The 54,733-nt window shown below is 44.9% G+C and carries 67 protein-coding genes and 1 riboswitch; of the genes, 21 read left to right on the forward strand and 46 right to left on the reverse strand.

Annotated elements, in window-relative coordinates:
* Together DYE48_RS16620 and DYE48_RS16625 are read left to right on the forward strand one after the other, a co-directional pair.
* The coding region (locus DYE48_RS16620; protein ID WP_147299292.1) for a cold shock domain-containing protein at window positions 1-134 on the forward strand (134 nt) is incomplete at its 5' end.
* A 605-nt stretch (window positions 135-739) separates the two neighbouring features.
* On the forward strand, window positions 740-1,216 hold the full coding sequence (locus DYE48_RS16625; protein WP_115824620.1) for a CarD family transcriptional regulator: 477 nt from the start codon (window positions 740-742) through the stop codon (window positions 1,214-1,216).
* Window positions 1,217-1,998: 782 nt separating this feature from the next.
* Here DYE48_RS16625 and DYE48_RS16630 read toward each other — a convergent pair.
* The 11 genes from DYE48_RS16630 to DYE48_RS16680 form a co-directional block, all read right to left on the reverse strand.
* Window positions 1,999-2,601 (reverse strand): flavin reductase family protein, encoded by a 603-nt coding sequence (locus DYE48_RS16630; RefSeq protein WP_115824621.1) that lies wholly within the window; start codon window positions 2,599-2,601, stop codon window positions 1,999-2,001.
* Window positions 2,602-2,767: 166 nt separating this feature from the next.
* Entirely contained in the window at window positions 2,768-4,015 is a 1,248-nt protein-coding gene (locus DYE48_RS16635; protein ID WP_244199460.1) for an MFS transporter, read from the reverse strand.
* 23 nt (window positions 4,016-4,038) lie between these two features.
* Complete coding sequence (locus DYE48_RS16640) at window positions 4,039-5,541, reverse strand: sodium:solute symporter family protein (RefSeq protein WP_115824622.1); 1,503 nt, start codon at window positions 5,539-5,541, stop codon at window positions 4,039-4,041.
* 16 nt (window positions 5,542-5,557) lie between these two features.
* Complete coding sequence (locus DYE48_RS16645) at window positions 5,558-5,800, reverse strand: hypothetical protein (protein ID WP_115824623.1); 243 nt, start codon at window positions 5,798-5,800, stop codon at window positions 5,558-5,560.
* 198 nt (window positions 5,801-5,998) lie between these two features.
* Entirely contained in the window at window positions 5,999-7,204 is a 1,206-nt protein-coding gene (locus DYE48_RS16650; protein ID WP_115824624.1) for a CaiB/BaiF CoA transferase family protein, read from the reverse strand.
* A 171-nt stretch (window positions 7,205-7,375) separates the two neighbouring features.
* Window positions 7,376-8,008, reverse strand: a complete 633-nt coding sequence (leuD, locus tag DYE48_RS16655) for a 3-isopropylmalate dehydratase small subunit (RefSeq protein ID WP_115824625.1) — start codon at window positions 8,006-8,008, stop codon at window positions 7,376-7,378.
* A complete protein-coding gene (leuC, locus tag DYE48_RS16660) occupies window positions 8,005-9,426 on the reverse strand; it encodes a 3-isopropylmalate dehydratase large subunit (RefSeq protein ID WP_115824626.1) in 1,422 nt (473 codons plus the stop codon). The genes leuD and leuC overlap by 4 nt, the downstream gene beginning before the upstream one ends.
* A 67-nt stretch (window positions 9,427-9,493) precedes the next feature.
* Window positions 9,494-11,263 carry a hydantoinase B/oxoprolinase family protein gene (locus tag DYE48_RS16665; RefSeq protein WP_115824627.1) on the reverse strand — a complete coding sequence of 590 codons (1,770 nt, stop codon included), beginning with the start codon at window positions 11,261-11,263 and terminating at the stop codon, window positions 9,494-9,496.
* Window positions 11,260-13,314, reverse strand: a complete 2,055-nt coding sequence (locus DYE48_RS16670) for a hydantoinase/oxoprolinase family protein (RefSeq protein ID WP_115824628.1) — start codon at window positions 13,312-13,314, stop codon at window positions 11,260-11,262. The genes DYE48_RS16665 and DYE48_RS16670 overlap by 4 nt, the downstream gene beginning before the upstream one ends.
* Before the next feature lie 23 nt (window positions 13,315-13,337).
* Window positions 13,338-13,949 carry an isochorismatase family protein gene (locus DYE48_RS16675; protein ID WP_115824629.1) on the reverse strand — a complete coding sequence of 204 codons (612 nt, stop codon included), beginning with the start codon at window positions 13,947-13,949 and terminating at the stop codon, window positions 13,338-13,340.
* 11 nt (window positions 13,950-13,960) lie between these two features.
* The gene (locus DYE48_RS16680) at window positions 13,961-15,166 is read right to left on the reverse strand and encodes a CaiB/BaiF CoA transferase family protein (RefSeq protein ID WP_115824630.1); all 1,206 of its coding nucleotides are present in this window, start codon (window positions 15,164-15,166) and stop codon (window positions 13,961-13,963) included.
* Window positions 15,167-15,360: 194 nt separating this feature from the next.
* On the opposite strand from DYE48_RS16680, the gene DYE48_RS16685 reads away from it, so the two are divergent.
* Both DYE48_RS16685 and DYE48_RS16690 read left to right on the forward strand, forming a co-directional pair.
* The gene (locus tag DYE48_RS16685; protein WP_115824631.1) at window positions 15,361-16,002 is read left to right on the forward strand and encodes a GntR family transcriptional regulator; all 642 of its coding nucleotides are present in this window, start codon (window positions 15,361-15,363) and stop codon (window positions 16,000-16,002) included.
* Between the two features lie 16 nt (window positions 16,003-16,018).
* Window positions 16,019-16,894, forward strand: a complete 876-nt coding sequence (locus DYE48_RS16690) for a hydroxymethylglutaryl-CoA lyase (RefSeq protein ID WP_115824632.1) — start codon at window positions 16,019-16,021, stop codon at window positions 16,892-16,894.
* 81 nt (window positions 16,895-16,975) lie between these two features.
* Here DYE48_RS16690 and DYE48_RS16695 read toward each other — a convergent pair whose 3' ends face one another.
* Together DYE48_RS16695 and DYE48_RS21255 are read right to left on the reverse strand one after the other, a co-directional pair.
* Window positions 16,976-17,401, reverse strand: coding sequence for an RDD family protein (locus DYE48_RS16695; protein ID WP_115824633.1), 426 nt, complete (start codon window positions 17,399-17,401; stop codon window positions 16,976-16,978).
* Between the two features lie 27 nt (window positions 17,402-17,428).
* The gene (locus DYE48_RS21255; RefSeq protein WP_167449540.1) at window positions 17,429-17,593 is read right to left on the reverse strand and encodes a hypothetical protein; all 165 of its coding nucleotides are present in this window, start codon (window positions 17,591-17,593) and stop codon (window positions 17,429-17,431) included.
* Between the two features lie 70 nt (window positions 17,594-17,663).
* Here DYE48_RS21255 and DYE48_RS16700 point away from each other — a divergent pair, with 70 nt between their 5' ends.
* The 6 genes from DYE48_RS16700 to DYE48_RS16725 all read left to right on the forward strand — a co-directional run bounded on the left by DYE48_RS16700 (window position 17,664) and on the right by DYE48_RS16725 (window position 22,476).
* Entirely contained in the window at window positions 17,664-18,185 is a 522-nt protein-coding gene (locus tag DYE48_RS16700; RefSeq protein ID WP_115824693.1) for a DUF420 domain-containing protein, read from the forward strand.
* 182 nt (window positions 18,186-18,367) lie between these two features.
* On the forward strand, window positions 18,368-18,598 hold the full coding sequence (locus tag DYE48_RS16705) for a hypothetical protein (RefSeq protein WP_089652185.1): 231 nt from the start codon (window positions 18,368-18,370) through the stop codon (window positions 18,596-18,598).
* Between the two features lie 115 nt (window positions 18,599-18,713).
* Window positions 18,714-18,816, forward strand: a riboswitch (TPP riboswitch).
* Between the two features lie 91 nt (window positions 18,817-18,907).
* The gene (locus DYE48_RS16710; protein WP_115824634.1) at window positions 18,908-19,510 is read left to right on the forward strand and encodes a YkoF family thiamine/hydroxymethylpyrimidine-binding protein; all 603 of its coding nucleotides are present in this window, start codon (window positions 18,908-18,910) and stop codon (window positions 19,508-19,510) included.
* Window positions 19,507-20,085 carry an ECF transporter S component gene (locus DYE48_RS16715; protein ID WP_115824635.1) on the forward strand — a complete coding sequence of 193 codons (579 nt, stop codon included), beginning with the start codon at window positions 19,507-19,509 and terminating at the stop codon, window positions 20,083-20,085. Before DYE48_RS16710 ends, DYE48_RS16715 begins: the two co-directional genes overlap by 4 nt.
* A complete protein-coding gene (locus tag DYE48_RS16720) occupies window positions 20,082-21,710 on the forward strand; it encodes an ABC transporter ATP-binding protein (protein ID WP_115824636.1) in 1,629 nt (542 codons plus the stop codon). The genes DYE48_RS16715 and DYE48_RS16720 overlap by 4 nt, the downstream gene beginning before the upstream one ends.
* On the forward strand, window positions 21,697-22,476 hold the full coding sequence (locus tag DYE48_RS16725) for an energy-coupling factor transporter transmembrane component T family protein (protein ID WP_115824637.1): 780 nt from the start codon (window positions 21,697-21,699) through the stop codon (window positions 22,474-22,476). The genes DYE48_RS16720 and DYE48_RS16725 overlap by 14 nt, the downstream gene beginning before the upstream one ends.
* 47 nt (window positions 22,477-22,523) lie before the next feature.
* Here the strand turns inward: DYE48_RS16725 and DYE48_RS16730 are convergent, their stop codons facing one another.
* On the reverse strand, window positions 22,524-23,069 hold the full coding sequence (locus DYE48_RS16730) for a hypothetical protein (protein ID WP_115824638.1): 546 nt from the start codon (window positions 23,067-23,069) through the stop codon (window positions 22,524-22,526).
* A 132-nt stretch (window positions 23,070-23,201) separates the two neighbouring features.
* Complete coding sequence (locus tag DYE48_RS16735; RefSeq protein WP_115824639.1) at window positions 23,202-24,467, reverse strand: MDR family MFS transporter; 1,266 nt, start codon at window positions 24,465-24,467, stop codon at window positions 23,202-23,204.
* Between the two features lie 97 nt (window positions 24,468-24,564).
* On the opposite strand from DYE48_RS16735, the gene DYE48_RS16745 reads away from it, so the two are divergent.
* On the forward strand, window positions 24,565-26,328 hold the full coding sequence (locus tag DYE48_RS16745; protein ID WP_167449541.1) for an ABC transporter substrate-binding protein: 1,764 nt from the start codon (window positions 24,565-24,567) through the stop codon (window positions 26,326-26,328).
* Between the two features lie 52 nt (window positions 26,329-26,380).
* Here DYE48_RS16745 and DYE48_RS16750 read toward each other — a convergent pair whose 3' ends face one another.
* The 11 genes from DYE48_RS16750 to DYE48_RS16800 all read right to left on the reverse strand — a co-directional run bounded on the left by DYE48_RS16750 (window position 26,381) and on the right by DYE48_RS16800 (window position 32,344).
* Window positions 26,381-26,743, reverse strand: a complete 363-nt coding sequence (locus tag DYE48_RS16750; protein ID WP_115824640.1) for an ASCH domain-containing protein — start codon at window positions 26,741-26,743, stop codon at window positions 26,381-26,383.
* Between the two features lie 12 nt (window positions 26,744-26,755).
* On the reverse strand, window positions 26,756-27,394 hold the full coding sequence (locus tag DYE48_RS16755; RefSeq protein WP_115824641.1) for an alpha/beta family hydrolase: 639 nt from the start codon (window positions 27,392-27,394) through the stop codon (window positions 26,756-26,758).
* A 24-nt stretch (window positions 27,395-27,418) separates the two neighbouring features.
* Window positions 27,419-27,922 carry a GNAT family N-acetyltransferase gene (locus tag DYE48_RS16760; protein ID WP_115824642.1) on the reverse strand — a complete coding sequence of 168 codons (504 nt, stop codon included), beginning with the start codon at window positions 27,920-27,922 and terminating at the stop codon, window positions 27,419-27,421.
* A 1-nt stretch (window position 27,923) separates the two neighbouring features.
* On the reverse strand, window positions 27,924-28,199 hold the full coding sequence (locus DYE48_RS16765) for a hypothetical protein (protein WP_115824643.1): 276 nt from the start codon (window positions 28,197-28,199) through the stop codon (window positions 27,924-27,926).
* 5 nt (window positions 28,200-28,204) lie between these two features.
* Window positions 28,205-28,678, reverse strand: coding sequence for a GNAT family N-acetyltransferase (locus DYE48_RS16770; protein ID WP_115824644.1), 474 nt, complete (start codon window positions 28,676-28,678; stop codon window positions 28,205-28,207).
* Window positions 28,679-28,733: 55 nt separating this feature from the next.
* Complete coding sequence (locus DYE48_RS16775; protein ID WP_115824645.1) at window positions 28,734-29,675, reverse strand: hypothetical protein; 942 nt, start codon at window positions 29,673-29,675, stop codon at window positions 28,734-28,736.
* 11 nt (window positions 29,676-29,686) lie between these two features.
* On the reverse strand, window positions 29,687-30,430 hold the full coding sequence (locus DYE48_RS16780) for an SDR family NAD(P)-dependent oxidoreductase (RefSeq protein ID WP_115824646.1): 744 nt from the start codon (window positions 30,428-30,430) through the stop codon (window positions 29,687-29,689).
* 20 nt (window positions 30,431-30,450) lie between these two features.
* A complete protein-coding gene (locus DYE48_RS16785; RefSeq protein WP_244199461.1) occupies window positions 30,451-30,792 on the reverse strand; it encodes a hypothetical protein in 342 nt (113 codons plus the stop codon).
* On the reverse strand, window positions 30,789-31,205 hold the full coding sequence (locus tag DYE48_RS16790) for a hypothetical protein (protein WP_115824647.1): 417 nt from the start codon (window positions 31,203-31,205) through the stop codon (window positions 30,789-30,791). The genes DYE48_RS16785 and DYE48_RS16790 overlap by 4 nt, the downstream gene beginning before the upstream one ends.
* A gap of 28 nt (window positions 31,206-31,233) precedes the next feature.
* A complete protein-coding gene (locus tag DYE48_RS16795; protein ID WP_115824648.1) occupies window positions 31,234-31,605 on the reverse strand; it encodes a hypothetical protein in 372 nt (123 codons plus the stop codon).
* Between the two features lie 331 nt (window positions 31,606-31,936).
* On the reverse strand, window positions 31,937-32,344 hold the full coding sequence (locus DYE48_RS16800) for a cytidine deaminase (protein WP_115824649.1): 408 nt from the start codon (window positions 32,342-32,344) through the stop codon (window positions 31,937-31,939).
* A gap of 236 nt (window positions 32,345-32,580) precedes the next feature.
* Here DYE48_RS16800 and DYE48_RS16805 point away from each other — a divergent pair, with 236 nt between their 5' ends.
* A complete protein-coding gene (locus DYE48_RS16805) occupies window positions 32,581-33,105 on the forward strand; it encodes a peroxiredoxin family protein (RefSeq protein WP_115824650.1) in 525 nt (174 codons plus the stop codon).
* 51 nt (window positions 33,106-33,156) lie between these two features.
* Here the strand turns inward: DYE48_RS16805 and DYE48_RS16810 are convergent, their stop codons facing one another.
* Window positions 33,157-33,345 (reverse strand): helix-turn-helix domain-containing protein, encoded by a 189-nt coding sequence (locus tag DYE48_RS16810; protein WP_115824651.1) that lies wholly within the window; start codon window positions 33,343-33,345, stop codon window positions 33,157-33,159.
* Window positions 33,346-33,657: 312 nt separating this feature from the next.
* On the opposite strand from DYE48_RS16810, the gene helD reads away from it, so the two are divergent.
* Window positions 33,658-35,946 (forward strand): RNA polymerase recycling motor HelD, encoded by a 2,289-nt coding sequence (helD, locus tag DYE48_RS16815; protein ID WP_115824652.1) that lies wholly within the window; start codon window positions 33,658-33,660, stop codon window positions 35,944-35,946.
* Between the two features lie 13 nt (window positions 35,947-35,959).
* A complete protein-coding gene (locus tag DYE48_RS16820) occupies window positions 35,960-36,481 on the forward strand; it encodes a peroxiredoxin family protein (protein WP_115824653.1) in 522 nt (173 codons plus the stop codon).
* Between the two features lie 29 nt (window positions 36,482-36,510).
* Here the strand turns inward: DYE48_RS16820 and DYE48_RS16825 are convergent, their stop codons facing one another.
* The gene (locus DYE48_RS16825; protein WP_115824654.1) at window positions 36,511-36,930 is read right to left on the reverse strand and encodes a universal stress protein; all 420 of its coding nucleotides are present in this window, start codon (window positions 36,928-36,930) and stop codon (window positions 36,511-36,513) included.
* A gap of 311 nt (window positions 36,931-37,241) precedes the next feature.
* Here DYE48_RS16825 and DYE48_RS16830 point away from each other — a divergent pair, with 311 nt between their 5' ends.
* The 5 genes from DYE48_RS16830 to DYE48_RS16850 all read left to right on the forward strand — a co-directional run bounded on the left by DYE48_RS16830 (window position 37,242) and on the right by DYE48_RS16850 (window position 41,835).
* Window positions 37,242-38,702, forward strand: coding sequence for a SulP family inorganic anion transporter (locus DYE48_RS16830; protein ID WP_115824655.1), 1,461 nt, complete (start codon window positions 37,242-37,244; stop codon window positions 38,700-38,702).
* Window positions 38,703-38,732: 30 nt separating this feature from the next.
* Entirely contained in the window at window positions 38,733-39,155 is a 423-nt protein-coding gene (locus DYE48_RS16835) for a universal stress protein (protein ID WP_115824656.1), read from the forward strand.
* A gap of 100 nt (window positions 39,156-39,255) precedes the next feature.
* Window positions 39,256-40,716: a SulP family inorganic anion transporter gene (locus DYE48_RS16840; RefSeq protein WP_115824657.1), complete on the forward strand. Its 1,461-nt coding sequence runs from the start codon at window positions 39,256-39,258 to the stop codon at window positions 40,714-40,716.
* 20 nt (window positions 40,717-40,736) lie between these two features.
* Window positions 40,737-41,159: a universal stress protein gene (locus DYE48_RS16845; protein WP_115824658.1), complete on the forward strand. Its 423-nt coding sequence runs from the start codon at window positions 40,737-40,739 to the stop codon at window positions 41,157-41,159.
* Window positions 41,160-41,223: 64 nt separating this feature from the next.
* Complete coding sequence (locus tag DYE48_RS16850) at window positions 41,224-41,835, forward strand: class I SAM-dependent methyltransferase (RefSeq protein ID WP_115824659.1); 612 nt, start codon at window positions 41,224-41,226, stop codon at window positions 41,833-41,835.
* Between the two features lie 28 nt (window positions 41,836-41,863).
* On the opposite strand, the gene DYE48_RS16855 is transcribed toward DYE48_RS16850, so the two are convergent.
* The 11 genes from DYE48_RS16855 to DYE48_RS16905 form a co-directional block, all read right to left on the reverse strand.
* Window positions 41,864-43,057 carry a GTP-binding protein gene (locus DYE48_RS16855; RefSeq protein ID WP_115824660.1) on the reverse strand — a complete coding sequence of 398 codons (1,194 nt, stop codon included), beginning with the start codon at window positions 43,055-43,057 and terminating at the stop codon, window positions 41,864-41,866.
* A gap of 11 nt (window positions 43,058-43,068) precedes the next feature.
* On the reverse strand, window positions 43,069-44,208 hold the full coding sequence (locus DYE48_RS16860) for an FAD/NAD(P)-binding protein (protein ID WP_115824661.1): 1,140 nt from the start codon (window positions 44,206-44,208) through the stop codon (window positions 43,069-43,071).
* 608 nt (window positions 44,209-44,816) lie between these two features.
* Window positions 44,817-45,086 (reverse strand): 30S ribosomal protein S14, encoded by a 270-nt coding sequence (gene rpsN / locus DYE48_RS16865; protein WP_115824662.1) that lies wholly within the window; start codon window positions 45,084-45,086, stop codon window positions 44,817-44,819.
* Window positions 45,087-45,307: 221 nt separating this feature from the next.
* The gene (locus DYE48_RS16870; protein ID WP_244199462.1) at window positions 45,308-45,847 is read right to left on the reverse strand and encodes a GNAT family N-acetyltransferase; all 540 of its coding nucleotides are present in this window, start codon (window positions 45,845-45,847) and stop codon (window positions 45,308-45,310) included.
* Window positions 45,848-45,924: 77 nt separating this feature from the next.
* Window positions 45,925-46,179: a hypothetical protein gene (locus DYE48_RS21015; protein WP_147299294.1), complete on the reverse strand. Its 255-nt coding sequence runs from the start codon at window positions 46,177-46,179 to the stop codon at window positions 45,925-45,927.
* Between the two features lie 244 nt (window positions 46,180-46,423).
* Entirely contained in the window at window positions 46,424-46,681 is a 258-nt protein-coding gene (locus tag DYE48_RS16880) for a hypothetical protein (RefSeq protein ID WP_115824665.1), read from the reverse strand.
* Window positions 46,682-46,699: 18 nt separating this feature from the next.
* Window positions 46,700-46,936: a hypothetical protein gene (locus DYE48_RS16885; RefSeq protein ID WP_115824666.1), complete on the reverse strand. Its 237-nt coding sequence runs from the start codon at window positions 46,934-46,936 to the stop codon at window positions 46,700-46,702.
* A gap of 1 nt (window position 46,937) precedes the next feature.
* Window positions 46,938-47,372 (reverse strand): hypothetical protein, encoded by a 435-nt coding sequence (locus tag DYE48_RS16890; protein ID WP_115824667.1) that lies wholly within the window; start codon window positions 47,370-47,372, stop codon window positions 46,938-46,940.
* A gap of 9 nt (window positions 47,373-47,381) precedes the next feature.
* Window positions 47,382-47,564, reverse strand: coding sequence for a hypothetical protein (locus DYE48_RS16895; RefSeq protein WP_115824668.1), 183 nt, complete (start codon window positions 47,562-47,564; stop codon window positions 47,382-47,384).
* A complete protein-coding gene (locus DYE48_RS16900) occupies window positions 47,564-48,115 on the reverse strand; it encodes a GNAT family N-acetyltransferase (RefSeq protein ID WP_115824669.1) in 552 nt (183 codons plus the stop codon). The genes DYE48_RS16895 and DYE48_RS16900 overlap by 1 nt, the downstream gene beginning before the upstream one ends.
* A gap of 14 nt (window positions 48,116-48,129) precedes the next feature.
* Window positions 48,130-48,756 (reverse strand): pyridoxamine 5'-phosphate oxidase family protein, encoded by a 627-nt coding sequence (locus DYE48_RS16905; RefSeq protein WP_244199463.1) that lies wholly within the window; start codon window positions 48,754-48,756, stop codon window positions 48,130-48,132.
* A 117-nt stretch (window positions 48,757-48,873) separates the two neighbouring features.
* On the opposite strand from DYE48_RS16905, the gene DYE48_RS16910 reads away from it, so the two are divergent.
* Window positions 48,874-49,491, forward strand: coding sequence for an acetate uptake transporter (locus DYE48_RS16910; RefSeq protein WP_115824671.1), 618 nt, complete (start codon window positions 48,874-48,876; stop codon window positions 49,489-49,491).
* A 31-nt stretch (window positions 49,492-49,522) separates the two neighbouring features.
* On the opposite strand, the gene DYE48_RS16915 is transcribed toward DYE48_RS16910, so the two are convergent.
* Both DYE48_RS16915 and DYE48_RS16920 read right to left on the reverse strand, forming a co-directional pair.
* Window positions 49,523-49,777 carry a hypothetical protein gene (locus DYE48_RS16915; protein ID WP_115824672.1) on the reverse strand — a complete coding sequence of 85 codons (255 nt, stop codon included), beginning with the start codon at window positions 49,775-49,777 and terminating at the stop codon, window positions 49,523-49,525.
* A 12-nt stretch (window positions 49,778-49,789) separates the two neighbouring features.
* Window positions 49,790-50,044: a hypothetical protein gene (locus DYE48_RS16920; protein WP_115824673.1), complete on the reverse strand. Its 255-nt coding sequence runs from the start codon at window positions 50,042-50,044 to the stop codon at window positions 49,790-49,792.
* A gap of 214 nt (window positions 50,045-50,258) precedes the next feature.
* Here DYE48_RS16920 and DYE48_RS16925 point away from each other — a divergent pair, with 214 nt between their 5' ends.
* Entirely contained in the window at window positions 50,259-50,648 is a 390-nt protein-coding gene (locus DYE48_RS16925) for a sporulation protein (RefSeq protein ID WP_167449542.1), read from the forward strand.
* 103 nt (window positions 50,649-50,751) lie between these two features.
* Here the strand turns inward: DYE48_RS16925 and DYE48_RS16930 are convergent, their stop codons facing one another.
* From DYE48_RS16930 to DYE48_RS16955, 5 genes are all read right to left on the reverse strand, one after another.
* A complete protein-coding gene (locus DYE48_RS16930; RefSeq protein WP_115824675.1) occupies window positions 50,752-51,648 on the reverse strand; it encodes a GNAT family N-acetyltransferase in 897 nt (298 codons plus the stop codon).
* Window positions 51,649-51,726: 78 nt separating this feature from the next.
* Complete coding sequence (locus DYE48_RS16935; protein ID WP_115824676.1) at window positions 51,727-52,230, reverse strand: GNAT family N-acetyltransferase; 504 nt, start codon at window positions 52,228-52,230, stop codon at window positions 51,727-51,729.
* Complete coding sequence (locus DYE48_RS16940) at window positions 52,227-52,682, reverse strand: hypothetical protein (RefSeq protein WP_115824677.1); 456 nt, start codon at window positions 52,680-52,682, stop codon at window positions 52,227-52,229. Before DYE48_RS16940 ends, DYE48_RS16935 begins: the two co-directional genes overlap by 4 nt.
* Before the next feature lie 208 nt (window positions 52,683-52,890).
* Window positions 52,891-53,187 carry a hypothetical protein gene (locus tag DYE48_RS16945; RefSeq protein ID WP_115824678.1) on the reverse strand — a complete coding sequence of 99 codons (297 nt, stop codon included), beginning with the start codon at window positions 53,185-53,187 and terminating at the stop codon, window positions 52,891-52,893.
* Between the two features lie 372 nt (window positions 53,188-53,559).
* The gene (locus tag DYE48_RS16955; RefSeq protein ID WP_115824680.1) at window positions 53,560-54,699 is read right to left on the reverse strand and encodes an FtsW/RodA/SpoVE family cell cycle protein; all 1,140 of its coding nucleotides are present in this window, start codon (window positions 54,697-54,699) and stop codon (window positions 53,560-53,562) included.
* Window positions 54,700-54,733: the final 34 nt, after the last annotated feature.

The following is a 54,733-nucleotide window of genomic DNA, read 5'->3' on the forward strand; positions in this document are numbered from 1 at the left end:
GGCAAGATGATGTATTCGTTCATTTCTCTGCTATTCAAGGCGAAGGTTTCAAAACATTAGAAGAAAACGAGACAGTTTCCTTTGAAATTGTTGAAGGTAACCGTGGACCACAAGCTGCTAACGTTCAGAAATAATAGTTACTAGTTAGAAAAGAGACTTCCGAATTCGGAAGTCTCTTTTTTTGTATCATTGGGCTTTGGTTAGATAACATTCAGAATTCATTTCCGAACAGCGAAGATTATTTTTTTAGTAAAACTAATAAATCCACCGACAATCCTAACGGAAAACTTCAGCACCCGAATCATCATAGATACAAAAAACTCCTAAGATGTAAGCGTATTATTGAATCCAATTATGCAAAACAGATTTTCATTCTAAGTTTGAACGATCCATCTTCTGAGTACAGACAATGAATTTTACCACCTTTGCCATACTTTTTCCCACCAAGTAACAAAAATCTCACCATTTAATGACTGACGTTTTACCACTATTTACTTTTGTATAATTATGTGAGCACATTACACTTGTATTACGAAGTAAACTTATGCTGTACAATAAATGTTTTTGTTTTCAGGTGACTTTGTGAAAAAGTGACGGGATCGATTTAGCCGTTTTCAAGGGAAATTTGATTATTCTAATTTTTAAAGAAAAATGATTTGACAACGAAGATTTAATTATGATATCATTGAAAATTTGATAAAAAATAACATATATGTTAAGCTTAACTAGGTTACCATATATGGAGGTGGATTTTTTGTTTCAAATTGGCGATAACATTGTTTATCCAATGCACGGAGTAGGTATAATTAAAGCCATAGAAGAAAATGATATCTCGGGGGAAAAACAACAGTATTATGTGATAAAAATGTTAATCAGTAATATGCAAGTCATGATTCCTACGGGTAAAATATCGAGTTCAAGTATACGCCCAGTTACTGACATAAATGCATTAAAACACATCATACACATATTTGAGCATGGAGAATCAGATAGATTACTGCCATGGAAACAAAGGTTTAAAGTGAATACGGACAAAATAAAAACGGGTAAAATACAAGAAGGTGCTGAAGTCGTACGTGATTTAAAGCGTATGAAGAAAGAGAAAGCGCTTAACACAAGCGAAAAAAAAATGTTTGATAACGCACATGAATTTTTAATTAGTGAACTGAGATTAATTAAAGGGATCACAGAAAATCAAATAAAAATCTTCAGTTAACGTTAATGACAGATAATGGAAATCATGATAATGCGTTATACAAGAAAATAGTTTTTTGATTATTAAGCTACAACGATTGTAAAATCGCTGTAGTTTTTTTGATGTTCATTCACGCATAGATCCGCAATTCAAATCACCATCCTACAATAAATATTTCAGACGAGACGCTAGAATGTGTTTTTTAGCAATGTGGCATGATGTCCCTAATGGGTTGTTCCAAGTGTTCGTCCATGGGAGCTCTTTGTCAGAAATTCTTGAATCCGTTGCCGATAAAGTAATCGGCTAGGGTGATTCATGCAGCCATATTGACGGCATCGAATAAAAATTCCATTGGTTACAATCTCAGTCAGTAAACTTCTCTCTACTCTATACGTATACAGCGCTCGTTTATCTTTTGCGCTTTTCATGGGGCAAGAAGGGAAAAACAGAGGAAGAAAAGGCGGTTCTGAATGCTTCGTAAGCAAAAGCGACACCGAATTTTTCCGATCGGCTGGCTTGCTGTCGAACTTTATCATGAATGAATACAGTCCCTGTCTTTTTCTCACTATAGGGATGCAATCTGGATCCTTGTGTTGTTTACATTCATCTTCATCAGTGCAAGCTTGTTCCGGTACCGGAAAGCAACGGTTGCATAGAAGAAAGCGCCTGACTCCCTCAATTAAACACTTTTGCGCAGGGGGGATCAGGCACATTCATCCTGCTAGAAAATCCTTTACGTATTTATTAATGCGTTTACTTGAGATCAATAAGATGAATTTCAAAACCCTCTACTCAACCTGTTTTTATTTTGGGATAGGTAGTGTATAAAAGTCTTTGCTTTCACTATAATTTCCTGCAAATCTTCCCAAAGGCTTCATTTTTTCAAAGTTGACCTTTTCATTTCCTAAATAGTACTCCTCTTTGATGTGATACATCACCATTTCTCCAATTATTAAATGATCAGTTCCAAGTTCAATGATCCTCTCCAGTTTGCATTCCATGTGGATTGGAGCTTCCTTGACCCTTTTCGGCAAAACAATATCACTGTCTAACGGAGTCAGACCTGCTACAGAAAACTCATTTACATGAGGAGCATGATTTTCTGATGTCTTTTGCATCTGATTGCCGAGGGCTGAAGGTACTACATTGATAACGAATTCCCCTCCCTCTCTGATGTTCACAAGCGTATCTTTGACAGTTCCCTCTCTTTCTCCTACTCCCGGTCCAATGGAAATACATAACATTGGCGGTTGGCGTGAAGCTACGGTAAAAAAGCTGAAAGGGGACAGATTCAAAGTTCCTTGTCTAGACATCGTAGACACCCATGCAATCGGTCGGGGGACGACAGCTCCTGTCAAAAGCTTATAAACAGATTTTGTTTCCATTTGTTCAGGTATAAACTTCATGTTATTGCTCCTTTAAAGAAAGTATAAAATCTTGATTCTATTACTAGCTATTGCTCGACACAGCTTCGTTAAGCTGCAATTCATAGGCAGTTTCCACCATGAAAACTTAAATACCTCCCCGAAAAGTGTCTACTTATCAAAGGAGTCTTAAGCTCGCTTCCATTTTCTATAAGACATGATTTGTCTTTTTCAAATGAAACGATATCGCTATTAGCAACGAAAGTACAATGATCATAAGACCTGCAATCGACAACCAACCGACCGTATAGCCTCCACTGACATCAACCATGAGGCCAAAAAGAGGAGGAAGAAGAATTACTCCCATAGACCCAAGCATAATACTGAATCCGGTCGCCAATCCTGATTTTTCTTTGGGGACAAGCTCTGATGCCACATTCATCCATATCCCATTGAATCCGGAAATTGCAAAGCCGAAAACAGCGACTATCGGAATCATCGTTACAAACCCTGTCGTTTCCGGAACGAGAGCAACTGTCGTACTGGAGAGAATCGTCAGCACAGCGATGACTAAAAGTATCACAATGCGCCTCCCATCAAAAAAACGGTCACTGATCACACCCCATCCGACTCTGCCTAGAGAACCACTTACTTCTGAAACGACGAAAAGGATTCCAGCTAAATAGAGAGAGATGTTCAGTTTTTCATGACTGTAGAAGACGATATACGTATTCAAAGTCATCTGCGATCCATTCAGACATAAAGCGCTCAGACTGACATAGAGTAGCGGTTTATTTTTCGTCATCGACCAGAGAGAGGCATAAAATTTTTTCAGCGACTGTTTCTCGTGCTGTCCTGCCTGTTCATGGTCTCTGTATTGGAAGTACGACAGCATACCCGCTCCCACAAGGAGAACGGCTGCTATAAAAAGAACTGGTCTCCATCCGTAGGTGACAGCCATGGGTAGAAGAATCAGCCCGGACAATGCTGACCCGAGCGTGATTCCCATTTGTTTAATGCCCATAGCTGTGCCCCGACGCTTTTGTTCAAACCAGTACACAATGCCACGGTTCGTCGTCGGGTGCATGGCCCCGTACCCAATCCCACCACAGCCAATCAGAACGAGAAGGAGCCAGTAATATGAGTGTAGAGTCAGACCCATGAAACTGAGCCCCATACAGAAAGCGACACACAATAGCAGTATTCTTGACCCAAGTCGATCGACCATAAACCCAGCGGGTACAGAAGCCAGCGCTTGTCCGATAAATAAAGAGGATGGGAGCAGGCCTACCTGCGCTTTAGATAATTCGAAATCTTCTCCTATCAACACTCCCAATGGCCCAAGGCTTCTTCCTAGGAATGCAACCATAATCTGTGCAATCAGTAGCCACACTAACATTTTCCAAGGATTATATTGATAGGATTGTTTGGTGAGCGTTTTGTATAACTGCATCATTTATTCATCTCATTTTCTATAAATTACGCTTCTAGTTTAAGGGAAGTCATCTCTTCCACTTCTGATTCTTCTTTCGCAGATGTTGTGACAAATAGAGATCCAACAACTGCTATGAAGACGTTGAGCCCGAGGCCAAGGACACCTCCGTGGATACCAAATACCGTTTTGTACCCTGTCAACGTCATAATTCCTGCGAGCAGTGCACCGAGCAACATTCCCCAAAAGACAGGCTTTGCGGATAATCTCTTCCAGTAAAGGCCGAGAATAATCGCCGGAGCCACCTGAACTAGCAGTTCAAATTTTAATACGAAAATTTCATACAGTGTGGCGGGAGGATTCCAGGCGAGCCACAATAAAGCCGCAACTGCGATGATTCCAACAACTTTTCCAATCAGTACTTTCTTATGTTCGGTCGCTCTCGGATTTACGAACCTACCATATATGTCATTTGAGATCATAGATGAAAAGCTTAGTAGTACAGAATCCGCAGTAGATACAATTGCTGCAACTATTCCTCCGAAGAAAAGAATCATGATCCAGTAATAAAAGGAATTGATTGCAGCGATTTCATTTGCCATCATCCCTACTAGCTGCTCCGAATCCCCGCTACTTAGGCCTGGAAACATCATAATTCCGATAATCCCGATGACGAATACAAGTCCGGTCGTAAGCGGAGGCATCCATGCCATGCGGGAAAGCGACTTTTTCAACGTTTTCTCACTTTGTGCGGAATAGATTCGCTGTACTGCATGCGGGTAGATGGCCGCTCCGAACCCGACTAGAATTAGCATACTCATCCAGTTAATTGAAGCATCCATTGGCGGCACCCCAACTTTCGCAGGTTCATTATCCGCAATGAAAGACGTTACGTTTCCGAAGTTTCCCCCTACAAGATATAACGAACCGGCAAGAAAGATGATGATTCCTACCATTAGTACTACACCCTGCATTACATCCGTGAATGCTACGGCTTTCATTCCACCCATCCACTCATAAGCGAGCATAACCAGAACAAAAGCTATGACGGCGAACTGATACGGAATGGTTCCACCTGTGAGGCCTGAGACCGCCTGTCCGATAGCCACCAGCTGCTCGAGAAGGTAGTTCCCGAGCCCCCACAACATTAAAATGACGCTTAAAATCGTGACAGGACTAGACTTAAATCGATGATGCACCCAATCTGTAGGGGTGATAAAGTTTTTTCTTTTCGACACTACGTAGAGTCTGGGAGCGAAAAGCAAATAAGCTGCGATGATTATCGTCATGAACGAAATGGATTGGAGCCAACCGAAACCCATACGGTAAGCGGCAGGGGCATATCCGACGATAGTGTTCCCGCTGTACTGAGTAGCGTACAAGGTGAAGAAAAGAGCAATGATTCCCAGGTTTTTACCGGCTAAAAAATAATCAGATAAACTATTTTGAAGATTCTTCCCCCTACCCGAAAGGTAACCGATCAACAACATGACAATCGCATAAGATAGAAGAATGATGACGCCATCCATACCTGAAAAAGCTAAATCCATTCAATGACCTCCCTGTTTATTTTCTGTCTTCTTCCATGTCTTCAACAATGTTCCATTGATTTACACAAAGCCAACTTAAATAACCACATAAGATTAGGGAAAAGAACAGAGACACCAATGCCCAGGCAGGGAAACCCAATATGATTGTAATTTCTCCTCCTCTTGGAAAATACCAGGGAACAATAGCAAGCATCATCAAAACAACTCCAATCCAGATCCACTTTTGTTGGATTGGCTCTTTCACTTCATTTTTTTCCATTTGGCCCCTCCTGAATGATTAGTCTTCAGAAAATAAATGAAAGGTTTGTCTAAGTATCATATTAAGTGGTTTTCTTACTCATCCTTACGTAACACAATAGTGTTATTGTGCTATATGTAAGCGTTATACATTGTAAATGGTACCGCTTACAAAAAACTTTATAACACCGGGAGTCCTATTCTGAACTCCCCCGGGAAATTAAATGATTCCTCTGTCTTGAAATGCCTTAATGTCACGATCTGAATAATCAAGAATGTCTTTAAATATTTCTTCGTTATGTTGACCCATTTTTTCAGCACCCGGAAATTTCACTTTACCAGGCGTACGGCTAAGCTTTGGAACAACCCCGGGCATTGGGAAATCTCCTAGTTCAGGATGATCAACAGTGACGATCATCTCCCTTGCCTGGTAATGAGGATCTTCAACAATATCTTTGGCAGAATAAATAAGGCCGGATGGTACTCCTTTTTTTTCCAAAAGACTGAGTAATTCATTCGATGGTAACTTCTTCGTCCATTCTTCAATCAGAAGATCTAATTTCTTCATGTTCCTACCCCGGGCTTCATGGGTGGCATAATCAGGATCTTCCGCCAACTCCTCATGCCCCATCGCTTCACAAAGACGTCTGAATACACCATCCGCATTTGCCCCGATAACTACATACGTATCATCCTTCGTCTGATAAATGTTGGACGGCGCTACACCAGGCAGGATGTTCCCCATTCTCTCCCTCACGAAATCAGCTAGCATGTAATCAGGAATCAAACTTTCCATGACGGAAAATACAGATTCATACAGGGCAGTGTCTACAACCTGTCCTTTCCCGGAAAGGTTCCTTTCATTTACGGCTACGAGACAACCGATGGTCGCAAACAACGCAGAAAGCGTATCCCCAATGGAAACACCTGTTCTCGTAGGCGCTCGATCCTTATACCCCGTTACGTGACGCAATCCACCCATCGCTTCACCGACACTGCCAAAACCAGCTCTTTCTTTGTAAGGACCAGTTTGGCCGAAACCAGAGGTCCGAACCATTATCAACTTAGGGTTGATTTCCGACAATGTTTCATAAGAGAGATTCCATTTTTCCATAGTACCAGGCCTGAAATTTTCAATTAGTATATCAGCACTCTCCACCAGTTCTTTTAACAAGTTCTGCCCCTCTTTTTCCCTCAGGTTAATCGTAATCGACTTTTTGTTCCGGGACTGGACAGGCCACCACAACCCCACACCATCTTTTTCTTTCCCCCACTTTCTCATGGGATCTGCTTTTCCGGGTGGTTCCACCTTAATCACTTCCGCACCGAAATCCGCCAACACCCTCCCGGTAAACGGTCCTGCAAGCAACGTTCCAAGTTCCAATACTCTCAAATCACCCAAAGGCATTTGTTTGTCCTTATCCATAACATGACTCCCCCCTGACATACTTTTTCAACATTAAAAACATTTTGTTAGTGGTAATAGAGTTGCACATAAAAGCTGTACACTATTTTCAGAAATGTTTATTACATGTTATTTAACCCTGAAGAAACAGGAATTAGTTCACGATATACAAGCATAAACGCTTGTAAACAATCATTCAGAATCCATATGAGGAACGGCATCTTTCAGACTAAAGTGAATCAGGTGTTTCCTTTCAAAATCTTCAATGGACTTTTCTTTCTTAAGCGTCATACTGATTTCATCCCATCCGTTAAGGAGCATTTCTTTAATGAATGGATCCACTTCAAATGACTCTTTAAATCCGTTGAAATCGGTGATCACTAGTTTTTCCAGATCAACTTCCAGTCGGTAGATCTCTGATTTTTCTTCTCGATCGAATAGTTCTTCTATCGATTCCTGTGGTAAAACTACAGGTAGGACACCGTTTTTGACACAATTCGAGTAAAAGATATCAGCAAACGACGAGGAAATGATCACACGAAAACCGAAATCTTTGAGTGACCAAACCGCATGTTCCCTCGACGACCCGCTGCCGAAGTTATCTCTCGACAAGAGTATGGAAGCCTTCTTATAGTGGGAGCGGTTAAGGATGAATTCTGGATTTTCTTCTTCTCCATCAAGATATCTCCAGTCATAAAAGAGAAACTTCCCATACCCTTCTTTTTTCATCAATTTCAAGAACTGCTTCGGGATGATCGTATCTGTATCCACATTGGACCGATTAAAAGGCGCAACAATTCCATCATGGACGGTAAAGGGGTTCATGAATGCACCTCCTGAAGTTTGTACTCCCAGTCTCTGATGTCATAGAAATGACCTTTGACCGCTGCGGCAGCTGCCATAGCCGGGCTGACGAGGTGAGTCCTTGCATTTTCTCCTTGCCTTCCTTCAAAATTCCGATTCGAGGTAGACGCACACCTTTCGTTCGGCCCGACAAAATCATCATTCATCCCAAGACACATGCTGCACCCGGAATTCCGCCATTCCAGTCCAGCTTCCAAGAATATGTGGTGAAGCCCTTCTGCTTCAGCCTGGGCTTTGACTTGCTGCGATCCAGGGACGACGATTCCACGAAGATTAGGAGATTTTTCATAACCTTTCAACACTCGAGCGGCTTCTCTCAAGTCTTCGATTCTGCTATTCGTGCAGGAACCTATGAAAACTACATCGATCGAGATGTCCTCCATCTTAGTTGCAGGTTTTAATCCCATATAATCTAAAGCGTTTTCGACATTGGAGCGCGAAAATCCAGAATAAGCTTCCGGACTTGGAACCTCTCCTTTGACGCTGACGACTTGGCCAGGGTTTGTCCCCCAGGTGACTTGGGGGGATACTTGAGTGACATCGAAATGGATGACCTTATCAAAACCGGCCTCCTCATCACTGTATAATCCCCTCCAATCTTCGAGAGCTGTTTCCCAGTCAGATCCTTTCGGGGCAAAGGGTTTGTCTTTAATGTAATCGAAAGTTGCTTGATCTGGAGCCATCAAACCAGCCCGTGCGCCGAACTCTATTGACATATTACAAATCGTCATCCGCTGCTCCATCGACATAGCTTCGATCGGGTCGCCACGATATTCAATGACATAACCTGTGGCAAAGTCATTCCCATAAGCACCGATCAATGCCAAAATCAAATCCTTAGATGTAATCCCCGGCGATAACTCGCCGGTGAATTGGATCGCCAACGTTTTGGAGGGCACCAACTGCAAACATTGTGTAGCCAAAACGTGTTCAACCTCACTCGTCCCGATCCCGAACGCGAGCGCTCCGAACGCCCCATGAGTGGAGGCGTGACTGTCACCACAAACCATCGTCTGGCCAGGTAATGTCAGCCCCTGCTCCGGTGCGATCACATGAACGATACCTTGTCGGTCACTCCCTAGGTTGAAAAGGGGGATATGAAACTCCTTGCAATTCTTTTCTAGTGCTTCTACTTGCAGCTGGGCCCCGGGATCCTGAAATGGGAATTCCCGATTTTCAGTAGGAATGCTGTGATCCATGGTCGCTAGCGTCAACTCCGGCCGCCGAACGGTTCTATTTTCTTTTTTTAATCCGTCAAAAGCTTGTGGGGAGGTCACTTCATGAATCAAGTGAAGATCGATGTAGATGAGATCCGGTTCATTCTCTCGGCTTTCCACTACATGGCGATCCCATATTTTTTCATATAGGGTTTTACCCAACCTGTCTCTCTCCCTTCTGAATAGACTGTTCTCTTTGTTTTCGATTGACTAACAGAACCTAAACCGTTCACACCTTTACAACATCCGCTCGGTTCCCGAAGTTGAACGCTTCTAAGTTCCCTCTTAGCCTTCTCATCTGATTCCTCAATTCCACCGTTTCTTCTCGTTGGATTTCCAACGTCGATGGATTCAAAACGACCCCGTAGGATTCTTTGGCTTTTTCAAGACTGACCAATTCTCGTTTCACATCCATACAAACTTGTTCCGGCTTACGTTCTAGAGGGTCTCCCCATCCCCCGCTACCACCTGTAATGAATAGAATCTGATCACCAGGTTCCACTTCAATATTGTCCACTTTCGAATCAAGCTTCTGTTTTGAGCCATCTTTTCTTATTAATGTCTTAGAAGAAGACCCGCCTGGTTCTCCGCCATTGATGCCCCAGGGCTGCAAGGTAGACCGGTCGTCGTGAATGGATACAGTCCCCTTCGCCAGACATGTATATAATTTCTCATTGCAGTTTCCGCCTCTGTTCATTCCTGCCCCACCAGAGTCTTTACCAGTTCGGTAATATTCCACACGTAAAGGATAATAGGTTTCTAGGTATTCTGTCGGAATATTCACGAACGCCGGCCACCATGAATGCCCGTCCAACCCGTCTCCAATCGGTCGTCCCGGAAGACCTCCATACATGACCTCCATGAGGTTGAAATATCGACCGTCTTGATCATAGCCCGAATAAATGAAGTAAGGGCTCGTGCCGTATCCAGCTGCCGGGCTGTTCTCTGGTGTATTGATAGAGAGCGCTCCACTTAACACATCGAACAAACGGCTGAGGGCATGTGTACGACATCCGAGTGCTGCAGGTTCAACTGGCCTCATCAAAGTACCTTCTGGAGATTCGATATGAAGGACGTCATAGAAACCATCATTAAAATTGATCGCAGGGTCAAAGACTGAAATGAGGAAAGAACCGATGAACATTTTGAACATAGGTTCACTCAAATAATAGTTAATGGGCCCAGGAGACTGCTTATCCGTCCCCGTCCAGTCAAAATAGGCATGATCGCCTTCCCGCCATATTGTGAGCTTCATTTTAAAAGGGCCGTTTCCAAGACCATCGTCATCGATGTAATCTTCAAAAGAGACCGGTTCTGTCGGTAAGAAGTTCGTGATCAGCTCACGCATCATTTTATTTGTCCGCTCAAGCAGAGCTTCCAAAGCTCCGAAATAGGTATCTATACCGAAACGTTCACATAACTCCTGCACCCGCTTTTCCGCTGTACGGCACGAAGCTACGATAGCCATGAGATCACTGTAATTTTCCATAGGTGTACGCGTATTCGCTTTAATAATACGAATGATCGATTCATTCAATTGACCTTTTTCAAATAGTTTGACCGGTGGAAAGCGGACCCCTTCTCCATAAATGGAAGTAGCTGTCACCGGCATGCTCGAAGGGACAGGTCCCCCTACATCCATCACATGACCGAACATAGAAGAATACCCTACAAGTTCTTCCCCTGAAAAAATGGGAAGGATGACCATCCAATCATTCACATGCGAAATCGATCCTCCGCAACTGTACGGGTCACTGACAAAAATCACATCCCCTTTATGGACACCTTCAGGAAATTGATTGACGACCTCAGGCACGTGGGAGCCGAAATTCCCGACCACCATTTGTCCTTCAGCGTCTGTAATCATAGGAAAACAGTCATGCTGCTCCCGGATGACCGGTGACATGGCAGATCTGAATAGAGTGACATCCATTTCTTCTTTTATGTTTTTTAAAGCGTTTTCAATAATATCCACCGTTATTGTGTCGATATTTTTCATAAGGAAGCTCCCTCCTCTATGAGAATGTTCAAATTCTTATCAATGGCTGCTGTGAATCCCGGAAGCACTAGAGTCGTTGTGTCTTTTTGACTGATGATGGCTGGACCTATGATTTTATTGTTCGGTTTAAGTAAGTTCCTTTCATAGATTGGGGTTGATTTGAATTCGCCATTAAAGAATGCTTTATGCTCATGATCTATAATCGCGCCCGATGCATCTACCTCTCCCTCTTCCACCATGGGAATGGATGGAGATACCACTTTTCCTATTGCAATAGCTCTAATGTTTACAAGTTCGACTTCCACGTCCATCTTGAATCCATAAATCTGTTCATGAATGGAGCTGAAACGTTCTGCCAAAATAGACACTCCGATGTTATCCAACTCTTCTTTCGTTACTTTTATAGGAATTTCATGACCTTGTCGGAAATAACGAACATCAACTTCAAATCTGATCAACCTCTGGTCTTCCTCTACTTTCTCTTGTTCAAGCCATGAATGGCAGTCCAGATAGAGGTCATTCAATGCTGCAATCAGACTCTCACGATCCAATTGACTCAGCTTGTGGATATAAGTTCTTGAGTATTCATTTCTAATATCTGATTGCAAGAATCCTAGCGCAGATAATACTCCTGGTGTTGGAGGTAAAATGACCGGAAAACTACCTGTCAGTTTCCCAAGTGCATTCGCGTGGAGTGGGCCGGCTCCTCCTAGAGCCAGTAACGAAAACTCCCTCGGATCATAACCTCTCTCGACAGAGACGACCCTTGTCGCCCCATACATATTTTCATTAACGATGTCATAGATCCCCTGTGCTGCATGGTAGATGTCCGTATCCAGCTTTTCAGCAACTCTCTGAACTGCTTTTTCAGCCGCTTCTACGTCCAACTTCATCTCTCCACCCACAAGGCTTGGAGGCAAATACCCTAACACGACATTCGCATCCGTAACGGTAGGGTCTTCTCCTCCAGAACCGTAACTCGCCGGGCCCGGTTCTGAACCGGCGCTTTGGGGGCCGACGCGTAACGCTCCAGTAGGCGGAACATGGGCAATGGAACCTCCACCCGCCCCGATGCTTTCCACTTCCAAAGAAGGAGACTTGACCGGGAAGACCCCCACTTTTGTTTCTCTGGAAACACGTGGTGTGCCGTCATAGGTCAGAGATACGTCCGTGGATGTGCCGCCCATATCAAAGGAAATGACATTCCGATTTCCCGTTTGCGAGCCGATCATTGCCGCAGCCGTAACGCCCCCGGAAGGACCAGAGAGCATCGTGTGCACAGGTAGAGAAGCTGCAGCGGGTATGCTCATCAATCCACCATCGGAGCGAACAATGCTCAAGCGGCTATTTAAATTTAAATCCTCTAGTTTGTTTTGGATATTCGTTAAGTATCTTTGCATAGGGGGTCTGACATATGAGTTCATAACAGTGGTGAGCGTTCGTTCATATTCTCTGAATTCAGGTAAGATATCGTAGGAGATACTGACAAGGATATTAGGATCAATCTCTTCAGCAATTTCACGGATTCTTTGTTCATGTGTGGGATTCGCGTAGGAGTTCAATAAACTTACAGTCAAACTTTCAATTCCTTCTTCATAAAGGGCCTTGATTTCAGAACGAACCTGTTCCTCATCCAGTTCTGTCAAAACTTCCCCTTTTGCATCAATCCTTTCCTTAGCACCCCGTGTATAAATAAGGTCGGCGAGAGGATCAGGCTTTATGAAACCCATCCAGGCACTTATCGGAGCGGGTGTCCATGACCGGGCGACATGCAATATTTGCTCAAAGCCTTCTGTCGTAATGAGACCTACTTTCGCCCCTTTCCCTTCCAATACAGCGTTTGTCGCAACTGTGGTTCCGTGCATGATGGATTGGATTTGTGATAACTGGATATCGTTTTCCTCACAAATCTTTTGGATCCCTTTCATCAACCCAATCGACTGATCTGATGGAGTAGAAGGTGTCTTCGTACCAATAATATTTCCTGTACTTTCATTTTGAAGCACTACGTCAGTAAAAGTACCACCGACATCAACAGCAACTCTGTACATGTCCGATCCCTCCGAATATTAGATTAAATGGTTTTCAAGTAATTCCCGACATCTTCAACCGCCACGACTTCCCCATACTTCGTTTGAATGTCATACAAATTGCTGTGATGCGCTTTCTCGGATCGATCCCCCACGCACTCTTTGGGAACAATCGCTTTGTACCCATACTGGAGAGCATCCACGACTGTGGCCCTGATACACCCTGATGTCGTACATCCAGTGATAATCAGAGTATCAATGTTTTTGTAGGCGAGTATGGAATGGAGACTGGTACCGAAGAAAGAACTGGCAAACTTCTTTTCAATGAGCGGTTCTTCATTCTCTCTCCGTTCCAAACGTTCATCCAAATCCACCCATCCACTATCCTGTAACAGGCATTTCAAGGCAGGAACCTTCTCAATGAAATGCCCGCCATCGAGATAATGGGGCTCGTACACGACTGTTGTGAATAGGATAGGCAGTCGACGTGATCTGGCTATATCAAGCAAACGTTTGGTATGAGAAACCTCTTCGTCTAAATTGGATCCAAGGTCGCAGGATTCATCTGTAAATCCATTGATGAAATCAACAACTAGAACAGCCGGGTTCTTACCAAAATGAATACTTTCACCAAACCCTTGGAAAGTATCAGACATATGATCCTCCTTTAAATGATATGGTTTCCTTTCAACTCTTCCATTTGCTCATTTGTCATGCCTAAGATGTCTTTAAACACTTTCTCATTATCCACCCCCATCTTCACGGCCCCTGGTTTATGTATTTTTCCAGGGGTACGGCTTAATTTTGGGACGACTCCCGGCATTGGAAATTCTCCAAGCTCAGGATGCTCTACAGGTACAATCATCTCCCTCTCCTTATAATGAGGGTCTTCGACAATGTCTTTAGCGCTATAAATCATTCCTGAGGGGACACCATGCTTTTCGAGTAAGGCAAGACTCTCTTCCGCTGTCAGCGATTTGGTCCATTGTTCAATATGCAGATCGAGTTCCTTCATATGTTTAGCTCTTGCATCGTGCGTAGAATATTTTTCATTAACTGCCAATTCAGGTTCAGCCATCGCTTCACACAACCTCATAAAAACACCGTCCGAATTCGCCCCAATCACAATAAAAGTCTCGTCTTTCGTCAGATATATATTTGAAGGAGCGACTCCAGGCAAAATATTTCCCATCCGTTCACGCACATAGCCCGTAAGCAAATAATCCGGAATCGTACTCTCCATTACAGAAAATACCGCTTCATAGATGGCTGTATCCACCACCTGACCTTCGCCTGACCTTTCACGTTCATGTAACGCCGTCAAACATCCGATCGTAGCGAACAGTGCGGCAAGCGTATCCCCGATACTGATGCCGATTCTTGAAGGGGGACGATCAGGGAATCCAGTCACATACCGCAAGCCTCCCATCGCTTCTGCGACACTTCCGAACCCGGCTCGTTTATTATAAGGCCCCGTTTGACCAAATCCGGATGTTCGGACCATGATAATTTTCGGATTGATCTCCGAAAGCCTTTCATAGGAGAGGCCCCACTTTTCCATCGTTCCTGGCCGGAAATTCTCTATGATGATATCCGACTCCTTCACTAAATCTTTCAGAACACGTTGGCCCGCTTCCTCTCTAAGGTTCAGTGTTATAGACTTTTTATTACGAGATTGAATCGGCCACCATAAACCTACGCCATCTTTCTTCTTGCCCCAATTTCTCATAGGGTCGGACTTTCCAGGAGGTTCTACTTTTATGACTTCAGCCCCGAAATCAGCTAACAACCTTCCTGTAAATGGACCGGCAAGAAGCGTTCCCAATTCTAGTACGCGTACCCCCTGCAATGGCAGGTGTTCGGAATTGTCCACTGTTAAAAACCTCCATTTCCATTAATTCGAATTCATCGTAGCACTTTGTATACAATAAATCAACTTAAAATTCAGAAAAATCAAATATTATGTAATAATTGCTGGTTTTTTGTACTTTATTCAGAAAAATACAGCAATTTAGTTGCTGCGAAATTTACCTTTGTATACAATGGCAACAAGGAGAGGATATAGTTATGGAAGCTTATGATCGAATAAAAAAGTCCATTATTGAAGGTGACTACGCACCAGGCACACGACTAACAGAAGAAAACCTTGCAAAGGAACTACAAATTAGCCGCACACCGATACGCGAAGCCATAAAGCGCCTTGAAACAGAGAGGCTGATCTCTCCTTTAAAAAGAGGTGTCATCGTAAGCGAGTTCAATAGGGAGGATATTAGGCAGATTTACAATTTGAGAGCGTTGCTAGAGGGATACGCAGCTGCAGAAGCTGCTGTAAATCGAAGCGCTGAGGATATGGAGGCTATGGAAAAATGCAATGAACAGTTTAAAGCTTTGCTTGAGAACCCCACCTACGGGAGAACAGATATGTTGAATGACATCATGGAATTAAACAACCATTTCCACAGTGCCGTGTACAACGCTTCTCATAATCAACATTTAAGGTTTCACATCTCCAGTGTAACCGTACTCCCTTTAGTCTTCCGGTCCTTTTATTGGTATAACGAATACCAGTTAAAAAAATCACTCGAATTGCACCAAACCATTTTATGCGCTATTCAGGCAAATGAACCGGATCGAGCCAAAACAGCTATGCAGGAACATATTTACCAAGGAAGAGACCATGTGTTGAAGAACATAAATAATGAATCCTGAATGAGGAGGAAAAGTTATGATTCAGATATGTGAAGTCGGCCCGAGGGATGGTCTGCAGAATGAAAAACAGTGGATACCTACAGTAAAGAAAGTTGAACTAATAGAACGATTGATACAATGCGGAATGAAACAAATTGAGGCGGTTTCTTTTGTTAACCCAAAAGTAGTCCCTCAAATGCGTGATGCAGAGCAAGTCATGGAGCAGGTACCAAGAGTGTCAGACGTTCGTTATTCAGGCTTAGTACTAAGCAGATCAGGACTGGAAAGAGCTCTAAATACAGACATCGACGTCATCCATACCGTATTAGCAACAAGTGATACTTTCAATCTCAAAAATGCTAAACGTACAGTAGAAGAATCCAAGGATGCTTTAGTCAAAGTTACAAAGGAGGCACAAGAAGAAGGAAAACCAGTGACAGGAGTTCTGGGAACTGTCTTTGGCTGTCCTTTTGAAGGGGAAGTACCTATAAATAGAGTCTTAAAAATTTCCGAAGACTTCATTCAGGCAGGTTGTACTGAAATGGTATTAGCAGACACCACCGGGCAAGCGAATCCTCTTCAAGTAAAAAATGTCGCCCACTCATTTAAAGAAGCTTTCAAAGATGAAGTAAGTCTAAGGCTTCATTTCCATAATACAAGAGGTTTAGGACTTGCGAATGTTTTAGCCGCATACCAAGAAGGTGTCACTTCCTTCGACTCTTCTATCGGAGGACTCGGAGGGTGTCCTTTTGCCCCTAAAGCCGTAGGTAATGTGTGTACCGAAGATATGGTTCATATGTTCCATCAAATGGGCGTAGAAACATCCGTATCTCTGGATCAACTCGTTGAGACCACCCATTGGCTTGAAGCATTGATGGAAAAAAAGCTCCCGGGCATGGTTTCAAAAGTATAAAATATGTTTAACTACGGTACTAATAAATACACATCCGTTTTGATAAACCCAATACCGGAAAGCACAATTGCCCTGAGCCTCTTATTCCAACGGAGGCTCTTTCCATTTTATCGTCGTATAGGATATGAGTTCACTCCACCCTCTCCCTTTCGAATCCATCAAACCAGTGACGAATGAAACCCAGTACCACATTCCCTGGGTAAGGATGACCGGACCGAATCCTAAGACGGCACGTAGTAAGATCTGCAGGATGTTCGGCGGCTTTCCTGAATTGGATTCGATGGTGAGATTCGTGAAAATCATGCCGAGTGTTTTACCTTTTGCCAGCAGCGGGATGAAAATGAGAAGCGCGACATGGATGATGATGAAGGCTTTCCAAAAGACGGGGTTCGGATCGAAGCCACGCCCTGTGTTCTGCGTTGCTGTGTAGAGGATCGCGAGGAATCCGGATACGATGAGTTCAAGTCCTGTGCCTATGAATCTGAGGAACAAGTTTCTTTCAGACATAGAAGTCCCTCCTTTCTGTGTAGTATCCTATGGGTTTTTGTCGTCATTGGTTTGCCCGTTCACCCAGAACGAAGAAAAAGAGATGGAGCTTTTGCCCCATCTCTTTTTCTTTGATTTTCTTTCGCAGGTTCCTAACTCGCGGATCTTTCCACCGCAATAGGCTCGTACGACAAATTGTGCGTTTTCTGTCATAGCATTCTCCCCTCACATTCTTTATACTTAACTAGGATTCTATATAAAGATGTATGAAAGGATCGATACCATGAAAAAATTCAATTACGTCCCATGGGTCGTGGGACTTTCGATCGCCATCAACCTAATCGTTGTGGCCTTATTGTTCTTACCGAAAGTTGACGGGGATCTCGGATTCAATATTAAACTCCTTCCCCTCTTGAATGCGGTCTTGAATTCGTTTACGTTCGTTTTCCTGCTTGCTGCGTTGTTCATGATCATTAGGAAAAACGTCAAATGGCACAAACGTTTCATTTTCGCTGCATTCACGTCGACAGCTCTCTTCCTCGTCTCGTACCTGACGTACCATTCGATGGCGGAGTCGACGTCCTTCGGCGGTGAAGGGATCATTGCTGGGATCTATTATTTCATTTTGATCACCCATATCGTATTGGCGGCACTCATCGTACCCCTTGCGCTTCTCACGTTGTTCCGCGGCCTTGCGATGAAAGTGGACAAGCACCGCAAAATCGCGAGATGGACGATGCCGATCTGGCTGTACGTAAGTCTGACTGGAGTCATCGTCTACTTGATGATCTCCCCTTATTATTGATGAACGACAAGAAGCAGCACTGCGCCTGTTTTTTTGTCGAAACTCTTCCCTTCCTTCTTGACCCTTATTTTAGTAGAATAATAGTTAGAGGGAAGTCGTAAAAGGTATTTCTATGACATATGTTTCGGTTTTTTTATTCAGGGAAAATTTATGGTTCAAGGTCAGATAATAAGGAGACTACAATGGATTTACTCCAATTTATGAAAAATGAAGGTTACACTTCGGCTAAGTTCTCCTCGTTGACTGGTGAAGACGTCCGATTGATTTTGAATGATGTAGCTTCAACAGAGGACCTGTATCAAATGATGGAAGTGAAACCGACATCCGTCAGTTATTACCCTTATGAACGCGTGCCGTATATCGATTGTTTCATAGATCAGAATGTGATGAAGTTACGCTTGTCGAAAGCATAAGGAATGAGCCGGATCCCCCAGGGCGATCCGGTTCATTTGTTTTTTATAAAAAAGATGGTTTACAAATCTATGACTCTCCGCTACGATGAAAGCAACGTACAAGAACTGCATACGAGTTTTGCACTGGGGGAGCTGCTATAAGCGGCTGAGAGGAAAAATTCCGACCCTTGGAACCCGAACTAGATAATACTAGCGTGGGGAAGTGCGGTCGTCATTCACAAGGACCGAACTGGTTCTTCCTTTATGATTGGTAGACTGCATTCCCGTGGGATGCAGTTTTTTTGTGCTCAAAAAAAGGAGGAATAAGAAATGGAAAACCATTGTGGAACGTCAAGGATCGCGGGGTGCTCTTTTTCCGTGCACCCGATGTCGGACAAATTCGTGGATTACATCAAGGCGGGCCTGAATGAGGTGGACAGCTCGAAAGTGTGGATGAAGACGGACGATGTCACGACGACGGTCCGCGGTAGGATGGAGCATGTCTTCGAAGTCACGGAGGCGATTTTATTACATATCGCTAAAACGGGTGTCCATGTCGCTTTTCAAGGGACCTTTTCCATCGGCTGCCCTGGAGATTCGTCCGGTGATGTCCATATGGATGAATCAGAGGAACGGTTGAACAAGCCTCAATTCAAGGAAATCGAACAGCGGATTGCGGCGAAATTCTCGCTGTATCCGATGGGTGGCGGTGATTATATGGATACGATCTACCGTCAGATTGAAGCGATGAAGGAAAAAGGTGTCGAAGTCACGCCCGCCCACTATTCTACTCGCCTCGATGGAGACACACGCGACATTTTCACAGGACTACAGGATGTGTTCAGGGAAACGGAAGCGAGCGGATCTTCGCATACGGTGATGACTGTGACAGTCTCCGCCAACAGCCCTTCCCATAAGGATGATCGCCCATGAACAGCTGGAAACTGAAAGAAATCGTCGTCATGTCCGTCCTTTCTGTCGTTTTTGCAGTCGTGTATCTTGCGTTCCTTCCGGTCGGAAAAATCCTCGTCGGCTTTTTCGGACCGATCGGCTATGACCTCATCTTCGGCATCTGGTTCATCGTATCGATCATTGCGGCTTATATCATCCGTAAACCCGGCGCCGCTTTTTTATCAGAAACGATTGCGGCGGCGGTCGAAGTGCTGCTCGGCAATGCGGTCGGTCCGATGCTCCTCGTTTCAGGGATGATCCAGGGGCTCGGGGCAGAATCCGCCTTTGCTCTGACGAGGTACAAGCGTTATGATCTGTTCACCCTCATGCTTGCCGGAGTTATGGCCGCGGTGTTCAGCTTCGTCTGGGGCTACTTCCTATCCGGATACGCAGCACTGAGCACAGGATACGTCCTTGCCATGTTCATCGCCCGCATCATCAGTGGTGCCATCATTTCAGGTGTCGCAGGCAAAGCGCTCAGTGACGCCTTAGCGAAGACGGGCGTCCTTTCAAGCTTCGCTCTCGGAAAAGAACACCGAAGGAAGCAAGCGGCATGAATCAGGAAGTGATACGTGTTGAGGACCTCACCCTCCATTATGAGGAAAGGCAGAAGCCAGTGCTGTCTCGTCTGAACTTTTGCGTAGAAGAGGGAGAAAACCTACTGATCCTTGGTCCGAGCGGGTCGGGGAAAAGCTCCCTCACCCACTGTCTGAACGGCCTCTATCCCAGGGAACTGGACGGTTCCATGGATGGAGAAGTCCATGTGAAGGGACGGCGGACCGACTCCTACCCTGCCGGTGAAATGGCGCAGAATGTCGGCGTCGTTTTTCAGGATCCGGAGACGCAGTTCTGCATGATCACCGTCGAAGATGAAGTGGCCTTCGGGCTGGAGAACTTGAATACTCCTTATGCGTCGATGGTGGAAAAAGTGGATACGGCGCTAAGATCGGTCGGGATGGAAGATTACAAAACGGCGAATATCTCCGAGCTTTCCGGCGGACAAAAGCAGAAAGTCGCCCTTGCCTGCATCCTAGCGATGGAGCCCGAGGTACTGATCCTCGATGAGCCGACGGCGAATTTGGATCCGGTGGCAAGGAAAGAATTCATCCAGCTTTTGAAAACATTGAAAAAGGAGCTGTCTTTCACTCTACTTGTCATTGAACATAAGCTGGAAGGCTGGCTGGACTTGTTGGAACGAGTCCTCATCATCAATGGAGATGGAGAGCTCGCCTACGATGGTCCGCTCCACGACCGTTTAATAACATACGCCCGGGAAATTCACGAGATGGGCATCCAGCTGCCTTACGCAACGAGAACAGCTCTGGAACGGGGATGGACGCCTCCTTATCCGCTTCACATCGAAGAAATGCCGCCGCCCGCCTCTTTACAGGAGAATCCTCGTCCCGCCGAACATAAGAATGAGGAGTTGTTGAAAGTAGAGAATGTGCATTGGAAATCAATCTTGCGAAACATCAACGTCACTTTTCATGAGGGAGAATGGGTGGCGATCGTTGGCGAGAACGGAAGTGGAAAATCTTCCTTATCGAGAATCCTTGCGGGCATCCAGTCTCCGAGCATGGGAACGGTTTCTCTGGGCGGCCGCTCGTTAAAGAAATGGAAAGAGAATGACCTTCGTCAAGAAGTTGGATATGTTTTCCAGAACCCGGAACACCAGTTCATTGCAGATGCGGTCTATGATGAAGTCGCCTTCAGTCTGCAGCATGCCGGGATGAAGGAAGCGGAATGGACCAGGATCGTCGAAGAAATATTGAAGTTCTGCCGGCTGGACGGGCTGGAGGATCAGCACCCCTTCCTTCTCAGCCAGGGGCAGAAACGACGCTTGAGTGTCGCGACAATGATCATCGAGGACCAGCGGCTGCTTTTCCTTGATGAACCGACGTTCGGGCAGGATGAAAAGTCAACCTCGGATTTGATGTCGCTCTTGAAAGAAAACAATGAAAACGGGACGACGATCGTCATGATTACGCATGATATGGAGCTCGTGGACAAATACGCGACAAGGGTGCTTGTCATGAACGAAGGCGAACTCACCTTTGATGATCGGCCGGAAAGGCTCTGGTCCCGTTCAGATTTGGCCGACCATCACCTGGAGCTGCCTCCAAGAGAGCAATGGAAGCGATCCGTTTTGAAGCGAAAGGAGCCTGCGTATGTTTCTTCATAACGTAAATCCGACGGTCAAAGCGCTGACGATCATCGGTACTGTCTTCCTCCTCGCCTTCGTTTTCGATCCTGTTACGCCTTTGCTCTACATCGTGTGGACCGTGATCGTCACCTTCCTGTTCGGGACGTTCAAGAAAAGATACTACCTGTATTATTTCATTCCGTTCACCTTGTTCGCTTTCGGAATGTTTTGGACTACAATCGTGTTTTCGGACACCGCTTCTGGGACTACCGGAACCGTCTCATTCCTCGGGATGGAGTTCCCAACGGAAGACATCCGGACGGCGGCTGCTCTAGGTCTCAGGGTCCTTGCGTTCGCCAGTTTGTCACTGCTGTTTTTGTTCACGACGAATATGGTCCATTTCATCTTGAGTCTGATCCAACAGTTGAAACTGCCACCGAAAATCGCTTACGGCGTGCTGGCTGGGTATCAATTTTTACCTATGTTGAAGACGGAATTCCAACAAATCCGTGCGGCGCACCGAATACGCGGTCTCAACCGACCTGATTCTATGAAGGAAAAACTCCTTCAGTACCAGCGGTTCGCGATTCCCCTCCTTGCCGGTGCGATACGGAAAGCGGAGCGGACAGCAATCGCAATGGAATCGAAGGGATTCACGGGTGCGAAGGAACGCACGTTTTACCGACCGATGAAAGTGCAGAGGAAGGACTGGCTATTTCCTGTGATGATGTTCGGAATGCTAGGTGCGACGATTGCGCTCTCTCTCTACTTCGGATACTTTTCCTGGTATGATGGGGAGCTTTAACACGAGACAGCCCCCGGTTTTTCAGCCGGGGGCTGTTTGCCATTGCCCTATTCTTCTCCCTCCAGGGTTATGCGAATATCTTCGAAGTTACTAAATTTTATACTCGTTAATTGATCGTCTTCATTCGTTTGTGCATTCCCTTTTACATTCATCGTTTTACTTTCTTCACTACTGTTATCCGTATAGGATACGTCCACTGTGAAGTTGTAATAGTTTTCTTTTTCCTCCATTTCTATGTTGTCGACTTCCAACTTATAATCGGGGTACGCCATGCGGAGGAAAGTCATTGCCTGGTTAGTGTTTACTACATAGTCCTCAAAAAAGCGTTCACTCATATAGGGTTTGAAATGTTTCACGTTGTAATCACTCAACGCCTCTGCTAACTTTTCAGTATCTCCATCATACCCGTTGATGATCTTTTCCTGGTCCTCGCTGGGCCCAGTAAAGGTATGCTGCAGAACCGTCCGAATGTTTTCCTCGCTTCCGCTTTCTTCTGCCTCGGTTCCTGCGTCCTCTGAATTGGTGCAGCCGACAGATAATAGAAGGATTCCTAACAAGAATAATGGCTTTAGATATTTTTTGATGATTCCCATAAACTACCCCTCCGTTTTTTTCTTCTTACTCATTTCATACGAATAGCAAGCGATTCCGTTTCAAAATATTAGCCATTCCATTCAATGAATTAAGAAAAGGCAGAAGAGGACTCCCTCTGCTGCCTTCTCTCCTTATGAACCACTCGCCTCAAGGACGATTTCCTCAGGTGATTTCCTGCGTCGGATCGCCATTCTGGAAAAATGGATCCCAGCGAACACAAGGCCCACATAAAGCACAGCCATGCCGTACCCTCCGATGACATTGCCGATGATGATCCCTAGAGCTCCGAGTATTTTTCCGAACTGAAAGACCAAACCGTTGAAGGCCATATAGGCTCCCCGCCGTGTATCATCGACGATATCAGCAAGGATGGACTGCCTCGTCGGTACATACAGCAGTTCACCGATGGAAAGGACGATGACAGCGATGAAAAGGCCTGGAATGTGATTGCTGAAAGCAAGAAACGCGTAACCCAGTCCGAACAAGGCGAAGCCGGCATACATGATCGGCTCTTCTTTTTTCCCTTTGACCCATTTCGAGAATAGAGAAGTGAACAGGACGATGAACAATGTGTTTGCGACCGTCAACAGACTCAGCAGCCGGATGCCGTCCAATTCAAATGAAAACAGACCGAAAAATTCCATCATGTTTGAGGCGATGTCCTGTTCAAGACGGACGGAAATGAAATTGTTGCGCTGAAATTCGATGCCTAAGATTGAGATCCCACCGATCGTGAACGCGAGGAATGGGATGTCTTTCATGACCAGGCTGTAATTTTTCAATACCGGTTTCAGTCCATACCCTTCCCTCACCTTCTCTTCGTTCACGACATATGTATCGGTGATTTTCGTACTCGTCATCCAGAGCGTCAACAAACTGATGCCTAAGAGGACGGCGATCAATTCGAAAAGGTTCCTTTCGAAAAACCAGCCGCCGATCATGAGTCCGATCATCATCGACATGTTGATCGCCCAGTAGTTGATCGCATACATGAATGCCCGTGAATCTTTCGTACTGACATCGATGAGCATCGCCTCGGCAGCTGGGTTCACAAGTCCCCCGGCTATTCCGATGAGCAGCAGCATGAAAAACGTCACCCACGCGGATTGGAACCACGGGGAATTTGCGAGGAACATGCCGATGAAAGCTACGAGCTTCAGGATCTCCCCTGTCACCATCAAACGTTTCCTACCGATGATATCCACCAAGTACCCGCCATACAGCCCCGTCAGGAACTGGGCCGCGACTTGGATCAACAGCAGAACGCCTGCGACCGTCGCATTGATTTCTTTTGTAAAATAGATGGCCATGAATGGAAACACAGCCGCCCCTACGACCCGGCTCAGAAATGATGTATAAATGCGGATCCGGATGTTGGGATGCAATTCTTTGAACATAGGACCTCCCCCTTCGCTCCCTCTATTATGGGGTTTCCAAAAAGGGGTAAAAAGGGTACAATTTAGAAAAATCTGTCCCCTTTTAGGAGGTGCATCGATGCTCGACGAACGCTATTTCTCACTGAGGGCCCATTTGTATGAACGGGAAGAGGCCCAAACGATCGCGTTCAAGCTACAGGAGCTTGAGACCATTTGGTACTGCTCTCAAAAAAACGCGAAAAGAATTTTGAAAGAACTAGAAGCGAATGGAAGGCTGACGTACATTCCCGGCAAAGGGCGCGGGAAACCGTCCACCCTCCTTTTTCCGAAACCGTTCCAAAAGGAAGTGGAAGATTTCGTCACTGCCTGCGTGGAGCGTGACGAGCTGGATGAAGCGGCCCACCTCCTGCGCCTGCCGATTCCGAAGTCCTGGATTGCGAAAGCGTCTTATGATATCCGCAAAATGTTCAGCTACCGGGAGCAAAGCAGCCCGAAAGACGTGCTCCATGCTTTCATTGCACGGTCGCTGACGACACTTGATCCATTGGAAGTTTCCATCACATTCGAAGCCCATATGATCGAACAGCTCGGCGATCCTCTGCTCAAATATGATGCTGAACGAGATGAAGTACTCCCCCATATCGCCCATCATGTGGACGTGGACGACTCGGCCCGCACGTGGACCTTCCATTTGCGGAAAGGGGTGCGGTTTCATAATGACGAAGAGCTGACGAGTGAGGATGTCCACTCCACATTATCGAGAGCGATGAACACGGAAGCATCTACATCATGGCTGACAGAGGGCATTCGGAGCATCGAATGTCCAAGCCGTTATAAAGTCATCATTCATCTGGACGAACCGAATCCTTTTTTCCCAAGATACATGGCGGCATCGAACTTGTGCATCCTGCCTGCAGGAACGCCCTTCGATGAACACGAATGGATCGGGACAGGGCCTTTTTACTTGAAGGAGCTTACGGAGCACAAACTCGTCCTCGCCGCATTCGATGGGTATTTCAAAGAACGCCCGTTACTCGATGAGGTCCAATTTTTCAAAGTTTCTCAGGAAGCTGCAAGTATCATTAATTTCACGGTGGAAGACGGCGAAGATGTGAACCCTGCCCAAAAACATGAAGTCGAGACCGGCTTCCGCTTCCTGACGTTCAATTTTCATAAAGACAACATCGTACAGGATCCTCATTTCCGGGAAGCCATCTATCACATTCTGGATATCCAAGAGATGGCGGACTCTTTTGGCTGGCATTCCTTCGGTGATCCTAATGATTTGCCAGGCGACAATCAATATGTGGAGGCCAGCAGCTTCGTACCAAAACGATCGGCCCACTTGGATAAAAAGAACGCGTGGATTCCAGAGCTGTTGAGAAAATCCGGCTATGAGGGGGAACCGTTGAAACTGTTTCATCTTGAATTCCCAAATGCCGTGAAAGAAGCAGAGTGGCTCGAGAAAACAGGAGCGGACTATGGCATCCAATTCGAACGTCACCCCTTCAACTTTTCCAATTTCTATACAGATGAGATGGACAAGGACGTGGATTTGATTTTCATGGGGGAAGTGTCGTCACTGGACCCCCACCTTTCTTTTTTAGGAGCTTTTTATAATAAGAATTTATTTTTCCGGCGCTTCTTCCCGGATTGGGGATTGCAGTGGATCCATGACAAACTCGAGGTTTTCAAAAGACAGGATACGGCTGAAGAACGTGAGAAGGTCATGGATGAGATTGAAACGTACATACGAAAGCAGAATTTGTTGATTTTCCAATACCATCCCGTGAAAGTACGCACGTTCCACCCGATGATCCAGGACGTCAGATTTCAGTCGTTCGGTCACTTCGACTTTTCAAAAATATGGATTCCACGATAAGCGAAAGCCCATCCTTCATTGTGAGAGATGGGCTTTCGCAGTATGTAAATCTTTAAACTTCCGCCTTCATTGCTTTATCCAAGTCGACCCAGATGACGGCTCCAAGCGGATGAGTATAGGGGATCGGTTCTTCATAAAAGAACGGATTCCGGAGCAACCATGCATAGGTACGTTTGTAGGGCAGCTGCTGACAGTTTTCTTCCGGGATGCCGTGCAGGCTTGTGCTCTTCTCATACTCTGGTTTCGTCAATGGTTGGCTGTCTACGATTTCCACCGTTCCGAAAACATGACCGGTCCCACTTTTGATCAACCCGATCGTTCCTCGGTGCTTCGTGTTCGTACCACGGATTTCCCATGTCTTTTCTCCGCTCAGGATCAGGTCGATCCACGGCTCTTTCACTAACAAACCTTTCAAAAGTCATTCCCCCTATTTTTTCACGAACGCCCCGATAGATTCGACGACTCTTTTCATGACCTCGATAGAGCTTGCCGTATCCCCCCCAGATACGTCCAAAGAGTGATTCGCATTTTTCAGGACTTCCATTCGGATGTTCGTCCGGCTCTCCAAAACTTCCACGACACTTTTGATATAGTGATGATCCTCATCTCCTACAAAAATCAACACCTCTGCGTTTGTATGGATGAGAGGTTCTTTGTAGAAGTCATACTTGAATAAAGGAGTCAGAAGGACAAACCTTGCTTCAGGGGATTCATGGATCAGCCCTTCTGCTATAGGAAGTGTCCCGATCGATTTCCCAAGGAAAGTCAGATGGCCATAATCCCTCTGCTTGAATACATCTTTTATGACCGAAGAGACATCCCGTTCCATCCGTTTGGCTATAACCTCCCATGGTTGTTCAAAAAAGGAGGAGTCATAATCATAATGCACATGCACAATATCCCACGTATCCTCCATCAATTTCATCGTCGTATAATAGAAAATCGGGTGATCGTAGCTGTATCCTCTTCCCGAAAACATGAAACAAACGCGATCGGATCTATTTTGGATATAGGTATAAGCGATTCTACCTTCCGCTCCATCGACGACTTTCTGTTGTACTTCCATCGCCCCACCCCCTTCCGGATGATCTCAAAACTCCATCCAGTACCTTTTGACGACATTCCCATCTTCTTCGATAAAATCTTCATCTTCCATGCCACCATTATTCAGGATGGTCTTCATCGATCCAGTGTTGATTTCATCACAGACGACGAGAGCACTCGGAATGCCCAGCTCCTTGGACTTTTCTAAGGACAAACGTAACAATTCCGTCGCATAGCCTTTCCTCCGTTCAGAAGGGCGGATGCCGTAGCCGATGTGACCGCCGGCATTTCGCAGCGGTTCCGTCAGGGCATGGCGGATATTCACGGCCCCGATGATCTTGTGCTCCCCATCTACGAGCCAGTAGGTCGAGGCCGGTACAAACCCTTCAGGCAGATCGATCCCCTTGGCGTCATTAAGTAAGCCCTGGACCATAGTTTGAAAGTTTGCGGGATCTTTTTCTATCACCCATGGAATCATCGTTTCCCCGCTATCTTTCCACTCATTATAAAAACTAAGGTAGGATTCTTTTAGTCCTATTTTCAAAGCCATTTTAAAAGCCTCTCATCACTTCTTTTCTTTTTTCACATCGCTGACACTCTATGATTTCCCCAGGTCCATCCTCATTCCACCGGGCGCGTTCATATGTATGGAGACCCAGTCGGCACCTTAAGCTGGTCTCGTTCTTCTCTAAGAGAGCATTCACCATGACGATCAGAACCCCTGGTACCATAAGGAAAAGGATGAGAGGTGTATTCTGAACGCCAGAGAGAATGAGCACAGGTCCGGTTACAACGAGAAGCGAGCCTAGGACATGCCACTTCCGCAATCCAATCAAATCTCCTTTTTCAATAAAAGTTCATCAACGATCGGTATGCCATGATCACCGATCGTCGGGATCTCCGGTTTCATTTCTCGTGCTCGCTGAACAGCATCGTGAAAGATTTCCCGGATACGAAATCCGCGTTTTTGATAGAAAGCAAGGGCTCTTATATTGTCGTTCGTCGTAATGACACACAATGAATGACATCCCAGCCGCTTTGCTTCACCTTCTACAGCCTGGATGAGCGACGTTCCGATGCCTTTGTTTTCTATCAAACTGTCGAGGGAGATGATTTCACACGCCCTCTCCTTTTTCACATAGGTGACCACCCCTGTATTCTCTTCATCTTCCAAAGCTGCAAATCCTTCCAGCTCCGTGCATTCATAAACACCGCTTGAGATGACCATCTTTGTTCCACCCCAGTGGGTATGAAAAAAATCCACCTTGTCTTCGGTGGACATGTGCTTCAAGTCTATGATTCTCATTTCTTTTCTCCTTGTATCAATTGTGAACAGCACCTCGGATATCAGGATAACGATGTCACTGCGGCAAACGATCAAATGCTTTCAATTTCTGATAGCGGTCCACAGCCAAAATTCCCTGCCACTGCCTTTTGCTGACGGCGAAAGCTTCGGAGCCATCTCCCCAGTCCCACGTAAGGTCCCAGACCCCATCCTCATTCATCGTTTCCAAATAAAAATCCAAGTTTTCCTTTAGCAGTCGCGGGTGCTTTTCAGCAAGGATATATTTAGGCGAATGGATGAGATCGAGTGGCAGCGGTTTGTAGCTGCTGCCCCAATTCTGCGGATCTTTCTCTATGCACCTCTCAGCAAGAAGCACCGTTTTGGCATTCACTTCTTCAAATGTAAAAGGGGTATGGGAAGCGACTTTGTCCTTATGTCGGAACAGCACATTCATCAACCGTTGAAAACAGTTGACTTCATGAAAATCCATCAAATCGATGGCCATCAAATGTGCGACGGCTTTTTCTACACTCGCCCAACCCGTTTTCGCGGCTTCACTGTCTTCATACGACCAGTGGATGAGGAAGCCGGCGAGTTCAGCGCCAGGGTTGAACATCCAGTTTTGCTGAACACCCTCTTTCCAATGCCACCACGGGGCGTGAGGGTGATTGTTGTGTTCAGGAAGTACTGATGGCCACATCCCTGTCTCTTCATCGTACGTTTCAAGCAGGTATGAAATCATATCAAGGATGACGCGTTCTTTAGAAGCGACATCCAATTCGAACAAGTACTGTCCGGCGGACCATGTCGCCATCGGAGAAGATTCAGGGAGCCAAAAATCCGGTTCAATGCCATGCCCGAAACCACCATCATCATTTTGGAAGGCACGTATGTAATGGATGACCTCACTCTTCAAACCGCCCTCCATCAAGGCATGCCAGCGTGCCGCTTCCAGTGGTCGTGCGTTCCTTTTGATCCACTTGCTTGTAAGTGACATCGTCTCTTTTTCCATCCCCATCACACACCCCTCTAAAATGTTTTCCCTCCATTGACACTGATGTTCTGACCTGTAATGAATGAAGCATCATCGCTGCTTAGAAACCGTACTGCATTCGCGATATCCTGGGGCTCGCCCATTCTTTTCAAAGGGACATCATTTAAATAAGAAGCTTTTGTCTCATCTGTTACATCTCCATGCCGTTCCACCGGTGTAAAACCAGGATGGACAGCATTTACAGTGATTCCATGCTCTCCGAGTTCACTGGCCCATGAACGCGTCATGCCGACGACCGCAGATTTCGCCGTTACATAATTGGAAAAATGCGCATTGCCGAGCTCGACGACTTCACTTCCGATGTTGATGATCCTTCCCCATTTCTCCTCCTTCATCGAGGCCATTACGGCTTTTGTCAGCAACAGCGGGGCCTTTGTCGTAAATAACAGTTGATCGAGATAATCGTCCCAAGTCACTTCCTCAAGAGAATATTCGGGTTGAGGACCTGTGGCGTTGTTTACGACGATATTAACGGGACGGCCCGCTTGTTGTTCGGCTTCTGCCACGAGACGGTGCACTTCTTCCTCTTTCGTCACATCGGCCTGAATAGCGAAAGCCTGTCCTCCATTTTCACGGATATGATGAACGACCTCATCGGCCGACTCCTGATCACGATAATAGTTTATGATCACGGTCACACCAGAGGCCGCCAGATTTTGGGCGATTCCCTTTCCAAGCCCCTTGGAGCCTCCTGTAACTAAAGCCACTTTCTCTTTCATAGAAATTGTTTCTCCTCCTCTTATTCTCCCATGGCCAAATGATAACGTTTCGTTTTGCCGTCATATTCTGCAATCAAAATCGCTGGGATTTCTTTGGATTCATATAGGATGGTTCCAACGGGTAGATCGCTCGCCATCCCTTTTTCCACTTCTGCTACCTTTGCACCTTTAGTCAGGCTCTTCTCATAGACCCACTCCGCTCCATGGGTGTAGACATCTCCGTTCTCCAATTCCACATATTCAGCGTCAGGATTCATGGTGAGGACCTGCCTAAGATTCAAAAGTCCCCCTTCACCTGCACCAGGGGAACAGGCTGAAAGGAGGGATATAACAGGAAGCATCATTTTAAAAATGCCTTTCATTCTGTGTCTTCCCTTTTTCTAATACAATGAATCAGGGTGAAGCCGAAAATGAAGCCGAAAAGGATGGGGCCGTTGATCGCATGCATCGCAAAAAATCTGGTTACCGGATTGAGCGGAAAGTTTGTGAAATACAACCAGTGTGATACGGCTACGAACAGGCTCGGTACACCGATACCGATGAACTCCGGCCACATGAAACCTTTCAATTTATGCGCTCTATATCTGCGCCATAAAAAAGGAAGAGCGAATAACATCCCAAACACCACCGGGAAGATCAGATCGAAAATGATGAGAGGCACGACCTTGAATTCCATCTCCGCCTGATCCACAAGCCCTCCACGAATACTCAACATTCCCATCATCGCGGCGATGAGAAATACAGCAAATCCCAGATGAAACAAAAGTCTTTTCATGACAACACCTCAACTATATGTATGACCTTTATTCAAGGACTGTGATTTCCTTCGCTGTCACTTTCCTGCTTTCTGGATCTTCATTGATATCTGTATTTTCACTGAGCTTCACTCGAATTTTGAGGAGCTCTTCCTCTCTCGCTTGTTCTCTGAATGTATCCATATCCATGTCCTCTCCATCGTGTGTATGGACCGGGGTATTATGCGGAACGAGAACGAGGCAAGGCCATCCTTCTTCTGTCCCATCATCCATCTCTCCATTTTTCACTGCCGAAGAGCACTCGACTTCAAGACCGCCGACTTTCACTTCTGTCACATGACCTTCGAAAGCATTGACGTCTTTCCCTGCTACACTGCAACCTACGACTAAGAGTAAAAGAACGACAAGTAATTTCTTCACGATGTCTCACCTTTCTGCGAATTCGAGCACACTAAGACAGCGCTCTCCATTGTATTATTAATAAAAGCGTACCATGTCTGGAAGAATTTGAAAATACTGGCATGGGTTTATAGTCATATTTTGTAAATATTTATAGGATATAAGATTTATTTTTGAAGTTAATGATAAAAGTTTAAAAGTCACCGATAAAATAGCAAAAGCGACTGATAAAAGTGCGAAAGTCGCTGATAAAATCCCCAAACTCACTGATAAAAGCTCAAAAGCCGTTGATAAATCCTTTCACCTGTCCACTTCTTCAACACCTGCAAATCTTGATCACGGATCCGAAGATCTATTCTTCGCCCTCATAGGCTCTAGACCAGTGATGGGGCTGAACTTCAGCAAGTGTTTTAAACATGAGTCCTTCACCATCGTGTGTGACAGCGACTTTCACATCATCTCCCCAGTAAAACAACTGTTCCTGACAAACCCCGCAAGGCGATAACACTTTGAAAGAAGAACTTTCATCATCACGAGCAATGCACAGGGAATGAGTAACCTTCAAGTTCCGTTTGTGAGCTTCAAGGATCGCCCCTGTTTCCATGCAGAGATTCACAGCATCATTGATCACATCTGGAGCGACACTTGTAAGGATGGTTCCGTCCTCAATCCTCACCGCTGCAGCCCCTCCCCAGACACTAGGATATCTAGACTCAATCAGGGCTTTTGCTTCCTCATACAACTCTCTTTCTATGTTCATCCTGGATCCCTCTTTCCTATTTCCAATCTATCTTTGTATACGATTGAAAATAGCAAAGGTTTCATACTCAACCGTACAATAATTATAATTATCTTAAAATTTGGTTAATTTATAGTAAAAGTCCGTTTTAAATTATTCGTGAACCTTATAATAAAAGCGTTCAATAAATATACAGTCACAGACCACAAGCTTACGGATTATCTTGAAGAAGTACCATCAGGAAAGGAGGAGCAGCTATGTCTGAGTTGAGGCTTGGGAATCGTGTCCCGGATTTTATTTTGCCCTCCGTCACAGGAGAACAGTTTTTATTAGAGTCTCATAAGGAAAACAATGAAGATTGCTGGCACTTGATCGTCTTCTTCCGAGGATCATGGTCAAAAGAGTGCGTACGCGCGTTGAAACAAATCGAGGACCATCTCGTTGAATTTTCTAAAGAGAATGTCACAATGATAGCGATTGCAGCAGAAAACACGCGGGAATTGAAGAGGATGGTGGAGAACGAGAAGCTGAGCTTTCCCATCTTAGCTGATGAATTTCTCTCCATTATTGAAGCATTCGGGGTTTTCACTGAACATAGACCTGGTAACAAGGAAGCTATCAGCGTCTTCGGTGAGCCTGCCTATTTCCTCATCAATCACTCGGGAGAGTTGCTTTATCAACAAAAACAGACCGGGCCATTCGGCAGGGCTTGTGCTGGGGATTTGTTGAGGACGGTTCGTTATCTTAAAAGTCAGGAACAAAAAAAGGGCAGCGCATCCTAGCGCTCCCCTCATTCCAGAAGCATGCAGCTATAGCCGCATGCTTTTTTTAAATTATAAGTTTTCACCATGCTTAAGGCCTGCGATATATTCCCGCAGGTCATCCCGTCTCACCCGCCAGTGGCGCCCGATCTTAAATCCAGGGATCCGGCCTTCTTGTACTAATTTATACGTTGTCACTTCACTGATCTGTAAATAGTCTGCGACTTGCGCAATTGTCATGATTTCACGTTCTTGATCCATGCAAAAGAGACCTACCTTTAATTTCAAGTATAGATACAGTTTAAACCTTCTCCATCGATATCTCAATGCTATTTCACATTTTATATGGTTTTTCTTCTACTCTTCCGCTCCCCTCACAAGTTTTACATTTTCTATCAAACGTCAAACCTAAAATCGTATACCTAATTGAACCTTTTCCCTCACACCTGTTACAAAGCACGTAGATGGCCACCGAATCAGCTCCCGCGTATTCACCTTCAATAATTTGTTATAGTCTATTATACTATATTATAATTGATTATAGTAATTATGTGTAGAAGATGGAGGTTGGCTATGGTTACAGAACACCCGGATTACGAACAAGAAAAAGAAAGGTTGACCTATACAAAACATTACATGGAAGAAATCCTTACCGCTGCCGAAGGGAAGCATGAGGATTTCAAGGGCAACATCAAAGAGGCGTTCGAAAATCTTGATTACTTAGACAGCAGTTTGAGTTACATCAATATCCTTGTGAACGCTAAATTCATCGAAATGAACACCGCAGATATCGAACACTTGAAAAGAGTCGAGAGTAAACCTTATTTCGCACGGATTGACTTTAAAAATAAGGAAAGCGGAGAACACGATTCCTATTATATCGGGAAAGTCTCCCTGTTCCGTAAAGATACCCAGGAATCGTTGATTGTCGATTGGCGTTCGCCTGTCGCCAATCTCTACTATGATGGAAGACTTGGTGAAGTAGAATACGAAACAGAAGACGGAGAAGTCGCGGGGAATTTAACACTTAAGAGGCAGTATGTCATTGAAGAAGGAAAACTGGAAGAAATCCGCGACATCGATATTACGACGCGTGATGAGCTGCTGCAGGATTCGCTTTCGGGTACGGCGGACAACCGATTGAATGAAATCGTTTCTACCATTCAGGCAGAACAAAATGAAGTGATTCGTTCAGATCTCTCAAAGCCAGTCATCGTCCAGGGAGTGGCCGGTAGTGGGAAAACGACGATCGCCCTTCACCGAATATCGATGTTCATCTATACGTTTGCCGAGAATACCTCGCCTGAAGAGATGATGATTCTAGCTCCGAACGACCTGTTCATTGATTATATATCACAAGCTTTGCCGGACCTTGGTGTCGATCAGATTAAACAGACGACGTTCACCGAATATGTAAGAAAAAGCATCGGAAAAAAAGTGAAAATCGTTCACCCTGATCAAAAATTCCTGCAGATTCTGGAGCATGAAACTGAAGAGGAACTCTTAGAATGGGCTTCCCATTTCAAAGGGACCTTTTCATTCAAAACGTTGATTGACCGCTACCTGGCTGATGTGGAGAAAACCTACAGGGTCAACGATGATTTTAAAGTAGAAGGATTCACCATTTATAAAGCGAAAAATGTGAACCGCTTATTCTTTGAAGACTACCATTACCTCCCTTTGGAAAATCGTGTGAAAAAAGTAAAAAACGTCCTTCAAGCCAACTTCAAAAAGAAAAAGAAGGAAATGATTAAAGTCATTGAACAGAAGTTTGAAGATCGTTTTGATCAATTGTATTATTCTATGAAACAAACGGAGGAAAGACGGAAAAGAGTCGTCCACCTTAATGATCAAAAGGAGAAAAAAATAGACCGGATCAAGAAAACGACGAACAAAGTCGTGACGGAATATATGAAACAATATCCGAAGGTCGACGTTTTCCAGGCGTATCATGAATTAATGTCGGAGAAAGATCAACTTCTCCACTATTCGAATGGGGAGTTGACGAAACAACAAGCTGCTTATTTGGCAGAAACGTTTCAAGAGCGCAGGAAAAAGAATCAATACGAACTGGAAGACCTTGCCCCCCTTCTCTACATCCACACACAGCTCAAAGGGATGAAGAAAAAATGGCAGGCGAAAAATGTAGTCATTGATGAGGCTCAAGATTACAGCGTCTTCCAGTTTTATGCTTTGAAACAAGCGGCCGGAACCGATTTATTCACACTTCTTGGCGACTTGTCTCAAGGCATACATGCCTACCGCGGTATTGAGAGCTGGCAGGAAGTCATGGATGAGGTCTTTCCAAAAGCTTCTTACCGGACACTGAAAAAAAGTTACCGGACGACCGTTGAAGTAATGAACCTTGCCAATGATCTTCTCGGTGTACATCTTCCTCATTTGGACTCAGCTGAACCCGTGGTGAGGCACGGCAGCAAGCCTAAGTTCCTTCCCTTACAAAAGGAAGCGGACGCCCCTGCCCTGATCACAAGCGAAATCCAGTCCATCATGGAAAAAGGAATGAAAAGCATCGCACTTTTGACAAAAACCATGAAAGAAGCAAAAGAATTAGCTGAATTAATGAAGGCCACTTCTTATGAATGTCAATTGCTTGAAGAAACCCAACAACTGACACAAGGCAAGATAGCGATCGTACCTTCTTACCTTGCGAAAGGCTTGGAGTTTGATGCTGTCATTCTAGTGAACGCAAAGGACCATTATACGGATCATGAGATCGATATCAAATTGCTTTATGTAGCAATGACCCGTCCTCTCCATTATCTCAGCATGATTGGTCCAAGTGAGGATTCATTCCAATTAAATCCATTGAATCGTACGTTATTTCAAACAGAACAAGGATAAGGAGTGTGTGGTTATGGATTTGCAAGTCGGGGATCTCGCCCCCAACTTTTACCTTCCTTCTGTACAGGGGGATAACTTTTTATTTGAAAATCAATTGGAGAAATACAAGGGCAGCTGGCACCTCATCGTCTTTTTCAGAGGCTCCTGGTCGGCTTCCTGTATTGAACAATTGACCGCTTACGAACAAGTAAAGGAACAATGGGCGAAGGAAAACCTACGTATCATTGCTATATCGTCAGACAACCTTGACGACCTAAAACGGATGGCTCATGAAGAACCTTTCACCTTCCCCATCCTTTCTGATGAATTCTTTTCAGTCATAGATGCTTTCGGGGTGTACAAACAGACACGGACCGTTAAAGAAGAACTTTCCGTCCCTCATAATGAACCGGCCCATTATTTGATCAATGAAGAAGGTAAAATCGTATATATCCAGAAACAATCGGCCCCTTTCGGGAGACCTCTTCCCCGTGATCTCCGTCGAACGGTCGGCTATTTAAAAAAAGCAAAAACGAATTCGACGAGCCAGAACTAAAGGACGCCCATTAAGGAGCGTCCTTTCGTTTATTTTACAATCATCACCGGACAATTCGCACGCTTGGCTACTTTATGACTTACACTGCCAAGTACCATTTCCTGCAGTCCATTCAGCCCCCTGCTTCCGATGACCACCACGTCATAGGCTTTTTCGTTGGCGTAGGCCACGATTTTAGGTCCGGGATCTCCTTTGATCACTTCCACTTCATAAGTAACTCCTGCTTCTTCCAGTACTTTTTCTGTTGATTGAATCCTTGTTTTTCTTTTTTCAAGGAGCACGGAGCGGCTTTCTTCATGTAACACATCGGACTTCGATGTGGTTCCATCGATGCAATAAACGACTGTGATTTTTGAATCTGGTTGTAATTCCGCCAAGTTCGCGGCATGCGTGGCTGCATGAGCTGCATGTGCCGAACCGTCCGAAGCAAGCAAAATACGATCAAACATTAGCAAAAACCCCTTCACGTCGTGAATTTGTAAATCTTTTATTAATGTAAACGCTTAACACTTGAAAACCCATTGCATTTGAATCGGTAATCTTATAATCTATTATAGTCAGTTATAAAAGATTATTAAATCACTAATGCAGAAAAATATGTGACAAAAAAGTACAAAGTTTCTGACCACTGCGAGACTCGGTGGTCTTAAATAATGGCACAGATCGATTAGGAACATGTTGTGCAGCCTCGTCCAGGGTTACAACCTTCCTATCATCACGATTCAAATGCTGTAAAAATTCTAAAAGAAAGAGGGTATTTATGGACACATTATCTATTAAACAAAACTGGTTCGGCAACCTGAGAGGAGATATTTTATCAGGAATCGTCGTCGCTTTAGCACTGATTCCAGAGGCGATTGCTTTCTCGATCATTGCAGGTGTCGATCCAATGGTCGGATTGTATGCTTCCTTCTGTATTTCTGTTGTTATCGCTTTTGTCGGCGGCAGACCCGGCATGATTTCAGGTGCCACAGGCGCCATGGCTTTATTGATGATTACACTTGTTGCCGAGCACGGCATTGAATACTTGCTTGCGACAACGATATTGACGGGTGTCTTACAGATCTTATTCGGAGTATTCAAGTTAGCTAGATTCATGAAATTCATTCCGAGATCTGTCATGGTCGGTTTCGTCAACGCATTAGGTATTTTGATTTTCACATCTCAATTGCAGCACTTTGAAAATGAACCATGGGTGATCTATGCGCTTGTCGGATTAACGTTAGCCATCATTTATCTATTTCCTTTAGTAACGAAGGCGGTCCCTTCTACTCTGGTGGCCATTGTCGTCGTTTCTGCAATTGCCATCACCATGAACATCGGAGTCCGTAACGTAGGAGATATGGGTGAACTCACTCAAACGCTCCCACTATTTGCACTTCCGAACATTCCGTTGAATTTGGAAACATTGATGATTATTTTCCCATATGCATTAGCTCTTACGATTGTCGGTCTGCTTGAATCCTTATTAACGGCTTCCATCGTGGATGATATGACAGATACGGACAGTGACAAAAACAGAGAAAGCCGTGGCCAGGGGATTGCGAACGTCGTGACAGGCTGCTTCGGTGGTATGGCTGGTTGTGCCATGATCGGTCAATCCGTCATCAACGTGAAATCCGGTGGTAACGGACGATTGTCCTCCCTTGTAGCAGGTGTCGTGTTAATGTTTATGATTATCGTGTTAGGCGGTGTCGTTGTCCAAATCCCAATGGCAGCTCTTGCCGGAGTTATGATTATGGTCTCCATCGGTACGTTCGACTGGAGTTCCGTGAAGAACATTCATAAAGTGCCATTGAGCGACGCAGCCGTCATGGTCGTGACCGTTCTTACCGTAGTTCTATCTCACAACCTTGCGTACGGAGTCCTCGCTGGTGTCGTGCTCAGCATGATTTTCTTTGCGGTTAAAATCTCCAAAGTTCGGGTACTTGGCTTATATGCCAATGAAGGTCGTAAGAAGATTTATTATGTTCAAGGACAACTGTTCTTTGCTTCTGTGACGGAATTTCAAGAAGGCATTGATTTTAAGGATGATGTCGATGAAGTCGTCATTGACTTGTCAGAATCCCACCTATGGGACGATTCTGCCATCGGGGCCCTTGATAACGTCGAAGCTAAATTTGAAGCGCAGGGCATTCATGTCCGTTTCATTGGCTTGAATGGAGAAAGTAACCGTTTGTTGAACCGCCTTGGCGGAGTTTCCAAACAATCGGGACACTAATCACTTGATGGATAAAGGAGTTTTTCAGTAATGTTCAACAAAATTCTACTCGCAACCGATGGCTCAGAACACTCTTATCGTGCCATTGACCAGGCCGTTAAAATGGTCGAACCCTATAAAGATCACGTGCACATCGATTTAATATATGCTGTCGACGGAGAGACGTCTAAAGAGGATGTATTGAAATACGGGGATTCCCACACGGCCACAGCCAAACGGAAAGAAAAATTCCTGGAAACTGTCGACAAAGTGAAAGAAAAAGGTGTCGCTTCTGATATCGTTATTCTTCATGGTGAACCGGCGGAAGTGATTACAGATTATGCAAACGAACAGGATTACGATTGTGTCGTCATCGGTAGTCGCGGGCGAAATAAATTACAAACGTTGATCCTTGGTAGTGTGAGCCACAAACTCGTGAAATATGTCCAAAAACCAGTCATTGTTGTAAAGTAAGTTCTCCCCAACGTGCAGCTTTTCAGGCTGCACGTTTTTTGCATGCTCCTTGAACGTTATGCAGACAATAAAATGCACATTCAAGGAAAGGAGCCTGAACATGTCGACTGCTCTAGTGAAAGAGGAATGGTTTGGAAATATTAAGGGAGATGTTTTATCAGGGGTCGTTGTTGCTTTAGCTCTCATACCGGAAGCGATCGCCTTTTCCATCATAGCGGGTGTAGACCCTATGGTCGGCCTCTATGCTTCTTTTTGTATATCTGTCGTCATTGCTTTTGTCGGTGGACGACCAGGAATGATATCCGGCGCTACCGGTGCGATGGCTCTACTTATGATCACGCTCGTCGCTGAGTATGGACTGCAGTATTTATTGGCTACTACCATCTTGACAGGTGTGCTGCAAATTCTTTTCGGTATCTTCCGGCTCGCGAGATTTATGAAATTCATCCCCCGGTCCGTGATGATAGGATTTGTTAACGCTCTGGGCATTCTTATCTTCACGTCTCAACTTGAACATTTTCATAACGAATCGTCGATGATCTATGTTTTGGTCGGACTGACACTTGCCATTATTTATTTGTTGCCACTGCTTACAAAAGTCGTTCCCTCGACGTTAGTGGCAATTATCGTTGTATCCGTCATCGCCATTACCATGAACATTGATGTCAGAAATGTCGGGGACATGGGGGAACTTACGAGAACCCTCCCCCTATTTGCCATCCCTGATATTCCTTTGAGTTTCGAAACGCTGACAATCATCTTCCCCTATGCCCTGGCATTGACGATTGTCGGACTATTAGAATCCCTCCTTACCGCTTCCATTGTGGATGATATGACAGATACCGATAGTGATAAGAACAAAGAGAGCCGCGGGCAGGGAATCGCAAACATCGCAACAGGCTTTTTTGGTGGAATGGCTGGATGTGCGATGATCGGCCAATCGGTCATTAACGTAAAATCAGGAGGATCGAAACGCCTATCTTCCCTTGTCGCCGGCGTCGTTCTCATGTTTTTAATCATCGTTTTAGGCGGAGTCGTCGTTCAGATTCCTATGGCTGCCTTAGCAGGAGTGATGATTATGGTCTCCATCGGTACCTTCAATTGGCATTCGGTATGGAACATACACAAGGTTCCATTCACAGATGCTGCCATCATGGTTGTTACCGTTCTAACCGTCGTCATCAGCCATAACCTCGCGTACGGAGTATTAACCGGCGTTCTTTTGAGCATGATTGTATTTGCCGTCAAAATATCGAAAGTCCGGGTACTCGGACAATATATGGATGAAGGAACAAGAAAAATATATTTCATTCAAGGTCAGCTCTTCTTCGCTTCGGTAACTGAATTTCTGGAGGGCATCAACTTTTCTGATGACCTGGAAGAAGTGATCATCGATTTAACGGAATCTCATTTATGGGACGATTCAGCGATTGGAGCTCTCGATCACATCGAAGTTAAATTCAAATCCAAAGGAACAAAGGTGAAATTTATCGGCTTAAACGGCGAGAGCAACCGTCTTCTCAAGCGGCTGGGTGGTATTACGAAAGATTCTGGACATTAAAGATTCAAGGAGTGAACGTCATGTTTAAAAAAATCTTATTAGCAACCGATGGCTCCGAGCATTCTTCCCGCGCGATCGATCAAGCATTGAAAATGACGGGGCCATATAAAGACCAACTGACTCTTGACTTAATTTATGTTGTCGATGGGAGCTCATCAAAAGAAGACGTACTGAAATATGGAGATCCTCATACAGCGACGATCAAAAGAAAAGAGAAGTTCTTTGATACCCTTACTTATATCGAAGGAAAAGGGGTCAACACAGATGTCATCATCCTTCATGGTGAACCAGCAAAAGAAATTACAGAGTATGCCAATGAAAACGACTATGACTGTGTCGTCATCGGGAGCCGTGGACGCAATAAATTCCAAACCTTCATCTTAGGCAGTGTCAGCCATAAAATTGTGAAGTATGTGCAGGTACCGGTGATGGTCGTTAAATAGATGAGTACGTTCGACCTATGGTATAATAAATAGAGAAAAATTCAGATAAAGCGGTGAATATCATATGTTAGAAGACACGGGCGAACGGGTCATACCGAAAAAAATGGACCCGATGAACAACATGCTCCTTGAGCACATCGCACGATATACTTTTTCAACGCCTTATGTCAATGGGCGTGTACTGGATATCGCGTGTGGTACGGGGTATGGAAGCCTAAAAGTAGCAAAAGAACGAAAAAAAGAGATCGATGAAATCATTGGCGTAGACATTTGTGAGGACACCTTACAATATGCGGTCCACAACTACTATCACCCTTTGCTCACTTTTAAACAAGGCGATGCGATGGATGCTTCCCTTCCCCAGGAAATCGGGACATTTGATACGATTCTCAGTTTTGAAACGATTGAGCATGTGAAGGATGATCGCTTGTTCGTTAAACGTATGTACGATTTATTGAAACCAGGCGGTACGCTTCTCCTTTCCACTCCATTCGGGGAAGGAAGGGATTACGCATCTGGGCAACCCTTCCATTATTTTCAATTGACACCGGAGGAATTCGAGGAATTGTTTGAAGGCTTTTCTGAAAAAGAAATCTATAATCAGCGCGGCGTCACCATTGAGCCTCCACGTGAAGGGGTCTATTATCCTTTGGGTGTCGCTGTATGTAAAAAGTAGGGACTCTCATTTAAGAGTCCCTACTTTTTTATGGTCCATATTCTTGTGTCGAAAACGCTGGCAACGGATCATGAAAATCAGACCAGTTCCTGTCCATCTCCTCCTCTGTCAACAAGCAACGATCCAGCGTTTGGATGATATCTTCACGGCCCATATCAATCCCAATGAACACCAGTTCCGTTTGGCGGTCGCCGTAGCGGGCATCCCATGTCCCCTTCAACTGCGGATCTTCTTCAAGCAGCCCTGCCCTCTCCTTTTCCGAGAAAGTGGCGATCCAATTCCCCGCTCCCTGGATCATCAAGGATGATCCAGCTTGTGAGAGGAGTCCAGCGTCATCGTGCCTTGTCGCCAGCCAGAAAAACCCTTTCGAACGGACGATGCCCGGAGGCCAGTTTTCCAACCAGTACATGAAACGTTCCGGGTGGAAAGGTCTTTTTCTACGATAGACGAAGGATCCGATCCCATATTCCTCTGTTTCCGGGACATGTTCATTGTTGAGTTCTTTGATCCAGCCTGCTCCCTGGCTCGCTTTCTCAAAGTCGAACAATGACGTGTCCAGCACCTCTTGCAGTAGAACCTCACTGAACGATGTTTCGATGATTTTTGCTTCAGGGTTCAGTTGCTGAAGGACAGCTTTCAGTTCTTTTCGATCGATTTCATCCACGAGGTCAATTTTATTCAATACCAATACATTGGCGAATTCGATCTGATCAATCAAAAGGTCGATGACTTCCCGCCCATCGGTTTCATTCGCAGCTTCTTCCCTGTCGAGTAACGATTCTCCCGAAGCGTAATCGTCCCAAAAGCGATGGGCATCCACGACAGTCACCATTGTATCCAAGCGACACGTTTCACTCAGATTGATGTCGAGCGCCTCATCGATATACGTGAAGCTTTGAGCGACGGGGATCGGTTCAGAAATCCCCGTCGATTCGATGACGATGTGATCAATATCCATCTCTGCTAGTTTTTCGACCTCTTTGATCAGGTCCTCCCTTAACGTGCAGCAGATACAGCCGTTCTGCAGTTCCACAAGTTTTTCTTCTGTCCGAGAGAATCCTCCTTGTTTAACCATTGAAGCATCAATGTTCACTTCACTCATATCATTTACGATCACGGCGATCTTCCGGTCTTCTTTATTATGAAGAAGGTGATTGAGTAATGTCGTCTTTCCCGAACCCAAATATCCACTCAGCACGGTTACTGGTATTTTTCTGTTCATATTCTTTCCTCCTAAATGGCAGCAATTCTTTCCGCTGCTCTTCTCGCTCCAGCTATATTTCTCGCAGAAGGGCCGATTTCAAGTTCGGCAAGCGCTCCTGCTACATACAAACCAGGTCCCCACTCCAGATGGGCGTCTACAACAGGAAAACCACAGGGAGCTGTCCGAAGTGCGCAAGAATGTATGACACCCTCCAGCCACTCCATTCCCGGAACACATTGATCAGCACCCGTAGCAAGCAGCACTGTCTGCGCCTTGATTCCATCGTTTTCTTTTAGAGAAAGATGAATGAGTTCCTTAACATACGCAGCCTCTTCTATTTGGTCAGTGATGATTTTCAATCTCCCTTCACGCTCATGGCGTTTCAGTTTCACGGAAAGGCCGTTCGTAATCGATCCGCGATGACGTGCAGCTTTGATCATTTCGCGGCGCTTTTCATAACACGTCACTTTGTGAAAATCATTCATATACTTCGGACCGAGCCACCCAGGATCACTATCGAAATCTTTAATCCTGAATGGGTGTCTCTTCAGAAGCGTCACTTCCTTCTCCCCATCCATCGCATACGTGTTAGCCAAATGAGCTGCAGATATCCCACCACCTACGATGACCAACGAGCCACTTATCTTAACTTCATCTGATGAAAACAGATGACCCATGCGCTTATCAGACAGATCTGCCCATTCTGGAAGGTGAGGACGATTATTGACCCCGATGGCAAGCACGACCCGTTCAGCAGAAATCGAACGTCCATCTGTGTTGATCTCCCAACCGTCTGTCTTCTTCTCCAAGTCCGTGACCGTCGCCTGCATCCAAAAGTCATTCCATTCATATCGCTGGAAAAGACCTTCATGGTAATCATTAAACAAATCAAGCCTTGGGCGGTCGTAGCTGCCGAGGAAGGGTTGTGCATACTCCTCTTTTTTGCTGAATTTCCTCAGGCTATGAGGGTCAGGATCCAAGTGGTGGACCGAAGTTGAACGCAGATATTTCATTCCTACGCGTCTGGTGAGTGTCTTCCATCTGTGAAGTGGATCCTCGTGCGGATCGATCACTTTCAAGCTCGGGGTGTCTGCTTTTTTTGAATGTAAAAGGTAGGAGGCAACCGTACAGCCTTGGATTCCTCCTCCGATGATGACCCATTTATACAACGAGCCACCTCCTCTTTATTGTTATGTAAGGACGCGGAAGGAAGAAAATACACTTCACTCCGCTGAACCTCTTATGCTTGTCGGGGCTGAGCAAGACCTCTGCGCATTTGTATATGATCCGGTTCCGACACCCAGATGCTCGAGACATAAGCAACCTCACTCTGTGGCAAATACCGCCACGACGTGATTTTGCTTATGCTTGTCGCATCTACCGGGGTGTCTCCACACTCCCTCTCCGGCCAGCTCCGTGGCCTAGCCCCTCGAGGTCATAAGTGTTTCAGCTGCGTGAAGAAAGTACACTTCACTCCGCTGAACCTCTTATGCTTGTCGGGGCTGAGCAAGGCCTCTGCGCATTTGTATATGATCCGGTTCCGACACCCAGATGCTCGAGACATAAGCAACCTCACTCTGTGGCAAATACCGCCACGACGTGATTTTGCTTATGCTTGTCGCATCTACCGGGGTGTCTCCACACTCCCTCTCCGGCCAGCTCCGTGGCCTAGCCCCTCGAGGTCATAAGTGTTTCAGCTGCGTGAAGAAAGGGCACTTCACTCCGCTGAACCTCTTATGCTTGTCGGGGCTGTGCAAGGCCTCTGCGCATTTGTATATTACCAACTGGATTTTTTCACGCCTGGGATTTGGCCTTTGTGGGCGTATTCTCGGAAGGCGATGCGGGACATTTGGAATTTCCGCATGTACCCGCGTGGCCTTCCGGTGACTTCACATCGACCTGTGAGACGTGTGGGCGAGGAATCTCGGGGTAATTTTCTTAACGCTTCGTAGTCCCCTTTTTCCTTCAACTCTTTACGCAGTGCTGCATATTTTTGAACGATCGCTTGGCGTTTCTTCTCTTTTGCCACTTTTGACTTTTTAGCCATTTCTTCACACCTTTCAACATTAGTAATGATTACGATTTAAAACCGAGTAAAAAAATAGGACGCTCCTTCGTAAAGAGAGAGACCTCAACAAACAAATAGTAACGATTACGAATTACATCTTATAACAGGAGATTGATTTTGTAAAGGGGAAAGCTTTCATCTATTTATCATCCAACTTTACCCTTGTCCATCTATGTTTTATTCCATCAGTACGGTTCACCTTACCACTCTCTACGGAGCAGAGAATAGGTATAATGGTCATAATAGCTGCCTTGATAATAATGTTTATCCCGGAATATACCTTCACAAGTGAACCCTAATCGTTTTAGCAAATCGGAAGAACGTTGGTTCTCAATCGCTACATAAGCGTGGATCCGGTTGAGGCCCATGTTTTGAAACCCGCTGTTGATGCAGGCCACCAAAGCCTCTTTCATCAGACCTTTGCCCCAAAAGTCAGGATAGAGATCATATCCGATTTCCGCCATTCGATTCTGACGGTCCCACATATGGAAACCGCACGTCCCCACAGGAATCCCGCCCATCTCTTTACTTTCCATTACCCAGCGGTTGTACCCTTTTTCTTCGGGGTTTGCGAACCATTCGACTAAGGTATGAGCCTGGTCATAATTTTCCAAGTCTTCTTCATCATATAAAAACTCACAGACTTTGCTGTCACTGAAGTGTTTTAAAATGAAGTTCGTATGCTTCCGGCTCACATTCACCAGGTTGAGGCGTTCGGTTTCCATTGGCGGAAAATACACAGCCTCCCCCACCTCCCTATATTCAACATCTTAAAGTTATGTATGGTCAGTCGTGCACATGCCAAGTATATTCCTTACTAATGTATCTGCTTTACCCTTTTATGATTACTCAATTCACGAGCAAGTACAGAACGCTGCCACCCTCTTTTTTTCCAATCTTTCCATTCAGCAGGTGTTTGGTAGGACAAGCGAGTATGATAATAGTTAATGTGCTCCCCGATAGCAAAAACAAGCAGGAACAATGCCCACCAATTCCCCTCGTTTGAGAATACCCATTGAATCACCCATAACCCTGAAGCAAGGATAAGCAGCACAAGGTTAGTCTTTTTCAACCTCCCAAACCAGTGATATTGTGACTCATGAAGTTCTGTCTTTTTCTTTTGAGAAATCCTTTTCCACTTCAGAAACCAGTAAACCGTCCCTTGAAGTAAAACCCATTCAAGGAGAAAAAAGCAGAACAAGGACAAAGGAGTAAAAAGGAGTGCCTCAATGAGAGCTATACTTTCTAACATGAAGACATACATCAGGAAAAATAGGACGACGGCCGTCCCCTCCCCTGTAAATAATCGAAAAAATCTACTCTCTAATTTTCTCTTCACGATTCAGAGCTCCCATTCTCCTGCCAGCTCTCCAAAAAAGATGAAGGATCCCGGCTGTAATCGATCCATAACCGATAAAATAGAAAACGATGAAATAAAGGAAGGATCCATAATCCTCGAGTTCTGAAAAAGGGTTCGAGACAATGTAGCTTTCATTTCCAATGGCCAATAGATAAAGAGGAACAAAAATCAACCAGAACCGCTTCCAGAAATACCGTTTGAATTCGTCCTTCATCCCCAAATCCCTCCATCCTTAATACGTGCGCTTTGTACCCGTACGTTCGCTTGAGTCGTCCTCCGATAACTGCTCATTCAATATTTCGACTTCCTGCCTCAGCATCTGAAGCTCCTGTTGGATGCCTTCCAGTTCATAGGAATAATCCTGTTGTTGAATCGTTGGACCGTTATTTCCGCTTGAAGCGGCACAGCCGGCGAACAGGATACAGATGCCTAGAAAATAGATCGGTCCGCGAAGTTTTTCCATCTCCACGTTATTCTTCCTCTCCCTGTATGATGGATTGTATATACGATGCATCTCTTTCTGAAATCGTAAAAAAGGCGGCATCCTGCCATGTACCGTTTCGTTCTTCTGCCAAAACCGCCCCATCGTCCGTGAACCATATTCTGTGATCCGTCAATCCGACGGACCTTTGCGGGCTCATCAGTTTAAGGGAGGCATCGGGTTCACTTATATTTACCGTGACCCCTTCCGCAGGTTGTTTATGCAGAAGAATGCCGAGCATGGAATCCATCTTTGCTGGTTGGTCGACATCTGTCAGAACAGCCCCATTTGGAGGCTGACTTTCTCCCCCCTCTTCCTGGATCATGATTTGATAGGAGGGTTCATCAGATGTCACGACACCAACGAGATACCCTCCACCGAAGACAACACCAACGCCTACTACCCAAAAAAGAAATTTCCACATATGTATAAATCACCTTTCTTTGTTCTTTTGCCTCCAAAGGAGAGAGATGACAAGAATGAGGAGGCCTGCCAAAGCGCTCAGCAGATGAGTGACGAGGTATTCTCCACTGCGAAGGTATCGGATCAAGAAAACGCCTCCAAAAATAAGCATCATCGTTGTAGCGAACATGAGGAAGAAACGGTTGATCTCCATCAATATCCCTCCATCAGAAATTCTTGGCGCAAGCGGGAGAACATGAGTGCATCATGATTGTGATCGTTTTGGAAGAGGTACCCTCGCAAAACCCCTTCCTCTTTGAATCCCAATCTCCTCAAAAGCCCTGAAGAAGCTTCATTTTGTGGAAAAGTCACGGCACCCAGCCTATATAGACCTAACTCACGAAAAGCATATTCGACGACAGCGGATACAGCTTCTGATGTCATTCCTTTCCTCCAAAACGCGGGATCGAGTTCATAGCCCACTTCCGCCTTTCTGCTATAAGGACTCCAATTGTTCAGTCCGACTGTTCCGATGAAGGCATTCGTCTCTTTCCAAATGATTCCCCAGCGGATACTCTTTTTCACTGCAAAATTATCTCTGAAAGAACGAACAATATTTTCCGCTTGTTCGCGTTCTGTGAGGGAAGGCATTCCATAATACTTCGTGACCTCATCTTTCGACATGATGGCATAGTAGCGGTCAATATATTCGTCCGTGATTTCGACCAACTTCAAGCGATTCGTTTCCAATTCGTAAAAATCCATGTTCCCCACACCTCTCAGTAAAGTCGTTTTGTGTAACTTTCGTGTAAACGCACGGTGACCGCTTCTTCATCCAGATCAGGAAGTTTCGCGTGCTCAGCCAGCATTTTTGCAGCGGATGGACGTTCTTCTTTTGCAAGCCATGTGCCCGGATCCCATAAACCTGAACGTTTGAGTGCTTTTGCACAATGAATGAAACATTCCTCGACTTCTACGGCGATTCCGAGAGAAGGAACCTTTCCCCTATGCGCCATTTCACCCAGGAGATCCTCATCAGCAATGATGCACGCTTTGCCATTGACCCTCAACGTCTCTTCAAGTCCGGGGATGAAAAAGATCACACCTGCATGAGGGTTAGCTAACAGATTCTTCATCGAATCCACACGCTTATTCCCCGGCCTCTCAGGGATAACGAGGTATTTTTCATTCAGGATATGAACGAATCCTTTCTCATCTCCTCGAGGTGAAACATCACAGTTCCCTGATGAATCTGAAGTCGCCAATGTTAAAAATGGTGATTCTTTAATGAACTGGACACAATTTTCATCCAAATGGTGGATCACCTTATTGTTCACGAGTTCACTCGGTTCCCCGATGATCCTGCTCAGTTCTTTTTCATCTGTAATCACATGCTGGAACATCATCCACTTCCTCTCCATCCCTTGGAATCTATGAAAGTTTCGCTTACATGAAAAAACTCATTGCATGGCCACTATTTTTTATGTAAATTAGACAAGTATGTTTTTTAGGAGGGATCATCTATGAATCAATCAACAACGACGCAACGAGTACAAATGACGACTGCAGACCCTTCCGCGATCGGACTCTTTGGACTCGCTATGGTTACACTTGTGGCTTCTTCAGCCAAACTTGGATGGACGGACGGCGTATCTTTCGTTCTTCCATGGGCGATTTTTCTTGGAGGTCTTGCCCAGCTGTTCGCAGCCATTCAGGATGCGAAACATAACAACACGTTCGGGACGACAGCTTTTGCTGCATTCGGACTCTTCTGGTTCGGTGTCGGAACGTCCTGGCTCATCGACTTTGGTGTCTTCGGAGAAGCAGCGGCCCAAGCGGTCGATCCCCATCAACTGGGCATCGCCTACATCGGTTACCTGATCTTTTCCCTTTTCATGACTGTGGGCGCCATGGAAACGAACAAAGTGTTGCTCATTATTTTTGTTTTGATCGACTTCTTGTTCATCGGCCTTTCCCTGTCAACGCTCGGAGTTGCTCCACATGCCACACACATGGTAGCAGCCGTAGCTGAATTACTGATTGCGATTATGAGCTTTTACGGTTCAGCAGCAAGCGTTTTGAATGTCCATTTCGGAAAAGTCACCCTGCCGATTGGCAAACCGTTCGGCATTTTCAAATAAAAGTAGGCCGGGAGCCATTCCCGGCTTTTTTTTAATTGCTCAGTCGAATGTACAAGTTCTTGAGTTCGTTCGAAAAAATAAAGACGAGGCCCACGCTCATGAGAACCCAGCTGAAAATCATCGGAAACATGAGACGTCCCTGTTGAATCGCACTCCAATACTTCCCTGGAGGATTGCTCCACCCCTCTAAAAAGGACATGGATACAACCGTTCCTACGGATGTGAAACCAAAAAGGATCACACCGCTGATAAAAAATAAAATACCGGACCAGTCTTTTTTCGCCATTCTATTTTTCTCCTAACTATGAATCGCTTCTTCCGCTCTGTGACGATCGATTTTCCTTACATAAAATTTGAATTCTACGCTGTAATCATACCTGTGCGCAGGTGAACCGACGGATGGCGTATTGCTAACGGTAGCGACCCGATACTTCACGCCATCTGCAGATAATTTCGAAGCTAATTTATAATACTCTTCTTGAATAAATGTCGTATAAATGAGTGTCTTTTTATTGGAAAGGATGTAATGGAGTAAATTCATGATGCCATCCATGGAAGGTCCCCCTTGATGATGTTTTTACTTTATCATAGATTTTTTCCAAGATTAACCTCTATTCATGTAATTTATGGTCGGTTGCTGAATTTTCGAAAAATGATTGACGGGAGGTACACGCTCGAATATGATACAACTATAAATTGAAATGATAGAGTTCAAAGCTTGTTGGTTAGCAGCCGTTTTGAACGATGGAGATAAGGAGGCGTTGACAATGTTAGCGAAGCTATTTAACTGGTTCGGACCTGGCCTGCCCAAGGTCGACTTGGTTCTCTCTAAAACAGAATATGTTCCCGGAGAAAAAGTGACCGGATCCTTCCATCTAATCGGTGGATTGAATCAACAGACCATCCAGCGTCTCGAATGTGACTTGATAAAAAAAAGACCAGGAGAAAAACCAAGCCTCTTACAGCCGGTAACGACGGTTTTAATGAACCGTGAGCTCGATCCAAAAGAAGAAAGTGAGTATCCGTTCCATTTCGTGCTTCCGGAAGCCCTTGATTTGGATGAGCGGGAAACGACTTATCTGCTACAAACGAAATTGGTATTGAAAAATGATGTCAAAACTTCGGATACGGATGAAATTCATATTGTAATCCGTTAAGACTGTAAAGAAGCGGAACCTATGGTCATGTGCCGCTTCTCCCTCACAACTGAAGTTTACATAATAAATATATCGTCAATTATTACAAAAAGCTTCCATGAACTCATTTTTTTTTGAGTTTATAATAATCCATTGTAGAAGTCTCTTCGAAACCACAGGACCGGTATAAATTTAATGCATGATTGTTCTTCACTGCCACTTGAAGCATAATCTGCTGAACTTGTTTTTCTTTTAATATCTCTACCGCTTTCATCAGGATATCTCTACCGTACCCTTTTCTTCGATATTCCGGCAGAACTCCTAATCCATAAATTCCTCCTACACCATTGTGAACTTCGAGATGGACTTTTCCAATAACCGATTGATTTCGTTCAACCATAAAAGTATCCACTCCATGCATCGATTCTTCTTCCGGTAGTTTCAAACCTTCCTCTGGAGCACTTACTTGAAAGAATATAGCATTTTGTCTGGCGATTTCTTTTGCATCTTCGTTTTGGGCCTTCCTAAGTTTTATACTTTCAATGGCAGCGGATGCGCTGCCTTCATTTGTCAAAAACATCTCATATTCCGAGTGTTCATAAACGGCTCCCATCCGTTTTATAAATTCAATTCCAGATGAAGAATTTCGGTCACACAACAAAAGCATTTGTTGCGAATCCCTGTTCAACCACTCATCTCTAACCAAAGAAAACAAACGAGTAAAGATCCCGATCCTCCTATATTCAGGATGAACCATCCCATTCACTTCTAATGTTTGCGCACCGAATTGACAGATCCCAATATATCCCATAAGCGTTCCTTCATCATAAAACATAAATTCATTGATCCGATCTATCCCTTTTCTTTCATAAGCAGCTTTACTTAATTTGTAATCCAGTTCTAGTTTTAGTGTCACAGTCTCTTTTTCAAGACACAGATTTTTCAAGGCAAGGATATCCTTGTAATCGTCTCGATCTACTATAGATTTTAGTTTTATAAAAGGATTCATTATTTTTTTCATTCGATATCTCCCACTCTATTCTTTATACGAGTCGACTTCCTATCCTAATAGAAAGCACCCGTCTTTCAAGACTTGAAATCAATATTCCTGACCATCTATCTTCCACGAGTAAATGGTTTCCATAAGCCTTCTGCCCTCAATGGAAATGGAATCCTCTTCTACTTTCTCAGCTCCCATCTTTTCATAAAAGTAACGCGCAGGATTTTCTGATAGTACTTTTACAACCAGATTTCTATGCCCTCTCTCCTTGAGCTCCCGGAAGGTGGAAGAGAGCAAAAGTCTCCCTGCCCCTTGCCGATGATATTTTTTAAGTATGTAAAGCGAGCTCAACTCTGACTCATATCCTCCACCACTGGACCCACCTTCCCAAGTGGCAAAACCGAAAACCCCATCCTCTTCCGTTTCTATGACAGATATGTTGTATTTTTTTATATTTTCCTCCCACAGACGCTCTCTTTTCTTATAGCTCAGGCGGTTCAAGTAAGTATCCGGAACGATTCCACGGTATGTTTCCAGCCAGGCATCCACATGGACCTTTGCAATCGCTGGAACATCTTCAGGCTTCGCTTTTCGAATCTTCATGCTTCACCTCCATGTTGATCGCTAAAGACTCTCAACCATTCAGGGTCAATACTGCCTTCAACAATTTCATAATAGTTACCGACCAATAGGTGGACACCTGTTTCTTTCCCGTGCACAATAATCGGGTTCCTCCCTGTATGGTGTATCTCGAACTTGAACCTTTCTCCTTGATTCAAATCCTCATTATAGCGACCTTCGTTTATTTTCTTCACTTTAAAGTCCCCAAGATACTCCAAGAGTTCCCGGGCCACCTGTTCATCTTCTGTCGACCACTGATAAATGCCGCCATCTTCAGGTGATTGCTTTCCTACTGAAAAATGCATGTATTCAAACGGGGCTGGGTCGTCTGGGATCAGCCAAGTGAGTGGTTGGACACGATGATCGTCATACATTTTCCCCGCAATGATGATTAAGATCAAAAGAGAGAGAAGAACCAGCCATCTACTCTTCATCCTTTTTCCCACCGTAATCGAACCCTGATTTTCCCCAGTAAATTAAAAACACCGCGGGTGCTACAATCATCGCAATCGCAATAACAAAATTCATAAGATCCCTCCTTACTAAATGCTCAGCTTGGAAAAGCTTTGTATAAAATCGTACGTTCCTTCAATACAGTTGATTACCTTAACGAATTCCTCTTATCCAAAGACGAGTGACCCTTCATGTTTCAGGTTTCAATATTGTACGTTGAGTCGGCACACGGGCATTCGTTACAATTTGCGGGTGTAAGATGTAAAGTTCCCCATCAATCTCAAATCGGAAATTCCCCAAGTAATTTACCTTTTTCCCTCGATTTCTTAATTCGATTTCAATAGCCTTCACATATTTATTGTAATCTTTGTACCAATCATCCAAGTGCATGACGATATTGCCTTTCTTGTATCCTGATGATTGGTATGCAAAATATCCAATTAACAAAAATGGAGTGAAAAGTAAGGGAAAAATAAAGATCTCCACCAACGCCTCTCCTTTCCTTCAGGTTATCACCCACCAAAATCATAGCCTTTACCATACTAACGAATGAGGATGCAGTTACGTTTCAATTGTTTTTATAGTTTTCTTTATCTTATTTCATTGACCAGTTCTCTCATGCTATGGTGACGTTTCTCATGCTCCTTGGCGTATTTCACCTGGCCTTTGGCCCGATTCAAACACTCTTTGGCGCGTTCCTCCCGGCCTTTGGCGCGATTCTAGCACTCTTTGGCGCGTTCCACCTATCCTTTGGCGCGATTCGAACACTCTTTGGCGCGTTCCACCTATTTTTCGCCTTCGAGATGAGCACTATGGCCATAACAAAAAAACGCCACCTTAATCGGTGACGTTCATCGCTTATGCAGCTACTTTTTGTTCCTGTTCTTTTTTAATTTTAGATATGGCATGGATGTTGATCAGCATTCCCGCGGAGAACATCATCATGAGCAGTGATGTTCCGCCATAACTGACGAACGGAAGTGGAACTCCAGTCAAAGGTAGAAGACCGGTCAAACCACCGAGGTTAATGATCGCCTGAATGCCGATTAAACCAGACACTCCGATGGCAAGCAGGCGTCCGAACGTATCATGGCTTTCCATACTGACATAGAATCCACGCAGCACGATCAAACCAAGTAACAATAACACCACTCCGACACCAATCACGCCTAATTCCTCGGCAATGACCGCCATGATGAAGTCGGTATGGGCTTCAGGTAAGTATCCAAGTTTTTGTACGCCAGCTCCAAGTCCTGTGCCGAACAATCCTCCATTATGGATCGCGAGGTAAGAGTTGATCAGCTGGTACCCGGCATCATCCGCGTATTCAAACGGTTGGTAAGCACCGTCGAAACGGGAGAGCTGCTCTTCACTAAGTGCAAAATTATACATGAAGATCGCTCCTGCAAGAGCAATCCCGATCATGGAAAAGAGGTGGACCTTTTTTATTCCGCTTGACATGATGATCAGTCCTGAAACAGCGAGGGCAATCAAGGCTGTGCCTAAATCCGGTTGTTTCAAGATCATTGCAACGACCAGCATCATCAAAATAATCGGCGGCAGTAACGCTCTCGTGAAGTCTTCAATATACCCACTCTTCTTCGTAAAAATCGTTGCCATGTAAATGATCAAAGACATCTTGGCCAATTCAGCCGGCTGGAATTTCCCAAGCCCTGGAACAGGCAGCCACGATTGGGCATTGTTGGACGTATGTCCGAATACGAATACCAAGGCAAGGAGGATGACCGTTCCGAGCAAAATCAGCTTAAATAAGCGGCGGTAGTTTTTGTAAGGAAAGATGATCCCTATAAAGAGGGCGAACAATCCGAGACCCCAGGCCATCAGCTGCCTTTTGAAAAAGAAATCAGGGGTTACTTCATATACCATGACACCACTGACCATACTGGCACTGTACACCATCACTGTGCCGAATGCAGATAAAGCCAATACGGCGAATAGGATTGTAAAATCAACGTTCTTCAAAATTCTGCGTATCATGCGTAACCCTCTTTCGTTTGGTACTATTATGTAA

Source organism: Halobacillus trueperi (genome assembly GCF_003386945.1).
GTDB lineage: Bacteria > Bacillota > Bacilli > Bacillales > Halobacillaceae > Halobacillus > Halobacillus aidingensis.

What these genes read in the sequence shown, in the direction of transcription:
- DYE48_RS16625 (WP_115824620.1), top strand. Translation starts at nt 740, where the DNA reads ATGGAGGTGGATTTTTTGTTTCAAATTGGCGATAACATTGTTTATCCA.
- DYE48_RS16630 (WP_115824621.1), bottom strand. Translation starts at nt 2,601, where the DNA reads ATGAAGTTTATACCTGAACAAATGGAAACAAAATCTGTTTATAAGCTT.
- DYE48_RS16635 (WP_244199460.1), bottom strand. Translation starts at nt 4,015, where the DNA reads ATGATGCAGTTATACAAAACGCTCACCAAACAATCCTATCAATATAAT.
- DYE48_RS16640 (WP_115824622.1), bottom strand. Translation starts at nt 5,541, where the DNA reads ATGGATTTAGCTTTTTCAGGTATGGATGGCGTCATCATTCTTCTATCT.
- DYE48_RS16645 (WP_115824623.1), bottom strand. Translation starts at nt 5,800, where the DNA reads ATGGAAAAAAATGAAGTGAAAGAGCCAATCCAACAAAAGTGGATCTGG.
- DYE48_RS16650 (WP_115824624.1), bottom strand. Translation starts at nt 7,204, where the DNA reads ATGGATAAGGACAAACAAATGCCTTTGGGTGATTTGAGAGTATTGGAA.
- leuD (WP_115824625.1), bottom strand. Translation starts at nt 8,008, where the DNA reads ATGAACCCCTTTACCGTCCATGATGGAATTGTTGCGCCTTTTAATCGG.
- DYE48_RS16665 (WP_115824627.1), bottom strand. Translation starts at nt 11,263, where the DNA reads ATGAAAAATATCGACACAATAACGGTGGATATTATTGAAAACGCTTTA.
- DYE48_RS16670 (WP_115824628.1), bottom strand. Translation starts at nt 13,314, where the DNA reads ATGTACAGAGTTGCTGTTGATGTCGGTGGTACTTTTACTGACGTAGTG.
- DYE48_RS16675 (WP_115824629.1), bottom strand. Translation starts at nt 13,949, where the DNA reads ATGTCTGATACTTTCCAAGGGTTTGGTGAAAGTATTCATTTTGGTAAG.
- DYE48_RS16685 (WP_115824631.1), top strand. Translation starts at nt 15,361, where the DNA reads ATGGAAGCTTATGATCGAATAAAAAAGTCCATTATTGAAGGTGACTAC.
- DYE48_RS16690 (WP_115824632.1), top strand. Translation starts at nt 16,019, where the DNA reads ATGATTCAGATATGTGAAGTCGGCCCGAGGGATGGTCTGCAGAATGAA.
- DYE48_RS16695 (WP_115824633.1), bottom strand. Translation starts at nt 17,401, where the DNA reads ATGTCTGAAAGAAACTTGTTCCTCAGATTCATAGGCACAGGACTTGAA.
- DYE48_RS21255 (WP_167449540.1), bottom strand. Translation starts at nt 17,593, where the DNA reads ATGACAGAAAACGCACAATTTGTCGTACGAGCCTATTGCGGTGGAAAG.
- DYE48_RS16700 (WP_115824693.1), top strand. Translation starts at nt 17,664, where the DNA reads ATGAAAAAATTCAATTACGTCCCATGGGTCGTGGGACTTTCGATCGCC.
- DYE48_RS16705 (WP_089652185.1), top strand. Translation starts at nt 18,368, where the DNA reads ATGGATTTACTCCAATTTATGAAAAATGAAGGTTACACTTCGGCTAAG.
- DYE48_RS16710 (WP_115824634.1), top strand. Translation starts at nt 18,908, where the DNA reads ATGGAAAACCATTGTGGAACGTCAAGGATCGCGGGGTGCTCTTTTTCC.
- DYE48_RS16715 (WP_115824635.1), top strand. Translation starts at nt 19,507, where the DNA reads ATGAACAGCTGGAAACTGAAAGAAATCGTCGTCATGTCCGTCCTTTCT.
- DYE48_RS16720 (WP_115824636.1), top strand. Translation starts at nt 20,082, where the DNA reads ATGAATCAGGAAGTGATACGTGTTGAGGACCTCACCCTCCATTATGAG.
- DYE48_RS16725 (WP_115824637.1), top strand. Translation starts at nt 21,697, where the DNA reads ATGTTTCTTCATAACGTAAATCCGACGGTCAAAGCGCTGACGATCATC.
- DYE48_RS16730 (WP_115824638.1), bottom strand. Translation starts at nt 23,069, where the DNA reads ATGGGAATCATCAAAAAATATCTAAAGCCATTATTCTTGTTAGGAATC.
- DYE48_RS16735 (WP_115824639.1), bottom strand. Translation starts at nt 24,467, where the DNA reads ATGTTCAAAGAATTGCATCCCAACATCCGGATCCGCATTTATACATCA.
- DYE48_RS16745 (WP_167449541.1), top strand. Translation starts at nt 24,565, where the DNA reads ATGCTCGACGAACGCTATTTCTCACTGAGGGCCCATTTGTATGAACGG.
- DYE48_RS16755 (WP_115824641.1), bottom strand. Translation starts at nt 27,394, where the DNA reads ATGGAAGTACAACAGAAAGTCGTCGATGGAGCGGAAGGTAGAATCGCT.
- DYE48_RS16760 (WP_115824642.1), bottom strand. Translation starts at nt 27,922, where the DNA reads ATGGCTTTGAAAATAGGACTAAAAGAATCCTACCTTAGTTTTTATAAT.
- DYE48_RS16770 (WP_115824644.1), bottom strand. Translation starts at nt 28,678, where the DNA reads ATGAGAATCATAGACTTGAAGCACATGTCCACCGAAGACAAGGTGGAT.
- DYE48_RS16775 (WP_115824645.1), bottom strand. Translation starts at nt 29,675, where the DNA reads ATGGGGATGGAAAAAGAGACGATGTCACTTACAAGCAAGTGGATCAAA.
- DYE48_RS16780 (WP_115824646.1), bottom strand. Translation starts at nt 30,430, where the DNA reads ATGAAAGAGAAAGTGGCTTTAGTTACAGGAGGCTCCAAGGGGCTTGGA.
- DYE48_RS16785 (WP_244199461.1), bottom strand. Translation starts at nt 30,792, where the DNA reads ATGAAAGGCATTTTTAAAATGATGCTTCCTGTTATATCCCTCCTTTCA.
- DYE48_RS16790 (WP_115824647.1), bottom strand. Translation starts at nt 31,205, where the DNA reads ATGAAAAGACTTTTGTTTCATCTGGGATTTGCTGTATTTCTCATCGCC.
- DYE48_RS16800 (WP_115824649.1), bottom strand. Translation starts at nt 32,344, where the DNA reads ATGAACATAGAAAGAGAGTTGTATGAGGAAGCAAAAGCCCTGATTGAG.
- DYE48_RS16805 (WP_115824650.1), top strand. Translation starts at nt 32,581, where the DNA reads ATGTCTGAGTTGAGGCTTGGGAATCGTGTCCCGGATTTTATTTTGCCC.
- DYE48_RS16810 (WP_115824651.1), bottom strand. Translation starts at nt 33,345, where the DNA reads ATGGATCAAGAACGTGAAATCATGACAATTGCGCAAGTCGCAGACTAT.
- helD (WP_115824652.1), top strand. Translation starts at nt 33,658, where the DNA reads ATGGTTACAGAACACCCGGATTACGAACAAGAAAAAGAAAGGTTGACC.
- DYE48_RS16820 (WP_115824653.1), top strand. Translation starts at nt 35,960, where the DNA reads ATGGATTTGCAAGTCGGGGATCTCGCCCCCAACTTTTACCTTCCTTCT.
- DYE48_RS16825 (WP_115824654.1), bottom strand. Translation starts at nt 36,930, where the DNA reads ATGTTTGATCGTATTTTGCTTGCTTCGGACGGTTCGGCACATGCAGCT.
- DYE48_RS16830 (WP_115824655.1), top strand. Translation starts at nt 37,242, where the DNA reads ATGGACACATTATCTATTAAACAAAACTGGTTCGGCAACCTGAGAGGA.
- DYE48_RS16835 (WP_115824656.1), top strand. Translation starts at nt 38,733, where the DNA reads ATGTTCAACAAAATTCTACTCGCAACCGATGGCTCAGAACACTCTTAT.
- DYE48_RS16840 (WP_115824657.1), top strand. Translation starts at nt 39,256, where the DNA reads ATGTCGACTGCTCTAGTGAAAGAGGAATGGTTTGGAAATATTAAGGGA.
- DYE48_RS16845 (WP_115824658.1), top strand. Translation starts at nt 40,737, where the DNA reads ATGTTTAAAAAAATCTTATTAGCAACCGATGGCTCCGAGCATTCTTCC.
- DYE48_RS16850 (WP_115824659.1), top strand. Translation starts at nt 41,224, where the DNA reads ATGTTAGAAGACACGGGCGAACGGGTCATACCGAAAAAAATGGACCCG.
- DYE48_RS16855 (WP_115824660.1), bottom strand. Translation starts at nt 43,057, where the DNA reads ATGAACAGAAAAATACCAGTAACCGTGCTGAGTGGATATTTGGGTTCG.
- rpsN (WP_115824662.1), bottom strand. Translation starts at nt 45,086, where the DNA reads ATGGCTAAAAAGTCAAAAGTGGCAAAAGAGAAGAAACGCCAAGCGATC.
- DYE48_RS16880 (WP_115824665.1), bottom strand. Translation starts at nt 46,681, where the DNA reads ATGAAGGACGAATTCAAACGGTATTTCTGGAAGCGGTTCTGGTTGATT.
- DYE48_RS16890 (WP_115824667.1), bottom strand. Translation starts at nt 47,372, where the DNA reads ATGTGGAAATTTCTTTTTTGGGTAGTAGGCGTTGGTGTTGTCTTCGGT.
- DYE48_RS16895 (WP_115824668.1), bottom strand. Translation starts at nt 47,564, where the DNA reads ATGGAGATCAACCGTTTCTTCCTCATGTTCGCTACAACGATGATGCTT.
- DYE48_RS16900 (WP_115824669.1), bottom strand. Translation starts at nt 48,115, where the DNA reads ATGGATTTTTACGAATTGGAAACGAATCGCTTGAAGTTGGTCGAAATC.
- DYE48_RS16905 (WP_244199463.1), bottom strand. Translation starts at nt 48,756, where the DNA reads ATGATGTTCCAGCATGTGATTACAGATGAAAAAGAACTGAGCAGGATC.
- DYE48_RS16910 (WP_115824671.1), top strand. Translation starts at nt 48,874, where the DNA reads ATGAATCAATCAACAACGACGCAACGAGTACAAATGACGACTGCAGAC.
- DYE48_RS16915 (WP_115824672.1), bottom strand. Translation starts at nt 49,777, where the DNA reads ATGGCGAAAAAAGACTGGTCCGGTATTTTATTTTTTATCAGCGGTGTG.
- DYE48_RS16920 (WP_115824673.1), bottom strand. Translation starts at nt 50,044, where the DNA reads ATGGATGGCATCATGAATTTACTCCATTACATCCTTTCCAATAAAAAG.
- DYE48_RS16925 (WP_167449542.1), top strand. Translation starts at nt 50,259, where the DNA reads ATGTTAGCGAAGCTATTTAACTGGTTCGGACCTGGCCTGCCCAAGGTC.
- DYE48_RS16930 (WP_115824675.1), bottom strand. Translation starts at nt 51,648, where the DNA reads ATGAAAAAAATAATGAATCCTTTTATAAAACTAAAATCTATAGTAGAT.
- DYE48_RS16935 (WP_115824676.1), bottom strand. Translation starts at nt 52,230, where the DNA reads ATGAAGATTCGAAAAGCGAAGCCTGAAGATGTTCCAGCGATTGCAAAG.
- DYE48_RS16940 (WP_115824677.1), bottom strand. Translation starts at nt 52,682, where the DNA reads ATGAAGAGTAGATGGCTGGTTCTTCTCTCTCTTTTGATCTTAATCATC.
- DYE48_RS16955 (WP_115824680.1), bottom strand. Translation starts at nt 54,699, where the DNA reads ATGATACGCAGAATTTTGAAGAACGTTGATTTTACAATCCTATTCGCC.